Annotated in this window: 46 protein-coding genes (2 of these 46 only partly in view); 25 read left to right on the forward strand and 21 right to left on the reverse strand. The window is 73.6% G+C overall.

The window, feature by feature from the left end:
• Positions 1-121, reverse strand: partial view of an endonuclease/exonuclease/phosphatase family protein gene (locus ACZ46W_RS00475; RefSeq protein WP_468329000.1) — the 5' end (the start) only. The gene continues 893 nt to the left of window position 1, outside the view; the window shows 121 of its 1014 coding nt (coding positions 1-121); the start codon lies at positions 119-121; its stop codon lies beyond the left edge, outside the window.
• A gap of 80 nt (positions 122-201) precedes the next feature.
• On the opposite strand from ACZ46W_RS00475, the gene ACZ46W_RS00480 reads away from it, so the two are divergent.
• From ACZ46W_RS00480 to ACZ46W_RS00495, 4 genes are all read left to right on the forward strand, one after another.
• Positions 202-1149: a GlxA family transcriptional regulator gene (locus ACZ46W_RS00480; protein WP_468329003.1), complete on the forward strand. Its 948-nt coding sequence runs from the start codon at positions 202-204 to the stop codon at positions 1147-1149.
• 217 nt (positions 1150-1366) lie between these two features.
• On the forward strand, positions 1367-2077 hold the full coding sequence (locus ACZ46W_RS00485) for a DJ-1/PfpI family protein (RefSeq protein ID WP_468332319.1): 711 nt from the start codon (positions 1367-1369) through the stop codon (positions 2075-2077).
• A gap of 428 nt (positions 2078-2505) precedes the next feature.
• Positions 2506-4578, forward strand: a complete 2073-nt coding sequence (locus tag ACZ46W_RS00490; RefSeq protein WP_468329006.1) for a galactose-binding domain-containing protein — start codon at positions 2506-2508, stop codon at positions 4576-4578.
• A gap of 61 nt (positions 4579-4639) precedes the next feature.
• Positions 4640-5683 (forward strand): lactonase family protein, encoded by a 1044-nt coding sequence (locus ACZ46W_RS00495; protein ID WP_468329010.1) that lies wholly within the window; start codon positions 4640-4642, stop codon positions 5681-5683.
• Here ACZ46W_RS00495 and ACZ46W_RS00500 read toward each other — a convergent pair.
• Both ACZ46W_RS00500 and ACZ46W_RS00505 read right to left on the reverse strand, forming a co-directional pair.
• Positions 5680-5904, reverse strand: coding sequence for a hypothetical protein (locus ACZ46W_RS00500; RefSeq protein WP_468329013.1), 225 nt, complete (start codon positions 5902-5904; stop codon positions 5680-5682). The genes ACZ46W_RS00495 and ACZ46W_RS00500 overlap by 4 nt on opposite strands.
• A gap of 29 nt (positions 5905-5933) precedes the next feature.
• The gene (locus ACZ46W_RS00505; RefSeq protein ID WP_468329016.1) at positions 5934-6632 is read right to left on the reverse strand and encodes a hypothetical protein; all 699 of its coding nucleotides are present in this window, start codon (positions 6630-6632) and stop codon (positions 5934-5936) included.
• Between the two features lie 221 nt (positions 6633-6853).
• Here ACZ46W_RS00505 and ACZ46W_RS00510 point away from each other — a divergent pair, with 221 nt between their 5' ends.
• Both ACZ46W_RS00510 and ACZ46W_RS00515 read left to right on the forward strand, forming a co-directional pair.
• Positions 6854-7750 carry a GNAT family N-acetyltransferase gene (locus ACZ46W_RS00510; protein WP_468329019.1) on the forward strand — a complete coding sequence of 299 codons (897 nt, stop codon included), beginning with the start codon at positions 6854-6856 and terminating at the stop codon, positions 7748-7750.
• A 115-nt stretch (positions 7751-7865) separates the two neighbouring features.
• The gene (locus ACZ46W_RS00515) at positions 7866-8378 is read left to right on the forward strand and encodes a hypothetical protein (protein WP_468329022.1); all 513 of its coding nucleotides are present in this window, start codon (positions 7866-7868) and stop codon (positions 8376-8378) included.
• Between the two features lie 44 nt (positions 8379-8422).
• On the opposite strand, the gene ACZ46W_RS00520 is transcribed toward ACZ46W_RS00515, so the two are convergent.
• From ACZ46W_RS00520 to ACZ46W_RS00530, 3 genes are all read right to left on the reverse strand, one after another.
• On the reverse strand, positions 8423-8788 hold the full coding sequence (locus ACZ46W_RS00520; RefSeq protein WP_468329025.1) for an iron chaperone: 366 nt from the start codon (positions 8786-8788) through the stop codon (positions 8423-8425).
• Between the two features lie 72 nt (positions 8789-8860).
• Positions 8861-9742, reverse strand: coding sequence for a diacylglycerol/lipid kinase family protein (locus tag ACZ46W_RS00525; RefSeq protein WP_468329028.1), 882 nt, complete (start codon positions 9740-9742; stop codon positions 8861-8863).
• 41 nt (positions 9743-9783) lie between these two features.
• Positions 9784-11382 (reverse strand): FAD-binding oxidoreductase, encoded by a 1599-nt coding sequence (locus ACZ46W_RS00530; protein WP_468329031.1) that lies wholly within the window; start codon positions 11380-11382, stop codon positions 9784-9786.
• A gap of 74 nt (positions 11383-11456) precedes the next feature.
• Here ACZ46W_RS00530 and ACZ46W_RS00535 point away from each other — a divergent pair, with 74 nt between their 5' ends.
• Together ACZ46W_RS00535 and ACZ46W_RS00540 are read left to right on the forward strand one after the other, a co-directional pair.
• On the forward strand, positions 11457-12065 hold the full coding sequence (locus tag ACZ46W_RS00535) for a TetR/AcrR family transcriptional regulator (protein ID WP_468329034.1): 609 nt from the start codon (positions 11457-11459) through the stop codon (positions 12063-12065).
• Positions 12062-13648, forward strand: coding sequence for a glycerol-3-phosphate dehydrogenase/oxidase (locus tag ACZ46W_RS00540; RefSeq protein WP_468329037.1), 1587 nt, complete (start codon positions 12062-12064; stop codon positions 13646-13648). Before ACZ46W_RS00535 ends, ACZ46W_RS00540 begins: the two co-directional genes overlap by 4 nt.
• A 2-nt stretch (positions 13649-13650) precedes the next feature.
• Here the strand turns inward: ACZ46W_RS00540 and ACZ46W_RS00545 are convergent, their stop codons facing one another.
• Positions 13651-14190 (reverse strand): GNAT family N-acetyltransferase, encoded by a 540-nt coding sequence (locus ACZ46W_RS00545; protein WP_468329040.1) that lies wholly within the window; start codon positions 14188-14190, stop codon positions 13651-13653.
• 62 nt (positions 14191-14252) lie between these two features.
• Here ACZ46W_RS00545 and ACZ46W_RS00550 point away from each other — a divergent pair, with 62 nt between their 5' ends.
• Entirely contained in the window at positions 14253-14744 is a 492-nt protein-coding gene (locus ACZ46W_RS00550; protein WP_468329043.1) for a hypothetical protein, read from the forward strand.
• 36 nt (positions 14745-14780) lie between these two features.
• On the opposite strand, the gene ACZ46W_RS00555 is transcribed toward ACZ46W_RS00550, so the two are convergent.
• The gene (locus ACZ46W_RS00555; RefSeq protein WP_468329046.1) at positions 14781-15425 is read right to left on the reverse strand and encodes a class I SAM-dependent methyltransferase; all 645 of its coding nucleotides are present in this window, start codon (positions 15423-15425) and stop codon (positions 14781-14783) included.
• An 83-nt stretch (positions 15426-15508) separates the two neighbouring features.
• On the opposite strand from ACZ46W_RS00555, the gene ACZ46W_RS00560 reads away from it, so the two are divergent.
• The gene (locus tag ACZ46W_RS00560) at positions 15509-16519 is read left to right on the forward strand and encodes a ketopantoate reductase family protein (RefSeq protein ID WP_468329049.1); all 1011 of its coding nucleotides are present in this window, start codon (positions 15509-15511) and stop codon (positions 16517-16519) included.
• A gap of 16 nt (positions 16520-16535) precedes the next feature.
• On the opposite strand, the gene ACZ46W_RS00565 is transcribed toward ACZ46W_RS00560, so the two are convergent.
• Entirely contained in the window at positions 16536-18269 is a 1734-nt protein-coding gene (locus tag ACZ46W_RS00565) for a SpoIIE family protein phosphatase (RefSeq protein ID WP_468329052.1), read from the reverse strand.
• Positions 18270-18553: 284 nt separating this feature from the next.
• On the opposite strand from ACZ46W_RS00565, the gene ACZ46W_RS00570 reads away from it, so the two are divergent.
• Together ACZ46W_RS00570 and ACZ46W_RS00575 are read left to right on the forward strand one after the other, a co-directional pair.
• A complete protein-coding gene (locus tag ACZ46W_RS00570) occupies positions 18554-20314 on the forward strand; it encodes a S8 family peptidase (protein WP_468329055.1) in 1761 nt (586 codons plus the stop codon).
• A gap of 97 nt (positions 20315-20411) precedes the next feature.
• Complete coding sequence (locus tag ACZ46W_RS00575) at positions 20412-22088, forward strand: sigma-70 family RNA polymerase sigma factor (RefSeq protein ID WP_468329058.1); 1677 nt, start codon at positions 20412-20414, stop codon at positions 22086-22088.
• Positions 22089-22094: 6 nt separating this feature from the next.
• Here ACZ46W_RS00575 and ACZ46W_RS00580 read toward each other — a convergent pair whose 3' ends face one another.
• The 4 genes from ACZ46W_RS00580 to ACZ46W_RS00595 form a co-directional block, all read right to left on the reverse strand.
• Entirely contained in the window at positions 22095-23327 is a 1233-nt protein-coding gene (locus ACZ46W_RS00580) for an MFS transporter (protein WP_468329061.1), read from the reverse strand.
• 46 nt (positions 23328-23373) lie between these two features.
• Positions 23374-24606 (reverse strand): amino acid--tRNA ligase-related protein, encoded by a 1233-nt coding sequence (locus ACZ46W_RS00585; protein WP_468329064.1) that lies wholly within the window; start codon positions 24604-24606, stop codon positions 23374-23376.
• 45 nt (positions 24607-24651) lie between these two features.
• Positions 24652-25728, reverse strand: a complete 1077-nt coding sequence (locus tag ACZ46W_RS00590) for a 4-oxalomesaconate tautomerase (RefSeq protein ID WP_468329067.1) — start codon at positions 25726-25728, stop codon at positions 24652-24654.
• Between the two features lie 426 nt (positions 25729-26154).
• Positions 26155-26895, reverse strand: a complete 741-nt coding sequence (locus tag ACZ46W_RS00595) for an SDR family NAD(P)-dependent oxidoreductase (protein WP_468329070.1) — start codon at positions 26893-26895, stop codon at positions 26155-26157.
• 245 nt (positions 26896-27140) lie between these two features.
• On the opposite strand from ACZ46W_RS00595, the gene ACZ46W_RS00600 reads away from it, so the two are divergent.
• From ACZ46W_RS00600 to ACZ46W_RS00640, 9 genes are read left to right on the forward strand one after another with little or no spacing between them, the layout of a single operon-like run.
• Positions 27141-28994 (forward strand): non-ribosomal peptide synthetase, encoded by a 1854-nt coding sequence (locus tag ACZ46W_RS00600; RefSeq protein ID WP_468329074.1) that lies wholly within the window; start codon positions 27141-27143, stop codon positions 28992-28994.
• Between the two features lie 31 nt (positions 28995-29025).
• Complete coding sequence (locus ACZ46W_RS00605) at positions 29026-34014, forward strand: amino acid adenylation domain-containing protein (RefSeq protein WP_468329077.1); 4989 nt, start codon at positions 29026-29028, stop codon at positions 34012-34014.
• A complete protein-coding gene (locus ACZ46W_RS00610; protein WP_468329080.1) occupies positions 34011-37517 on the forward strand; it encodes a beta-ketoacyl synthase N-terminal-like domain-containing protein in 3507 nt (1168 codons plus the stop codon). Before ACZ46W_RS00605 ends, ACZ46W_RS00610 begins: the two co-directional genes overlap by 4 nt.
• Positions 37514-39076, forward strand: a complete 1563-nt coding sequence (locus tag ACZ46W_RS00615; protein ID WP_468329082.1) for an amino acid adenylation domain-containing protein — start codon at positions 37514-37516, stop codon at positions 39074-39076. Before ACZ46W_RS00610 ends, ACZ46W_RS00615 begins: the two co-directional genes overlap by 4 nt.
• Positions 39076-40365 (forward strand): MFS transporter, encoded by a 1290-nt coding sequence (locus tag ACZ46W_RS00620; RefSeq protein WP_468329085.1) that lies wholly within the window; start codon positions 39076-39078, stop codon positions 40363-40365. Before ACZ46W_RS00615 ends, ACZ46W_RS00620 begins: the two co-directional genes overlap by 1 nt.
• A gap of 33 nt (positions 40366-40398) precedes the next feature.
• Positions 40399-41466, forward strand: a complete 1068-nt coding sequence (locus tag ACZ46W_RS00625; protein ID WP_468329088.1) for a MupA/Atu3671 family FMN-dependent luciferase-like monooxygenase — start codon at positions 40399-40401, stop codon at positions 41464-41466.
• Positions 41463-41969 carry a flavin reductase family protein gene (locus tag ACZ46W_RS00630; RefSeq protein WP_468329091.1) on the forward strand — a complete coding sequence of 169 codons (507 nt, stop codon included), beginning with the start codon at positions 41463-41465 and terminating at the stop codon, positions 41967-41969. The genes ACZ46W_RS00625 and ACZ46W_RS00630 overlap by 4 nt, the downstream gene beginning before the upstream one ends.
• Positions 41966-42832: an ACP S-malonyltransferase gene (gene fabD / locus ACZ46W_RS00635; RefSeq protein WP_468329094.1), complete on the forward strand. Its 867-nt coding sequence runs from the start codon at positions 41966-41968 to the stop codon at positions 42830-42832. Before ACZ46W_RS00630 ends, fabD begins: the two co-directional genes overlap by 4 nt.
• 37 nt (positions 42833-42869) lie before the next feature.
• Positions 42870-43703, forward strand: a complete 834-nt coding sequence (locus ACZ46W_RS00640; RefSeq protein ID WP_468329097.1) for a thioesterase II family protein — start codon at positions 42870-42872, stop codon at positions 43701-43703.
• Here the strand turns inward: ACZ46W_RS00640 and nhaA are convergent.
• From nhaA to ACZ46W_RS00655, 3 genes are all read right to left on the reverse strand, one after another.
• Positions 43673-44971: a Na+/H+ antiporter NhaA gene (gene nhaA / locus ACZ46W_RS00645; protein WP_468329100.1), complete on the reverse strand. Its 1299-nt coding sequence runs from the start codon at positions 44969-44971 to the stop codon at positions 43673-43675. The genes ACZ46W_RS00640 and nhaA overlap by 31 nt on opposite strands.
• 260 nt (positions 44972-45231) lie before the next feature.
• The gene (locus tag ACZ46W_RS00650; protein ID WP_468329103.1) at positions 45232-46767 is read right to left on the reverse strand and encodes an alanine/glycine:cation symporter family protein; all 1536 of its coding nucleotides are present in this window, start codon (positions 46765-46767) and stop codon (positions 45232-45234) included.
• A gap of 468 nt (positions 46768-47235) precedes the next feature.
• On the reverse strand, positions 47236-47973 hold the full coding sequence (locus tag ACZ46W_RS00655) for a S1 family peptidase (RefSeq protein ID WP_468329106.1): 738 nt from the start codon (positions 47971-47973) through the stop codon (positions 47236-47238).
• A 483-nt stretch (positions 47974-48456) separates the two neighbouring features.
• Between ACZ46W_RS00655 and ACZ46W_RS00660 the strand changes: the two genes are divergently transcribed.
• A complete protein-coding gene (locus ACZ46W_RS00660; RefSeq protein WP_468329109.1) occupies positions 48457-49017 on the forward strand; it encodes a hemerythrin domain-containing protein in 561 nt (186 codons plus the stop codon).
• Positions 49018-49159: 142 nt separating this feature from the next.
• Positions 49160-50860 carry an adenosine deaminase family protein gene (locus ACZ46W_RS00665; RefSeq protein ID WP_468329112.1) on the forward strand — a complete coding sequence of 567 codons (1701 nt, stop codon included), beginning with the start codon at positions 49160-49162 and terminating at the stop codon, positions 50858-50860.
• A gap of 11 nt (positions 50861-50871) precedes the next feature.
• Here ACZ46W_RS00665 and ACZ46W_RS00670 read toward each other — a convergent pair whose 3' ends face one another.
• The 4 genes from ACZ46W_RS00670 to ACZ46W_RS00685 form a co-directional block, all read right to left on the reverse strand.
• On the reverse strand, positions 50872-52098 hold the full coding sequence (locus ACZ46W_RS00670; protein WP_468329115.1) for a M20 metallopeptidase family protein: 1227 nt from the start codon (positions 52096-52098) through the stop codon (positions 50872-50874).
• A gap of 299 nt (positions 52099-52397) precedes the next feature.
• On the reverse strand, positions 52398-52802 hold the full coding sequence (locus tag ACZ46W_RS00675; RefSeq protein ID WP_468329118.1) for a hypothetical protein: 405 nt from the start codon (positions 52800-52802) through the stop codon (positions 52398-52400).
• 104 nt (positions 52803-52906) lie between these two features.
• On the reverse strand, positions 52907-53326 hold the full coding sequence (locus ACZ46W_RS00680; protein WP_468329120.1) for a CBS domain-containing protein: 420 nt from the start codon (positions 53324-53326) through the stop codon (positions 52907-52909).
• Positions 53327-53372: 46 nt separating this feature from the next.
• Positions 53373-54350 (reverse strand): ATP-dependent DNA ligase, encoded by a 978-nt coding sequence (locus tag ACZ46W_RS00685; protein ID WP_468329123.1) that lies wholly within the window; start codon positions 54348-54350, stop codon positions 53373-53375.
• A gap of 103 nt (positions 54351-54453) precedes the next feature.
• Between ACZ46W_RS00685 and ACZ46W_RS00690 the strand changes: the two genes are divergently transcribed.
• The gene (locus ACZ46W_RS00690) at positions 54454-55194 is read left to right on the forward strand and encodes an SOS response-associated peptidase (RefSeq protein ID WP_468329126.1); all 741 of its coding nucleotides are present in this window, start codon (positions 54454-54456) and stop codon (positions 55192-55194) included.
• 259 nt (positions 55195-55453) lie between these two features.
• On the forward strand, positions 55454-57652 hold the full coding sequence (locus ACZ46W_RS00695) for a SpoIIE family protein phosphatase (RefSeq protein WP_468332322.1): 2199 nt from the start codon (positions 55454-55456) through the stop codon (positions 57650-57652).
• On the opposite strand, the gene ACZ46W_RS00700 is transcribed toward ACZ46W_RS00695, so the two are convergent.
• Positions 57619-57671, reverse strand: partial view of a RipA family octameric membrane protein gene (locus tag ACZ46W_RS00700; protein WP_468329129.1) — the final stretch only. 460 nt of this gene lie beyond the right edge of the window; only the last 53 of its 513 coding nucleotides appear in the window; its start codon lies beyond the right edge, outside the window — the gene reads right to left on this strand; it ends in the stop codon at positions 57619-57621. The genes ACZ46W_RS00695 and ACZ46W_RS00700 overlap by 34 nt on opposite strands.

Below are 57671 nucleotides of genomic sequence, written 5' to 3' on the forward strand. Positions count from 1 at the left end.
AGGCGGGTATCCGGCCGCGCCGCCAGGCCGACCGCCCCCGGGCGTCCACGCCCCAGCCGCCCCGGCGGCCACGACGACGTCGTGCCGTCGCCGGTATCTCCGTGTGCGTATCCGTTCCCATACCGTGCGAGGACGCCGCGGTGTCGCGTCGGGTTCCCGATGGGGCAGCCGGTGCGGGGCGGTGGCGTAGGGTCGGGGCGTATGCATGTGGTTGCGGTTCTCGCGCTGGACGCGGTGTCGGCCTTCGATCTGGCCATCCCCTGCCAGGTGTTCGGGTTCGCGAGCCGTCCCGACGGGACCCCGGCGTACGACGTGCGGGTCTGCGCCGAGCGTGCGGTCACGACGACGGCGGGGCCGGTGCAGCCGTTCCGGCTCTCGTCCTCGTACGGGTGGGACGACGCCCGTGACGCGGACACCATCATCGTTCCCGGCGTCCCCGCCGACCGGGTGCCGGAGGCGCGCGCGGTCCGGCTGCTGCGGGAGGCGGCGGCCGGCGGGGCGCGGGTGGCGTCCATCTGTACGGGGGCCTTCGTGCTCGCGAGGGCCGGCCTGCTGGAGGGGCGCCGGGTGACGACGCACTGGCGGTTCGCCGACGCGCTGGCGGAGCGGTTCCCCGGAGCGCGGGTCGACCCCTCGGTGCTGTTCGTCGACGACGGTCAGGTGCTGACGTCGGCGGGGGTCGCCGCGGGTCTCGACCTGTGCCTGCACATGGTGCGCCGGGACCACGGCGCGGCGGTCGCGGCGCAGGTCGCCCGCCTCATGGTCATGGCGCCGCAACGGACGGGCGGGCAGGCGCAGTTCATCGAATACCGCACGCCCGAGAGCGACTCCGCCGACCTCGGCGAGACGATGCGGTGGATGCGGGACAAGCTCGACGAACCGCTGACCATCGCCGACATCGCCGCCCACGCGATGATGAGCAGGCGCAGCCTGGCACGGCACTTCCGCGCGCAGACGGGCACCACACCGCTGCGCTGGCTGCTCGCCCTCCGCGTCCAGCGCGCGCGGGAGCTGTTGGAGAGCACCGGCCTGCCCATGGCGCGGGTGGCACAGTCCACCGGGTTCGGGTCCGTCGAGACCTTCCGCCATCACTTCACGCGCCACGTCGGCACCACTCCGTCCGCCTACCGGGCGGCCTTCCGCGTGTAGGCGCGTGCGGGCCGCGCGGCCGCGCGGCGAACTGCGCCACAACGGCCCCGGCCTGGCCGTATCTTGCGCCTGCCGGGCACGCGCGCCACTGTCTCCCGCCACCCGGCGCCGGAAGACTGAACTCGTCCTCGCGCCCCGCGCGCCGTGGTGACAGACCCGGCCCGGGGCGCCGTCCACGCTTCTTCACGGATCTTCACGGAGGAACCCAGTGCGCCCCATACACAGGCGGAATCTGCTCCACTCCGGTGCCGCCGCGGCGGTCGGTGCCGGTCTCGCGGGTGTCGCGGCTCCCGCGACGGCCGCCACCCGCGCGGCGGCCGCCCGGCCGCGCGGCGGACCGCTGCGCGTGCACACCGTGCTGTACGACGGGGTGGAGGAACAGGACTTCGCCGGGCACATCGAGGTCTTCGGGATCGTCGGGACGGACCGGATCGCACAGTCCTACGTCACCGTCGACGGGCCCGGGGCGGTGACGACGTCCGCCGGCATGGAGATCGTCTGCCGCTCCCCCTGGTCCCCTCGCTCGGCCGACCTGATCCTGGTGCCCGGCGCCGGGTACGGCGACGGTTCCGGCCTCCAGCGGGAGGTACGGCGGGGAGTCCTGCCCAGAGCCCTCGCGGCGGCGCAGCGGCGCGGTCTGGTCCTGGGCGCCGTGTGCAGCGGCACCATGCTGCTCTCCGCCGCCGGGATCACCAGGGGCCGCCCGTGCACCACGCACCACATCGCCAAGGCCGACCTCAAGGCGCAGGGAGGGCGTGTCGTGGGCGGCCGGGTCGTCGACGACGGCGACCTGGTCACCTGCGGGGGCGTCACCTCGGGCATCGACCTGGGGCTGTGGCTGGTGGAGCGGTTCTTCGGGCCGGAGACGGCGGTGTTCGCCGAGGAGGTGCTCGAGTACGAGCGCCGCGGGACCGTCTGGCGTTCATGACCGTCTCGGCGGCCGTCGGCGCCCGGAGCGGTGCGCCGCCCGGGTCGTGCCCGGCGCTGCGCGGGCCGCCTCGGTCGGGCCCGGCGCTGCGCGGGCCGCCTCGGTCGGGCCCGGCGGTGGCGCCGCGTTCCCGAAGGGCCGGCGTGCGGGCCGGCACGCGGCGCGGCGCCTTGCCCGGGCGCCGGCCGCCGCGCCCCGGCGGCCGGAGGTGACCGGCGGCCGGAGGTGACCGGCTGACGGAGGTGACCGGCTGACGGGCTGACCGTCGGTGCGGAGCCGGCGGCCGTACGAGACCGTCGTGTGCCTTGACTGCTCGGGCGGCAGCCGCGATCCTCGTCGCACCTTTATGGAGACATGACAAAACAGTCGCACGACCAACGTCCCCGGGGCCGTCGCCCGGGGATGCCCTCCCGGCTGGAGCATGGGTGATGACCTTGTCGCGACGCTCGCAACGCTCCCCTGGCAGGCTCAGGGTTCTCGCGGTTCTCTCCTCGCTCCTGACGCTGCTGGCCCTGGGCCCCGCCTCGGCGGGGACCCCGGCCGGGTCGGGTACCGGCTGGTGGGATCCCGTCGCGCGGCCCGCGCCCGACTCCCGTATCGGCGTCACCGGGGAACCGTTCAAGGGCACCGACGCCCAGGGCCGGGTGCGGGGGTTCGTCGACGCGCACGACCACCTGATGTCCAACGAGGCCTTCGGCGGGCGGCTGATCTGCGGCAGGCCCTTCTCCGACCTCGGCGTGGCCGACGCGCTGAAGGACTGCCCCGAGCACTACCCGGACGGCTCCCTCGCGGTCTTCGACTTCATCACCAAGGGCGGGGACGGCAGGCACGACCCCCACGGCTGGCCCACCTTCAAGGACTGGCCCGCCCATGACTCCCTGACCCACCAGCAGAACTACTACGCCTGGGTGGAACGGGCCTGGCGCGGCGGCCAGCGGGTGCTCGTCAACGACCTCGTCACCAACGGGGTGATCTGCTCGGTCTACTTCTTCAAGGACCGCGGCTGCGACGAGATGACCTCCATCCGCCTCCAGGCACGCAAGACGTACGAGATGCAGGCGTACGTCGACCGGATGTACGGCGGCCCGGGCAAGGGCTGGTTCCGGATCGTCACCGACTCCGGCCAGGCCCGTGCGGTGATCGAGCAGGGCAAGATGGCCGTCGTGCTGGGGGTGGAGACCTCCGAGCCGTTCGGCTGCAAGCAGATCCTGGACGTGCCCCAGTGCGACCGCGCCGACATCGACCGCGGGCTGGACGAACTGCACGCGCTCGGCGTCCGGAGCATGTTCCTGTGCCACAAGTTCGACAACGCCCTGTGCGGGGTGAGGTTCGACTCCGGCACCCTCGGCGCGGCGATCAACGTGGGCCAGTTCCTGTCGACGGGCACGTTCTGGAAGACGGAGAAGTGCACCGGCCCGCAGGCCGACAACCCCATCGGCCTCGCGGCGGCGCCCGAGGCGGAGAAGAAGCTCCCGCCGGGCGTCTCGGTCCCGTCGTACGCCGCCGACGCGCGCTGCAACACCCGTGGCCTGACCGCCCTCGGCGAGTACGCGCTGCGCGGCATGATGCAGCGGAAGATGATGATCGAGATCGACCACATGAGCGTGAAGGCGACGGGCCGGGTGCTGGACGTCCTGGAGTCCGAGTCGTACCCCGGCGTGTTGTCCTCGCACAGTTGGATGGACGCCGAGTGGACGGAGCGGGTCTACCGCCTCGGCGGGTTCATCGCCCAGTACATGCACGGGGCGGAGGCGTTCACCGCCGAGGCGCGGCGCACGGACGCGCTGCGCGAGAAGTACGGGATCGGCTACGGGTACGGCACCGACATGAACGGCGTCGGCGGCTGGCCGTCTCCCCGGGGCGCGGACACCCCCGACCCCGTGCGCTACCCCTTCCGCAGCGCGGACGGCGGCTCGCTCCTCGACCGGCAGACCACCGGTGAACGCACCTGGGACGTCAACACCGACGGCGCCGCCCACTACGGCCTGGTGCCCGACTGGCTGGAGGACATCCGGGTCACCGGCGGCCAGGACGTCATCGACGACCTCTTCCGGGGCGCCGAGTCCTACCTCGCCACCTGGGGCGGCTCCGAGCGTCACCACGTGCGGAACCTGGCCGCCGGGTCGTCCGTCTCGGCCAGTACGTCGGAGTGGAACCCGTTCACCAGCTACGCGCCCGGCCGCGCGGTGGACGGCGACCCCGGCACGCGGTGGGCGAGCGACTGGCGGGACCCCCAGTGGCTCCGCGTCGACCTGGGCGCCACGCACACGGTCGGGCGGGTCACCCTCGACTGGGAGCGGGCGTACGGCAGGGCGTACCGGATCGAGGTGTCCGCCGACGGGAGCGACTGGCGCACCGTCTGGTCCACCACCGCCGGTGACGGCGGGCTGGACACCGCGCGGTTCACCGCCGTACCGGCCCGCTTCGTCCGCGTCATGGGCCTCGAACGGGGGACCGGATGGGGCTACTCGCTCCGCGAGGTCGGCGTGTACGGCCACTGACGCCGCCCGGCCGTGCTTACAGTGCCCAGCCAGTCGTTCCCAACGGCGGAAGGGGCATCCTGTGCAGTGGGCGTACATCGGCTCGTTCACCTCGGGGGGAGGGCGCGGCATCACCGTCGCGGCCGTCGACCCGGCGACCGGGGCGCCGGCCCCGCGCACGAGTGTCGACACCGTCGTCAACCCCTCGTCCCTCGCGCTCGACCCCGCGACGGGGGTGCTCTACGCGGTGAGCGACACCGAGCCGGGCGCCGTCGCGGCGTTCCGCACCGGGGCGGACGGCGGCCTCACGGCCCTCGGCCCGGCGGCCGGGGTGGGCGGCTCGGGCCCCACCCATCTCAGCGTGGCGGGGCGCCGGCTGCTGACCGCCAACTACGGCTCGGGCAGCGTCAGCAGCCTCCGCGTGGAGGCCGACGGCAGCCTCTCCGGGCCACCCGTCGTCCTGGCCCACCATGGCTCGGGCCCCGACGCCGAACGGCAGCGGGGACCGCACGCCCACCAGGTGCTGCCCGACCCGGACGGTCGGTGGGTGCTGAGCGTGGACCTCGGTACCGATTCGGTGCGGGTGTGCGCGCTCGACCAGGCCACCGGAGCGCTCCGGGTGCACGCCGAGACGGTGCTGCGTGCCGGGTCGGGGCCGCGCCACCTCGCCTTCCACCCGGACGGCGACGTGGTGTACGTACTCCATGAGCTGGAACCGCAGATGACCGTCTGCCGGTGGGACCCGCTGTCCGGCCGGCTGGAACCACTCGCGGAGGTGGCCATCGGTCCCGAGGGCGCCCCGGAGGGGGAACGGGTCCACCCCTCCGTCGTCTGCCCCTCGTCCGACGGGCGATTCGTCCGGGCGGCCGTGCGCGGCAGCAACACGATCCTGACGTTCTCCCTCGCCGACGCCCCGGAGAAGCCGCAGCTCACGCAGAGCGTCGACTGCGGCGGCGTGTGGCCGCGCGACCTGGTGGCCGACTCCTCCGGGCGGCGGCTGTACGTCGTCAACGAGTGGTCCGGGGACGTCACCTGGTTCGACGTGGACCCGGAGAGCGGTGAACTGCGCCGCGGCGGCGCGGTGGAGGTGCCGGCCGCCGCGTGCGTGGTCTTCTCCCGGCCCTAGGTCCCTGACCCCTGGCCCCGGATCGACGCCTTGGACTGCACGAGGTCGACCGCGTGGACGGCCTCGTCCAGGACGTGCTGCCCGAGCCGGCCGTCGACTCCGAGCCGGACCCTCTCGATCAGTCCTCCGTTGAGGGATTCGGCGTGAGCGGTTCCGCAGACCGCCATGGCGGCTCCGGTCAGGGCGAGCGTGGCGAGGGCGCGCTTCGTTGTACGTGGCATGCCCGGCCAACGATCCCTCCCCCGCCGGGTCACCGCTCCTGTCGCCCGTCCGGCGCAACGGGTGCCGGCCCGCCCGTGACGCCCGCGCGTACCGCGAGGTCCACCGCCGCCCGGAGCCGCTCGGGGGGTACGCCGTCCGGGAGCGCCGCGGCGAGGAGGGCGGCCACGGCCGCCTCGTCGGCGGTGCGTTCCTCCGCGCGGTCGCGGAAGCGGGCAACGGCCTGGTGCAGGTGCCGCTGCTGGTCTCTCGTCAGGTCCTCCGCGTCGGCGAGGATCGCGGCGAGGGTCTGGAACTCCTCTTCCGAGCCCACCCACGGCGCGGCGCCTTCGAGGCCGTCCTCGCACACGGCCTCCGGGTAGGTGATGCGGTGCCAGGCGCCGTGCTCCCACCAGTAGACGAAGCCGAACAGGTTCCCCTCGGCGTCTTCGCGCAGTTGTTCCCAGGGCAGCCAGTCAGGGCCGCCCGCCAGGAAGTCGACCTGCTCGCCGTCGGCGTGGGTGTGGCTGCCGTCCGGGTCCTGGCCGACGAACACGGCCCGTCCGCCGTCGAGTACGGTCAGCCGCCACCAGCCGCACGCGCCCGTGGAGTGGCACCACAGCCCGTGCTCGTCGAGGACGTGCTCGCGACGGCCGTCGCCGCACGCGGCCTCCAGCAGCGCGAAGGTGACGGCCCGTGCCCACAGGCGCGCGGGGGCGTCGAGGTCCTCGGGAAGGCTGGGCGTGTGCATGGTGGTGGTCCCCCTTGGAGCGGTGTGGGGACCAGCCTCACACAAAAGCAGTGGACGGGTGTTCGCCGGGCCCCCTACTGTGTGCCGTGACGCCCACGACAGCGGATAGGAGGCGAGTGCCGTGCACCAGTCACGTTCCCCGCGCTCCCGTTCCGTTCCCGCGGCGTCCTCGGCCTGACCGGGAGCGCTTCATCCCGCATGCTTCCGGAGGACGAACTCCCATGACCGACACGGTCATTCGCGTACTCGACACGAGCGACGCCCCTCTCTTCGACACCCTGCCCGACCCGCTCGGCGCCCGGGTGACGCACGCGCGCACCACGCACCGGCCCGAGTGGAAGCGGGTGGCGCTCCGCGACGGCGAAGTCGTCGCCCGGGGCGCCTGGTGGGGCGGCCCCGACGACGAAACCCCCGTCAACATCAACTGGTTCGACGTCGCCGAGGGTGAGGAGGAGGCGGGCGCCCACCTGCTGCGCACCGCGCCGCACCAGGTCGAACTGGAGCTCAACCTCCCGGCGGGCTGGCGCGACGACCCCGTCACGCGCGCGGCGGGCGAGACCCGGCTGCGGGCCGCGCGGGCGGCCGGTTACGAGGTGCTGGTCGAGCGGTTCATGTACCGCTGGACACCGGACCGCGGGCTGCCCGACCGGCCGGGCCGCCTGACGTTCGCGGCGGAGCCTGACGACGCCGTGTTCTTCGACGTGCTGCGCCGCGTCCACTCGGTGACGCTGGACGCGCACGCGCTGCGCGCGATCGAGGAGGGCGGGCTGGACCAAGCGGCGCAGGAGGAGCTGGACTTCTTCCGCTGGTGCCCGTCGCCGCGCGAGTGGTGGCAGGTGGCGTACACGCCGGACGGTGACCTGGCCGGCATCCACATCCCCGCGCACAATCCGTCGGGGCCGTGCGTCGGCTTCATCGGGGTCGTACCGGAGCAGCGCGGGCGGGGTTACGCGTACGACCTGCTGGCGGAGTGCACGCACTTCCTCGTCGAGCGGGGCGCCGAGTTCGTCGCCGGTGCGACGGACCAGGGGAACGCCCCGATGGCCGTGAACTTCACCAAGGCGGGGTATCCGGTGGTCTCGGAGCGCGTCAACCTGGTCCCCGGCGTGCGCGGCTGACGGCCGGACCGCCCGGGGGGTGCGCCTGCCGGGCGGTCACCCACATGCGGGGGCGATCAGTACGACTAGTGCCGTGGCGCGGGTGGCCCACCGCGTGGCCGGGCAGCGACGCACCATGAAGAAACCTCTCCTCGTCTGCCTGGCCGCCGTCGTCACCGCGGTGGTGGCCGTCGGCGGCTACCTGGGCTTCCGGCACCTCTCCGCCCCTTCCGCGCCTCCCGCCGCGGCCGTCGGCGCTCCGTACGGGCCCGATGAGGCGCGCTCCGCGGCGAGCGGCGCCGATGACGTCTTCCACGGCACCGTCGTGCGCGAGACCGGGCGGCGGACCGTCGCCGAGATCCCTTCCCGGCTGTACGCGGTGCGGGTGGGCCACGTGTTCAAGGGGCACCTCACCGGCACGGTCACACTCACGCAGCCCGTGGACGAGCCGGCGCTGGAACCGGGCGGGAAGTACGTCTTCGTCACCACCTCCTGGCACAACGAGGACAACGAGCACGGTCTCCTGTCGGGCATCCGTCCCCACCGGGCGCCCGACCTCACGGCACCGGTGCGGGGCGCGGACGCCCGGGCGGAGCCGAGCGTCGCCGAGTACTGGCGGGACGCCGTGGCGGGCGTCTCGTCCCAGTGACCCGGCCCGAGGAGCGTTCGGCATGCCCCCGCGCCCGCGGGTTCCTACGGGCGTTCTGCCACGAGGTGCCGCACCACACGCGCGACGAGCTCGTACGGTACCGGCGCGTCCAGTGGGAACTTCAGTGTCCCCTTGCCCGACCGGTAGGGCTCGATATCCCGCTGGAAGGCGTCGTCGCCCTGGGGGACGGGATAGACGCTGACGTGCTGCTTCCAGCCGGCGAAGTACACGAGGTTCCGGCGGTCGAGCGTGACCGCCGGGATCCCGTAACTGATCTTCTCGGCCACGCCCCCGGACACGGCCTCGGGCACGGCCTCGTGGATCGTCCGCCGGATCTGTTCGAGTACGGTCCGGACGTCCTCGGGGAAGGAGACGATGTAGTCGTCCACGGATGCGAAGTGCTCTGCCACGGTGCTGCCTTTCGCCGCTCTTCGGGCCATGCCGGGCGCGGCTGAGGACCGGCGCCGGTCAGCGCAGTACGGTCAGCACAGTACGTTCAGCGCGCCCGGACGCACCCGTGCCGTGACCGGGAGTGTCGCGTCGACCTCGCCGTCGGCGCCGTAGGGCAGGTCGCGGTCGGCCTCGATGCGGATCTCCTTGCCCCGGAGGACCTCGACCTGCGGGCGCCGCAGGTGGGCGCCGGTCTTGAGCTCGTTCATCATCGCGAAGAACAGCCGTTTCGGGGCGTGCCGGATGACGACGACGTCGAGCAGGCCGTCGTCGACGCGGGCGTCCGGCGCGATGCGGCGGCCGAAGCCGTAGAAGCCGGAGTTGGCGGCGACGACCGTGTAGCCACGGCGTTCGTGGACCGTGCCGTCGATGGTGATGCGGTACGTCGCCGGCCGCCAGCCGGCCACCGCGCGTGCCCCGCCCGCGTAGTAGGAGGCGGCGCCGCGCAGCAGCCGGGAGCGGTTGGCGTACCGGTTGGCCACCGCGTCGACCCCGGCGTACACGCTGCCGAGCACCGAGGTCCCGGGGTGCGCGGCGGATTCCACCTCGATGGTGTCGACGGCGCGTGGGGCGGCGTGCAGCAGCAGCTCCGCCAGCGCCGGTGGGTCGGTGGGCAGATCGAGCGCCCGGGCGAAGTCGTTGCCGCGACCGGACGGTACGAGGCCGAGGACGGCGCCGGTGCCGCTGAGGACGCCGCCGACGGCGCCGGCCATGCCGTCACCGCCGACCGCGAGCACGGTGTGTCCCCGTTCGGCCGCCTGGCGCGTCAGCTCGCGGGCGTGGTCGAGGCTGCGGCTGTAGCGGGTGTCCAGACCGGCTCCCGCCTCCCGGAGGAGCCGGGCCACGGGCAGCAGGGCCGCCGTGCCGCTGGAACTCCCCGCGGCCGGGTTGACGACGGCGGTGAACTGTCGCATGTGGGCGCCTCCGTAGGGCAGGCCGATGGGGAACGGGCGGGTCAGGGGTGACGGACGGGGACGAGGATGCCGGGATTGAGCACCCCCGCCGGGTCGAGCTCCGCCTTGACGGCCTGGAGGACGCGGACGCCGAGGGGCCCGGCCTCCCGTGCGTACCAGTCGCGGTGGTCGGTGCCCACGCCGTGGTGGTGGCTGATGGTGCCGCCGGCGGCCAGGATCGCCTCGTTGGCGGCGTGTTTGGCCGGCGCCCAGTGCGCGACGGGGTCCTCGCCCTGGGCGGAGACGACCGTGAAGTACAGGGAGGCGCCGTTCTCGTACACGTGCGAGATGTGGCACATGACCAGCGGGGGTGTGCCCGCCTCGGTGAGGGTGGTGGTGAGCGCCTGGCGTACGCCCCGGTACAGCTCGGGGAGGGCGGACCAGAAGGCGGCCGTTTCCAGGGTTTCGGCGAAGGCTCCGGCGTCCAGGAGGGCGTCGCGGAGGTAGGGGGCGTTGTAGCGGCCGTGGGCCCAGCGGTCCCCCGGCTCGGTGCCGACGCACTCGCCGCCCTGGGCGAGGAGGACCTTGTGGACGCCGGCCCGGCACTCCTCGGTCTCGGCGGCCGTTCCCTCGTACCCGACGACCGCCATGCAGCCCGCCGCTTCCGTGGCGCCGGTGCTGCCGATGCGGTCGGGGTGGGCGAGGCCGATGAAGGTCTCGGTCTCGTCCGACAGGCGCAGGACGGTCGGGCGGGGGCCGTCCTGGGCGAGCCTCCGCAGCGCGGCGGCGCCCGCCTCGAAGGAGGTGAAGCGCCAGCCTTCGTAGCGGCGCTGCTCGGGCAGGGGGCGGATCCGCACGGTCACCGAGGTGATGACGCCGAGTGCGCCCTCCGAGCCGAGCACGAGCTGGCGCAGGTCCGGGCCGGCCGCCGAGCGGGGCGCGCGTCCGGCCTCCCAGGTGCCCTCGGGGGTGGCGACGGTGACGCCCAGCACCATCTCGTCGAACCGGCCGTAGCCCGCGGACGCCTGGCCGCTGGAGCGGGCGGCGGCGAAGCCTCCGATGGTGGCCCATTCGTAGGACTGGGGGAAGTGGCCGAGCGTGAAGCCGCGTTCGTTGAGCAGGGCTTCGGCGCGGGGGGCGCGCAGGCCGGGCTGGAGGGTCGCGGTACGGGAGACCTCGTCCAGGTCGAGCAGGGCGTCCATGCGGCGGAGGTCGAGGGCGACGAACGTGGTGCGTTCGGGGGCGAGCCCGCCGACGACGGAGGTTCCGCCGCCGAACGGGACGGCCGCCACCTGGTGTTCGGCGCAGACCCGGAGCGCGGCGAGGACCTCGTCGTGGCTGCCGGGCAGCAGGACGGCGGCGGGGATGTCGTCGACCTCGCCGGCGCGGATGCGCAGCAGGTCGGGGGTCGACTTGCCGCGGGTGTGGCGGATGCGGGTCTCGGCGTCGGTCCGCAGGTGGGCGGGGTCGCCGAGGGTCTCGGCGAGGGCGCGGCGGGCCTCGTCGGTGAGCGGGGACTCGGGGACGGCGATGTCCTCAAGGGCGGCGGGGCCCTGGGTACGGGGGGTGACGCCGAGCAGGTCGCGCAGCAGGCCGATCACGGTGTCGGGCAGGGGTGCCGCCTTGGCCGGGTCGCCCCAGCCGCTCCACAACATGTCCACGGGGTCGGTTTCCTCACCGTCGGTTCGGGATCGTGGCGTGCTCGGTGGCCCGCACTGGCGGTACACTGTGACAGATGACGCCCATTCGTCACAACCACTCGGACGGGGAGACCATCGAAACCGTCCTCGACGCGGCCCGGGACTGCGTGCTCGCCGTCGGAGTCCGCCGTACGACCCTGACCGACGTGGCCCGCCGCGCCGGGGTCTCCCGTATGACGCTCTACCGCCGCTGGCCCGATGTGCGGACCCTCGTCGGGGACGTGATGACCCGTGAGTGGGTCGCCCTGGCGGTGTCGGCCATGCCCGAGCACGAGCCCGGCGCCCCGGCCCGGCGGAGGCTGGTCGACGGGCTGGTCGCCGGGGTCGCGGCGTTCCGCGCGCACCCGCTCTTCCACAAGATCCTCGACGTGGACCCCGAGCTCCTGCTGCCCTACGTGCTGGACCGGCGCGGCGCGAGCCAGGACGCCCTGCTGGGCCTCATCACCGGCGCGCTGGAGGAAGGGCACGCCGACGGTTCCGTCCGCCCGGCGCACCTCGCTCTCCAGGCCCGGTCCGTCCTGCTGGTCGTCCAGTCCTTCACGCTCTCGCTGCGCACCATGACCGACGAGTCCGACCCCGAGCTGGACGAAGCGGCCTTCCTCGGTGAGCTGCGGACCCTCCTGGAAAGGACCCTCGCCCCATGAGCCACTCGCGCACCACACGTGTCTCTTCGTCGCTGACCGCCGCGCGCCGCCAGCGCGAGCTGGCCGAACTCGCCGACGGCGCACAGGTGGACGTCCTGGTCGTCGGCCTCGGGGCCACCGGCGCGGGCGCCGCGCTCGACGCCGCCTCCCGTGGCCTGACGGTCGCGGCCGTCGACGCCCACGACCTGGCCTTCGGCACGTCCCGGTGGAGCTCCAAGCTCATCCACGGCGGCCTGCGCTACCTCGCCTCCGGGCAGTTGGACGTCGCCCACGAGAGCGCCGTGGAACGGGGCATCCTCATGGAGCGGACCGCGCCGCACCTGGTGGGCGCCCAGCCGTTCGTCCTGCCGCTCACGCCCCTGGTCTCGCGGTCGCAGGCCGCGCTGGCCCGGGCCGGCCTCCGGGCCGGGGACCTGCTGCGCGCCTCGGCGCGTACGTCGCGCTCCACGCTGCCGGCACCCCGCGCCCTCTCCCCGGTGGAGACCCGGCACATGGCGCCCGTCCTGCGCTCCACCGGACTGCGCGGGGGGCTGCTCTCCTGGGACGGCCGGCTCAGCGACGACGCCCGGCTGGTGACCGCCGTCGCCCGGACCGCCGCCGCGCACGGCGCCCGTGTCCTGACCCGGACGCGGGCGCTGTCCCTGGACGGCGGCGGCGCCCTGGTGCGGGACGAACTCACCGGCGAGGAGACCCGGATCAGGGCCCGCGCGGTCGTCAACGCCACCGGGGTCTGGGCCGGCGGCCTGACCGACGACATCCGGCTGCGGCCCTCCCGGGGCACCCACCTGGTGCTGCGCTCCGAGGACCTCGGCTCGCTCACCGCGGGCCTCCACATCCCCATCCCGGGCGAGGCCAACCGTTTCGTCCTGGTCCTGCCGCAGGGCGACGGGCGGGTGTACGTGGGATTGACGGACGAACCGGTCGACGGTGACGTACCGGACGTGCCCGAGGTACCGGAGACGGACATCGGCTTCCTGCTCGACGTGCTCGGCTCGGCCCTCGACGTGTCGCTGGGCCGCGACGACGTGATCGGCGCCTTCGCCGGGCTGCGGCCGCTCCTGGACGCCTCCGGTCCGTCGGGCGCCTCCCGCACGGCCGACATCTCCCGCAAGCACGCCGTGCTGACCTCCCGCGACGGGGTCGTGACCGTGGTGGGCGGCAAGCTCACCACCTACCGGCGCATGGCCCAGGACGCCCTGGACGCCGCCGTCTCCGCCCGGGGCCTGTCGGCGGGGCCCTGCCGCACGGCCGCCCTGCCCCTGGTGGGCGCGGCCTCCCGGAGCGCGCTCGCCGCACTGGACGCCCCCCGGCGGCTGGTCCGGCGCTACGGCACCGAGGCCCCGGCCGTCCACGCGCTGGGCCTCGCCGACCCGGCGCTGGCCCGCCCCGTCGTCCCGGGCCACCCGGTCACCGTGGCCGAACTCGTGTGGGCGGTACGCCACGAGGGCGCCCTCGACGAGGCCGACCTCCTCGACCGCCGCACCCGCATCGGCGTGGTGCCGCACGACCGGGAAGCGGCACTGGACACGGCCCGGGAGGCGCTGCGCCGGGAGGACGGGAGGGTCGGGCCGGGCGCGCCCTGAGGTCACGCGGGACGGTTCAGGCGCCAGACCACCTCGATGCCGCTGCCCGAGGGAGCCTCGGGTGGCGTCGCCCGCTCCCGCCCGACTTCGGTGAACCCCAGCCGGCGCGGAATGCCGCCGCTGGGGGTGTTGGCCGCGTCGTGCGTGATTTCCAGGTACTCCACGTCCGGCAGGGCGAACACCTCGGCGACCAGGGCCGCCGTCGCCCTCGTGGCGATGCCCTGGCCGGTGGCGGCGGGATGCAGCCAGTACCCCAGCCCCCGCGCCCGGGGTTCGGTCACGCAGTAGATCTGGCACATGCCGATGGGCGTGCCGTCTTGGGCGATGGCGTAGTTGTAGGCCTCGCCGCTCGCCCACTTCGACTCGGACTTCGCCAGGAACTCCCGGGTGCTGCGCTCGCCGTGCCCGGCGACCCACGGCATCCACGGGCGCAGGTGGTCCAGGGACTCCTCGATCAACGTGAGCGCCGCGGCGAAGTCGTCCTGTGCCCAGCGTCGCAGGGTGAAGTCTCCGCATTCGATGATCCGCCTCGGTCGCTCCATGACCGCATGATTGTTTCGCCAAGCGGGTCACCACAACGGGATATGAGGAACGGGATGGTGGCATGCGCTTCGAGCAGGTCTTCACGTACGCGTGGCGGCATGATCCGGCGGAGAAGGGCGTCTCGGTCCTGTCCGTCGCCTACGAGCCGGCGGAGGCGGGCCGGCCGCGACGGTGGCTGCTGCTGGCCGGACTGCCGGTCTTCACCGAGCTGCTGCCCTTCGACGACGCCGGACACGCCCGGGAGTTCGCCCGGGCGGTGCTCGCCCTGCCGCCGTCGCCCGAGCCCTACGAGCGCGAGTTCCATCTCGGTGAGAGCCGTACGCGGACGATGGCCACCGGGCAGGTGGAGGAGCGGCGGTTCGCCACCCTGTGGGTCGGCCGCGACCCGGCCGACGACCTGCGCGCGTACTTCGCGTACCAGTCGTACGTCGCGTTCGCCGGGCGGCCGGACATGACCTCGCCCGGCCTGGAGGTGGTGTGCGACGACGTCGATGTGCCCCGTGCGCACGCCGAGGCGCGGGCCCTGCTCGCCGCGCTGGACGAGGCCGGCTGACGCGGTCGGCCGCCGCGCCCGGCCGACGCGCCCGGCTCAGAGGGGGCGTTGGGCGTGGACGTAGAGGTGTTCCTCGGGTCGCGCGTCCGGTCCGTGCGGGCGGTAGAGGGCGGTGTGGTGGTGCACGACCTCCAGCCCGGCCTCTTCCAGCACCCGAAGCTGGTCCTCGGTGGCCAGGCTGCTGACGGTGACCGGGTGGCCCATCCAGACGATGTCCAGCCCCCGGATGTCGCCGGGCACGGTGGCCATCGCGAAGGCGCCGCCGGGGGCGAGCCAGGAGGCCATCCTGCCGAGTGACTCCGCCACCTCGGGCTGGTCCATCACCAGCAGGGGGAAGAAGGCGCACACCGCGTCGTACGCTCCCCCGGGCGGCCGGTAGGTGCGGACGTCGGCCTGTTCGAAGCGGGCCGCGGGCACCCGCTGCCGGGCGAGCGCGACCATTTCGGCCGACACGTCGATGCCGGTGACGTCGAAGCCCGCCCGGGTCAGCATCTCGGCCGTGGGGCGGCCGGTGCCGCTGCCCACGTCGAGCACGCGGGCCCCGGGGGCGAGGCGGCCGGAGAGCCAGTCCAGTGCGGCGAGTTGGCCGGGTACGTCGGCGAAGACCTCCTCGTAGCGCGCCCCCACCGCGTCGAAGACCTCGGCGGCGGACACGCCCCGGGGTTGTGGCGCCTGGTTCACTTCACCACCTCCGCGGCGCACCGTACCGGCGGCACCGGTGCCCGGGCCAGTGGGCGGCCGGGGTGGTGTGCGAGGCTCGGTCCATGCGGTACATCATCATCGGCGCGGGCGCGGTCGGCGCCACCATCGGCGGGCGGCTCGCCCAGGCCGGTCACGAGGTCGTCCTGGTCGCGCGGGGCGCGCACGCGGAGGCCCTGCGGGCGGACGGGCTACGGCTCGGCACGGCGGAGGGCACGAGGGTCCACCGGCTTCCGGTCGCGACCGGCCCGGCGGAGGTGGGCCCACTGCGCCCGGACGACGTCCTGCTGCTCGCGGTGAAGACCCAGCACGCCATCGAGGCGCTCGACGCGTGGGGCGACGCGGAGGTGGCGGGCGGCGGCACGGCGGCGCAGCGCCTCCCGGTGTTCTGCCTCCAGAACGGGGTGGAGAGCGAGCGGCTCGCGCTGCGCCGGTTCGCCCGGGTGTACGGCGTGTGCGTCTGGCTGCCGTCGACGTTCCTGCGCCCGGGGACCGTGTCCGCTCTGTGCGCGCCGCTGACCGGCATCCTGCACATCGGGCTCGCGGCCGGCGGCAGTGACGCCACGGCCCGGAAGGTGGCCGCCGATCTGGCCGCGTCGGGCTTCGGCGCGCCGGTCGTCGAGGACGTGATGCGGTGGAAGTACGCGAAGCTGCTCGGCAACCTCGGCAACGCGATCCAGGCCACGACCGGGCCCGAGCCGGCTCCGGCGAAGGAGGCGCTGCTGCGGCGGGCGATCCGGGAGGCGGAGGCGGCGTTCGCGGCGGCGGGCATCGCGTACGCCTCCGTGGCGGAGCAGGCGGAGGCGCGTGACGGCAAGGTGGACCAGCCGGCGGGCGTGCGGGGCGGGTCGTCCTGGCAGAGCCTGGCCCGGGGTACGGGCTCCATCGAGGCGGACTACCTCAACGGCGAGATCTCGCTGCTGGGACGGCTGCACGGGGTGCCGACGCCGGTCAACGACGTGCTGCGGCACTCCGCGAACATCTTCGCGCGCAAGGGTCTGCCGCCGGGCGCGATGTCCGTCGAGGACCTCACCGCCCTCGCGGACGAGGCGGCCGCCCGGGCCGGCGTCGGGTAGCCCGGGCGGACGTGCGTCACCGGCCCTCTCCGCCCGGGATGCGCAACGCCAGTACCGCGACGTCGTCGTCGTTGTCGGCGGGACGTACGCGTTCCAGCAGTTGGTCGCAGAACGCGTCGAGGGGACGGCGGGCCAGGACGGCGGCGTGTTCGCGCAGGTCGTCGAGGCCGTCGTCGATGGGCCGTCGCCGGGACTCGACGAGCCCGTCGGTGTGGAGGAGCAGCGTGCTGCCGGGCGGCAGGGTCGCGGTGGCGTCGGTGCGCGGCACCCGGACCCGGGTGCCCAGCAGCAGTCCGTGGCCGTCCTCGAGGAAGCGGGTCCGTCCGCCGGGGATGACCAGGAGCGGCGGGAGATGTCCGGCGTTGGTCCAGGTGAGGCGCCATGCCCCGGCACGTTCGTGTTCCAGGCGGCCGAGGAGGAGCGTCGCGGTGGACGCCTCGCTGATGTGCTCGGCGGCGTGGTCCAACTGCTCGACGGTCCGGCTGGGGGACGCTTCCTGGGACCAGGCGAAGGCCCGCAGCATGTTGCGCAGTTGGGCCATGCCGGCGGCGGCGTCGAGGTCGTGCCCCACCACGTCGCCGATGACCAGCGCGGTCGCGCCGTCCTTGAGGGTGAACGCGTCGTACCAGTCGCCGCCGACGTGGGAGGCGTGCGGTGCCGCCACATAACGGGCGGTCATCTCCAGGCCGGGCACCCGGGGCAGTTGGGGCAGCAGGTGCCGCTGCATCGTCTCGGCGACCCGCCGCTGGCGTTGGTACAGGCGGGCTCTGTCCAGGGCCAGGCCGGCGCGGCGGGTGATGTCCTCCAGCAGGGACAGGTCGGCGTCCGTGAAGGGCGCGCTGTCCGCGGAGCGGCCCAGGGTCAGCGCGCCCAGCACTTCCCGCAGGCCGCGGATGGGCGCGATGGCCGCCGACCGCATGCCCGTGGCGGCGAACAGCCTCCGCTGCTCCACGGCGATCCCCGAGTCGGGAGGCGCCTGGTACGTCCCCGGGCCGGCGAGGGCGGAGGCCGCGCCTCGCAAGGCGCGGGAGAGCGGCATCGGTGAGTCCTCGGGCACGGGCGGGAGCGGCCCCTGGAGGTCCTCGCGGTGTACGAGGACGCCGTCCTGGTGCGTGACGACGGCGCTGCGCCGGACGTCGCGGCTCTCGGTGACGAGGTCCACGACCGCCCAGTCCGCCAGCCGGGGAACCAGCAGCCGCACCAGCCGGCGCAGGGCCTCCTCCGTGTCGAGGGTGGAGGTCAGGCGCGTGGTGGTCTCGGCGAGCAGGGCGAGCCGGTCCAGTTCGTCGAGCGTCGTGGTCGCGGTGGTGGCGCGCGGCGTGGCGTCCGGCGGCGGTTCGTGGAGGATCACCAGCGCGCCCTTCTCCTCGCCGATCAGGCACGGGGTGACCAGCCAGGACGACGCCACGACGTGCCCGCCCCGGTGTACGAACCAGCCGTGTTCCCCCTGACCGGTGCGTCCCCCCACAAAGGCCTGCATCATGGGACATTGCGCCCGGGGGGCGGTGTGTCCGTGGGCGTCCCGGTGCAGCGCGTCGTGGCTGTCACGGCCGACGAGCTCCTCGGGGCGCCAGCCCAGCATGCGCGTGACACCCGTGTTCACCCGCACGATGACCCCCTGGTCGTTGACCAGGTAGGCGGCCGCCGTCAACTGTTCCAGCACGCGGGCGTCCTCCGTACCGCTCCGTTTGGTCCCGTCCCACGCGCCCACGCTCGTTCCCTCCGCCCGTCCGTCCGTGCTCCGGCGCATGGCGCCTCCCGGCGACAACCTCGGCGGAGAGGGACTGCGTGCACCTGATCCGCCCCCATAGTGGCGGGTGGGGCGGAACGAGGTCCACCGCGCCGGGCACACCCCCGCGTCCGCGGTCCGGCGACGGGCCGGTTCGCACGTCGCACCACGAACCCTCGTGCCGGCCCCCGCGAGGGGCAAGGGTTTCCCCTCTTTCCGGTCCGTTTTCGCGTCTGACATCGTGCGTTCGCCCCCTACACATTCGGCCCGGCGGCCCGACCAGCGCGCCGGGATCGGAGGACGCGTTGATACGTCACATATCCGCAGCGGCCGCACTCGGCGTCACCCTCGCCCTCGCCGCTCCTGCCACCGCCGTCGCCACGGCGCCGCAAGCCACCACAACGGCCACCGCCACCACCGCCGCTTGGGCGGCGGGCACCCGCGCCCACCTCGTCATCACCGCGCCCGGCGACACCTCCGCCGTGCGGGCGGCCGTGACCGCCAACGGCGGCTCGGTGTTCGCCTCGTACGACGCGATCGGCGTGATCGTCGCCCACTCCACCTCGGCCGGCTTCGCCTCCGCCATGCGCGGTGTCGCCGGAGTCCAGCAGGTCGGGGCGACGCGCACCTCGGACGTGCCGGCCGACGCCTACGACCCGGCCCTGCCGCCGAACCCGGCCCAGTCGCCGACCACGCTGACCGAGAGCCTGACGCGCTGGGACATGACCCAGATCAAGGCCGACCAGGCCTGGGCCGTGACCACGGGCTCGGCGGCGGTCAAGGTCGGCGTGCTGGACACGGGCGTGGACGACCGGCACCAGGACATCGCCCCGAACTTCAACGCCGCAGACTCCGTCTCCTGCGCGTACGGCAAGGCCGACACGCGTGCGGGCGCCTGGCGCGACGTCGGTACGCACGGCACGCACGTCGCCGGCACGATCGCGGCCGCCAAGAACGGCAAGGGCGTGGTCGGGGTGGCACCGGGGGTGAAGATCTCCTCGGTCCGCATCGCCGAGCCGGGCACCAGCCTGTTCTTCGCGGAGAACACCATCTGCGGCTTCATGTGGGCCGGTGACCACGGCTTCAAGGTCACCAACAACAGCTACTACACGGACCCGTGGCAGTTCAACTGCCCGGACAACGCCGACCAGGCCGCCATCATCGAGGGTGTCCGGCGTGCCCAGGAGTACGCCGAGAGCCGGGGCTCGCTCCAGATCGCGGCGGCCGGCAACTCCAACCTGGACCTCGCCAACAAGACGGTCGACACGGAGAGCCCCAACGACTCCACGCCCGTGCGCCGCACCATCACCAACGCCTGCCTGGACATCCCGACCGAACTGCCGGGCGTGGTGACCGTCGCCGCGATGGGCAAGGGCAACGTCAAGGCGTCGTACTCCAACTACGGCAACGGAGTCATCGACATCGCCGCACCCGGTGGTGACGGTACGTCAGGTGTCTACTCCACGCTGCCGGGTGGCAAGTACGGCAACATGAACGGTACGTCGATGGCGTCGCCGCACGTCGCGGGTGTCGCCGCGCTGATGGCGAGCACCGATCCGGCCGCCACCCCGGCCGACATCCGGTCCCGGCTCGGTGTCCAGGCCGTGGACGTGGCCTGTCCCTCGGACAGCCGGTGCACGGGTACGACCGCCAAGAACGGCTTCTTCGGCGAGGGCCAGACCGACGCGCTGAAGGCGGTCGCCGGGACGACGCCTCCCCCGGGCGCGTACTTCGAGACCACCACGGACGTCGCCATCACGGACAACGCGACGGTCGAGAGCCCCCTCACCGTCTCGGGCGTGAGCGGCAACGCGTCGGCCACCCTCAAGGTGGGCGTGGAGATCGCTCACACCTACCGGGGTGACCTGGTGGTGTCCCTGGTCGCACCCGACGGCACGGTGTATCCGCTGGAGGACTTCGCCAACAATGACGGTACGGACAACGTGAGCAAGACCTACACGGTCGACGCCTCGGCCGAGGTCGCGAACGGCACCTGGAAGCTCCGGGTCCGTGACGGTGCGACGCAGGACACGGGCAGGATCGACGCCTGGAACCTCACCTTCTAGGCCGCGTTCCGAGTCACGTTTTCGTTATCCACCCCCTTCCGATCGGTCTCCCAGGTGTGTCGGACAGACTGCTGTCCGAGGGAGAGAAGGGCCGAAGGTGAGCCAGACACACGAAGAACGCCTGATCAGGGCGGCGCAGTCCGGGGACCAGCGAGCGCAGGACGAGCTGGTGGCGGCGTACCTGCCGCTCGTCTACAACATCGTCGGGCGGGCGCTGAGCGGGCACGCCGATGTGGACGACGTGGTCCAGGAGACGATGATCCGGGCGCTCGGCGGGCTCGGTTCGCTGCGGGACCCGAAGCGGTTCCGGTCGTGGCTGGTGGCGATCACCATGAACCGGATACGGGACCACCGGTTCGCCCCGGCCGTGGCCGGGGGTCCGTACGAGGGCGACGACCTGGCCGATCCGGGCGCCGACTTCGTGGACCTCACCATCCTGCGGCTGGGCCTGTCCGGGCAGCGGCGGGAGGCGGCCGAGGCCACCCGGTGGCTGGACGACGGCGACCGGGAGCTGCTGTCGCTCTGGTGGCTGGAGGCCGCGGGCGAGCTCAGCCGCGCGGAGGTGGCCGACGCCATGGAGCTCACTCCGCAGCACACCGCCGTGCGGGTGCAGCGGATGAAGGCCCAGTTGGAGACGGCGCGGATCGTCGTCCGGGCGCTGGCGGCCGACCCGCGCTGTGTGCTGCTGGACGACGCGCTGGCCGGGTGGGACGGGGTGCCGTCCGCGCTCTGGCGCAAGCGGATCGCCCGGCACGCCCGTGGCTGCACCGTCTGTTCCGGTCACGGTGCCGGGCTGGTCCCCGCCGAGGGGCTGCTCGTCGGGCTGGGCCTGGTCCCGGTGAGCGCCGCGCTCGCCGGGGCCTGCGCCGGAGCGGACGCCGGGGAGGCGTTCGTTCTGGCGGGAGCCGGTTCGCCGGACATGGCTGCCCCGGGCCCGGCGCCCGCCGGGACGCACGGGGCGACCGGGCGGGCGACCGGGGGGCGGGGCGGGGGCGCCACCGGCGGCCGGCGGCTGGAGCGGGAGGCCCGGCGCCGGCGGCAGCGTCGTGGGGCCGCGGTCGCCACCGCGGCGCTGCTGGTGGCCGGTGGCGGGGTGGCCGGTCTGCGGTTCCTCGGGCCCGAGGAGGGGGCACGAGAGATACGTACGCAGACCGCCACCCAGCCGTCCGGCTCACCGCTCGCGCCTTCGGCCACGCCCGCCCGGCCGAGCGCCGCATCGTCGGCCTCCCCGTCGCCGTCCGCTTCCGCGAGTCCCTCGGCGTCGGCGACCGCCACCAAGAAGGCGAAGCCGACGGCGGCGCCCACCCGTACGGCGCCCAAGCCGCCCCCGGAGCCGTCCCCGTCCCGTACGCGGTCCGCCCCGCGGTCCCAGCCGGCCGAGCAGCCCTCCGGCTCCTTCGCCGAGCAGGTGACCCAGCTCGTCAACTCCGAACGGGCCAGGAACGGTTGTGGTCCGGTGAGCCAGAACGGCCTGCTGGACACGGCGGCCCGGCGCCACTCCGACGACATGGCCGCGCGCGACTACTTCGACCACACGAGCCCCGACGGCAAGGGACCGGGCGACCGGATCACCGATGCGGGGTACGCGTGGTCGACGTACGGCGAGAACATAGCCCGTGGCCAGCAGACCCCCGCCTCGGTCATGGACTCCTGGATGAACAGCCCCGGCCACCGCGCCAACATACTCAACTGCTCGTTCAAGGAGATCGGCCTGGGCGTCCACGAGGGGTCCGGTGGACCGTGGTGGACCCAGGTGTTCGGCGCGCGCTCCTGACGGTTCTCACGCCCGGACCTCCTTGGACCGCTCGTCGCGGCAGTGGGGTCCGGGCCGGGGCGCCGGGGGCGGTGTGCGCGGCGACGAGATCGCGGCCAGCCACAGGCCGGCACACGGGAGGACGAGCGCGGCGGTCACGAACGGCAGGGTGAAGCCGATCGTGCCGATCAGCGGGCCCATGACGGCCGTTCCGGCCGACTGGCCGAGGAAGAAGGCGGAGACGAACATCGACACCGCCGTGCCTCTGCGCTCGGGAAACATCTGGGTGGCGTGCGTTTGCAGGGTGTTGTGGAGCATGTAGAAGCCGAGGCCGGTGAGCGCGCCGGCGGGCAGCGCCCATGCCCAGGCGGGGGCGGTGGCGTAGGCGAGGAAGCCGATGCCGAGGATGACACCGCCGGCCAGGGCGAAGCCGCGTTCACCGATGCGGTTCAGCAGTCGGGTGACGGCCAGGGCGTAGAGCAGGCCGCCGAGACCGTAGGTCCCCGCGATGAGCCCCGCGGCGGTGAGCGGGGTGCGGAAGTGCGCGTGCAGGTAGGCGGGGACGAAGGCGAACGGCCCGTAGACGGCCATCCCTTCCACGAAGACGATGGCCAGGATGCACTGGGCTCGCTTGAGCCGGAGGACTTCCAGCGCCCCGGCGAGCGGTGAGCGCCGGCGGTCGGGGTCGGGCGGCGGCACGGGCGGGGCTCCGGCGAGCCGGCGCCACAGCAGTACCGCGGCGGTGCTGAACACACCGGCCAGGAGCGCGAAGCACCAGCGCCAGCCGAGGGTGTCGGCGAAGAGGCCGCCGAGGACCTGGCCCGCGATGACGCCGAGGATCTGGCCGGTGAGCAGCCGGGCGAGGGTGGCCTGTCGGCGCTCGTAGGGCACCTCGTCCCCGATCCAGGCCATCGACATGGGGATGATGGCCGCCGCGCTGGCGCCGGCGGCGACGCGGGCGACCACGAGCCAGGTGAAGGTGGGGGCCACGGCGGCGGCGAGCGTCGCCAGCGCGCACGCGGTGGTGACGATCGCCACGACCCGGTACTTGCCGTGCCGGTCGCCGGCGGGCCCGTAGAGGATCTGGAGACTGCCGTAGGCGATGGAGAAGGCGGAGATCACCCAGGACGCGCTGCCCTCCGTGACGCCGAAGGACCGGACGAACTCGGGAATCAGCGGATCGCAGATCCGCATGGAGGCGGAGCTGGCGAACGCCGCGATGGCCAGGAGCAGGAGGGAGCGCGCCCTGAAAGTGATCATGTCGTGCCTCTGAGGGTGCCGGATGGACGGTGGACGGCCTGGCCGGTTACGGCTTGATGGCCTCGTGCGGCAGGCGGGGGAAGAGAACCGCGTCGCAGATGTCCTCGGCGCCCAGGTACATGGCCACGAGCCGGTCGAAGCCCATGGAGAATCCGGCGTGCGGCGTGCAGCCGTAGCGGCGGATGTCGACGAGCCATTCGAATTTCGCCAGGTCGTACCCGCGCCGCCGGAGCCCCGCGATCATTCCCTCGGCGTCGTGCGCGCGTTCACCGCCGCCGATGATTTCGCCTTGTCCGGTGTGCGCGAAAAGGTCACTGGTCGGGGTGGTGCCGTCGTCCTTGACCGGGAACCAGAAATTCTTCAGTTCCTTCGGAAAACCGGTGATGAAGTAGGGCCGGTCGAAAGTGCCGCTGATGGCGTCGGACTGCTCCTTGTTGTAGTCCGCTCCGTAGTCGAATTCATGGCCCAGGTCCCGCAGCAGCGTCACGGATTCCGCGTAGGAAATGCGGGCGAACGGCTTGCTGAAGGCGTCCAGGTGGTCCATCGGCAGGCCGGCCAGGGCGTAGACGTCGGCGTGTTCGTCCCGGAGCCGGACGGCCACGTGCCGCAGCATGTCCTCCTCGATGGCCATGAGGTCCTCGTAGGTGGCCCAGGCGAAGTCGGCGGAGACCTGCCAGATCTCCACCAGGTGGATGCCGTCCGCGTCGTCCTCGCGGCGGAAGGTGGGGCCGAAGGTGTAGACGCGTTCCAGCGCGCTGACCATGGCGTCGGCGTACATCCAGTTGCTCTGCGGGAGCGAGGCGGTCCGGTCGCCGTAGTAGGGCACCTGGAACACGGCGCCGCTGGAGACGGACGAGGCGCTGGTCAGGATGGGCGTCTGGACGAGTCGGCAGCCCTGGGCGTCGAGGAACTCACGCACGTACTTCTGCACGTAGTGCCTGAGCGTCGCGGCGGCGCGCAGCCGGCGGCCGCGGATGTGCAGGTGCCGGTGGCCGAGGTCGGTGAGGTCGGGGTCGCGCAGGTCGACCGGCAGGGGCAGGGCGGCGGAGACCACCCGCAGGGCGGTGGCCCGCGGGAGGTCGCCCGACTCGTCGACGGTCAGCTCGACGACGCTCTGTGCCGTGAGTCCGTCGGCGGGCAGCAGCCCCTGCTCGACGGTGACGGCGCGGGTGGTGCCCGAGCCGCGGACGAGGAGTTCGGTGTGTCCGGCGTCGCCGGGCAGTGGCCGGATCTCTTCGATCCAGCCGCGGATGACGTCGGTGGGCTGTGCGAGGGGCATGGGTGTGCTCCAGAAGTAGTGGTGCGGAGTGGGGAGTCGGGTGTGTCAGACGTCGTGGGGCAGGACGACGCTGCCCTCGAAGAGCCGCCGCGCGGTACGGACGACGGCTGCGCGCCGGACGTCGGGGGTCGGGAAGCGGCCGCTGTTCATCTCGAGTTCCACGGCGAGTTCACCGGCCGGGTGCTCGATGCGGACCGTGCGCCGTGGCCCGTCGGGCAGGTGCGCGAGGTCGTGGGCGACGCTGCCTTCGAGTCCGGTGGCCACGGCGATGCAGACCGCTCCGGTGACCGCGTGCGACGCGTGGCACAGGTGGGGGACGAAGTAGCGGGACGTGATGCCCGGGCCGTGCCGGGGGGCCGCGAGGAGGGCCACCTTGGGGATGACCTTCCCGGTGGCGTCACCGAGGCCCATGATGTGGGACGCCTCGCGGCGGATCTCCTCGACGCGGGCGAGGAGTTGGGGATCGGCGTCGAGTTCCCGCTTGGATTCGTACCCGCTGCGGCCGAGTGCCGCCGCGGGGATCAGGACCATGGGCGTGGCCATGTCCACACAGGACACCTCGACGCCACGGATCATGTCCCGGGGTGAGCCGGTCGGCAGGAGTTTCCCCGTGCGGGAGCCGGCGGTGGCGGCGAGGTCGAGCTTGACCGGGGCCGCGGTGCCGGGGACGCCGTCGATCCGGGTGTCGCCGTCGTAGGTGACCTGGCCGTCGGGCGTCCGGACGATCGCGGTGGAAACGGTCCGGGTGTTCTCGTTGAAGATCCGTACGGTGGTCTCGCCCGGCTGGGCGGCCACCATGCCGCTCTCGACGGCGTACGGGGCGACGGCGGAGAGGATGTTGCCGCAGCTCGGGTTGGTGTCGACGACCGGTGCGGTGACGTCGACCTGGGCGAAGAGGTAGTCGACGTCGGCGTCGGGCCGGCGGGAGCGCCGCACCATGGCCACCTTGCTGGTGAGCGTGGTGGCGCCGCCGACTCCGTCGATCTGTGCCGCGTCCGGCGACCCCATGGCCCGCAGCAGGATGCGGTCCCGGGCCGCGGGATCGGTCGGTAAGTGGTCGGCGTGGAAGATCAGGCCCTTCGACGTTCCTCCGCGCATTAAGACGCACGGGATTCGCCGCATTGGTTCCCCCTATGACGTACGTATCCGTGCAGCACTCGCCACACCGCGAGGCGGGCGGAAAGGGGATGGACGCGCTTGGTGACCGCTCGTGGAGCGCTCATGCGCCCATGGACCGTGAACGGGGCCGGCGGGGAACGCCGCTGAGCGTGTTTCGGGCCACCGTTGTCACATGGGTCGTACTCGGGACCGTGGGCGGGCCGGCGGTTGCGCGATTCGGCGTGTTACGCGATTCGGCGTGTTTCCGTCACCGCTGCCCATCGGAATCCACGGTCCGGATCCCCCGTGCTGCTCTTTCGTTGATCGACCCTAGGAGCAACGGAAGCGGCCGGGCAAGCCCATTACAAGATCTTCATATTTCGTTCGTACCCCCGCTGCAATCCCCTCGCGGTACGAGGGGGTTGCGGCGGGCACGGGCGTACGGCCGGTTCACACGACGTGCCGGCCGCCGTCCAGGCTGAGGATGTCGCCGGTCGTGTACGTGGCCCGCACCAGGGCGAGGGCGGCCTCCGCGACGTCCTCCGGGGTGCCCACCCGGCGCAGCGGCGTGTTGGCGGTGACCCATTCGCGGGAGCTCTCCAGCACATCGGCCGCCTCGTCGTACCAGGGCGTCTCGATGAGGCCCGGCGCGATGGCGTTGACCCGGATCTCGGGGCCGAGGGTCGCGGCGAGCATGCGGGTGAGGTGGTTGACGGCCGCCTTGCTGACGCCGTACGGGATGGAACTGCCCAGGGCCCGACTGCCGGAGACCGAGGAGATGTTGACGATCGCGGCGGAGCCGGCGGCCCGGAGGTGGGGCACGGCGGCCGTGGTCATCTGCCAGGTGCCGAGGACGTTGACGTCGAAGATCGCGCGCCACGCGTCCGCGTCGGCCGAGTCGAGGTCGTCGAGCGGGATGAAACGCGTGGTGCCGGCGTTGTTGACGAGCACGTCGAGCCGCCCGTAGGCATCGATGGCGGCGTCGACCACACGGCGGACGTCGGCCGGGTCGGACACGTCCCCCTGGACATAGCGGGCGTCGGGCAGTTCGGCGGCCAGTCGCTCGCCGGCCGCCACGCTGGAGGCCGAGTTGACGACCACGCGCATCCCTTCGGCGGCGAAGCGGCGGGCGATGGCGGCGCCGATTCCGGACGACGAACCGGTGATCAGCGCGACGGGGCGGTTGCTCATGAGGTCTCCACGGACAGCGGTTGACAGTGATTCACGGCGGATCCTAGTGTGTCGTCATACGAAATCCACTTTCCGCATTGCGGAAAGTACGGGGGAAAAGGACTTCGTACCGCCGGCATGACCCGCCGCGGTCAGCAGCAAGCGCGCAGTCGTCCACCGCCGCCCACCGGGCGGCCCGGCGGCTGCCCGGCTCTCGCCTTCCCCCTCTGTCAGCAGCACCACCGCGCACTGGTCAGAGGAAGTCCATGAGTTCGTCGTCGCCACCCGCAATGCGGCACCCCGGCACCGCCGGTGTCCACCACCTCGTCGCCGCGCACGTGGCCCAACACCCGCACAGCCGAGCCGTCCACGACCCCGGCACCGCGACATCGCTCACGTACCAGGAGTTGTGGGACCGCGCCGGGAGCACCGCGGCCGCCCTGGCCGAACTCGGCGTCGGCCACGGTGACCTGGTCGCGGTCGACCTGGACCGGAGCGTGGACCTGGTCGTCGCCCTGCTGGGCATCGCCCGCGTGGGAGCCGCCTACCTGCCGCTCGACGGGCACGCGCCGCCCGACCGGGTCGCCGCCGTGCTGGCCGACGCGGCGGTCCGCGCCGTGGTCGTGGGTGCCGCGGACGCACGGCGCCCACGCCCGCTGGACGTGGCACCCGCCACGCCCGTCCTGACCGTCCCGCGCACCGCCGCCCGGCCCGGAACACCGGTCCCGCACGCGGCGGTGGACGGGGACGCCCCCTTCTACGTGGCGTACACCTCCGGATCGACCGGCACCCCCAAGGGCGTGGTCGTGCCCCACCGGGCCGTTCACCGACTGGTCACCGGGGCGACGTACTGCACCATCGAGCCGGACGACCGGGTCGGGCACGCGGCCAACCCGGCCTTCGACGCCACCACCTTCGAGATCTGGGGCGCGCTGACCGCGGGCGCCACCCTCGTGGTCCTCCCCTCACCCGTCGAACTCCCCCTGGACCGCTGGGTGGAGCTGGTCCGCGCCGAAGGCATCACCACCCTCTTCCTGACCACCTCGCTGTTCCACATGGTGGCCCGCGAGGCCCCGGCAGCCCTGGGCTCCCTGCGCACCCTGGTCGTCGGCGGTGAGCAACTGGAGCTGTCCGCCGTCCACCGCGTACTGGCCGAGGCGCCGCCGGGACGCCTGGTCAACGGATACGGGCCGACCGAGACCACCGTCTTCGCCACCTACTTCGACTGCACCGAGGAGTCGCTGGCCGGACGCGACCGCGTTCCCATCGGGTACGCCCTCCAGCGGACCGAACTGCACGTGCTCGACGCGCGGCTGCGCCCCGTCGCTCCCGGCTCGACCGGCGAACTGTGCGTGGGCGGGCCCGGGGTGGCGACCGGATACCTCGGGCAGCCCGAGCGCACGGCCGCCTCCTTCGTGCCGTACCCGCCGGAAGGGCCCAACCGGTCGCTGGTCTACCGGACCGGAGACCTCGTCCGGCGCCTCCCGGACGGCGCCCTGGAACTCGTCGGGCGGGCCGACCGCCAGGTGAAGCTGCGCGGCTTCCGCATCGAGCTGGAGGAGATCGAGCGCGCCGCGGTGGCGACCGGGCTGACCGACGCCGCCTTCGTCGAGAAGACCGGAGAAGGACCCGACGCCCGGCTCGTCGGCGCCTTCCTCGCACGCGGCCAAGGCGCGCCCGGCCCCGGCGAGGACGCGGCCGCGCGGCTCACCTCGGCGCTGTCCGCCACCCTCCCCGCGTACATGCTCCCGGCCCAGTGGCTGGTGCTGGACACCCTTCCGATCGGGCCCACCGGCAAGGCCGACCGCCGCGCGATCCAACGGCTCGTCGAGAACCTGCCCGCTGGCGGGGCGGAGGGCCGGGCGGCCGCGTCCGGCGCCGCCGACGACGTCGTGACCGACCGCATCGCCCGGGTCTGGGCGGAGTTGCTGAACGCTCCGTCCGTCGGCCCTGCGGACGACTTCCTCACGCTCGGCGGCAACTCGATCCTCGCGACCCAGGCCTCCTTCCGGATCAGCGAGGCGTTCGGGGTCGAGATCGGCCCCGCGGACGTCCTCCTGGCCACCAGCCTGGCCGAGCTGGCCGACACGGTGCGCGCGGCGGCCCCGGTCCCGCGCTGAACCACACCGACGAACGAAGAGACACGATTCGATGGCACAGCACTCCCCGCCCACCGCCCCGTACCGCAGGTCCGCCACCGTCGCGCCGCTGTCCTCCGCGCAGGAACGGCTCTGGTACATCGACGCGGCCTCCCCCGGGACGGCCGTCTACAACGTTCCCCTGCTGACCCGCTGGAACCGGCCGGTCGAGGTGACGGCGCTGATGAAGGCGCTCGAAGCGGTCGTCACGCGCCACGAGGTCCTCCGCACCACCTACGGGCTGCGGGACGGCCGCCCCGTCCAGTACGTGCACGCCCCGGCCCCGGTCCCGGTCGAGGTGATCGACGGACCGGCGACCACCGGGGAGCTGGAGCGGCGCGCCCGTGCCCCGTTCGACCTGTCCGCCGCCCCGCCGCTGCGGTGCACCGTGTGGCGGGGCGGCGAGGCCGGCGACAGCATGTTGCTGACGGTGCATCACATCGCCATCGACGGCTGGTCGCTGTCCGCGCTGTACGAGGACCTGGCCGCCGCCTACGAGCAGGCGTCGACAGGCGAGGCGGTCGCCCTTCCCGAACTCCCCCTTCAGTACGCCGACTTCGCGGCGTGGGAACGCGCCTCCCTCGACGACGACGCCCTCTCCGCCGCCCTCGACGCCCGCGCCGCGCGGTTGCTGCCCGCCCTGGGCGAGGTCACCCTCGGCGACCGTCCGCCGCGACGATCCGTGCCGGAAGGGGACCGCAAGGGCGAGCAGTACGTCTTCCACCTGCCCGCCGGGCTCGTGCGAGAGGCAGGGGACCTGGCGACGCGGCTGCGGGCGACACCGTTCACCGTGCTGTTCGCCGCCTTCCAGGCCGTTGTGCAGAGGTGGACCGGGCGCCAGGAGTTCCTGCTGAGCACGGTGGCCGCCAACCGTCCCCACGCCGCCGTCGCCGGGCTCGTCGGCTTCTTCGTCAACACCGTCCCCCTGGTCTGCCGTCCCGATCCGCAGGGCACCTTCGAGCAGTTGTGCACGGAGGTGCGCGGCGAGGCCTTCCGCGTCCTGGACCACCAGCGGCTGCCGTTCGACCGGCTCCTGGCCCGGACGGGCGGCGAGGGGCCGCGCAGGGGCGAGGGGCTCGCCGACATCGGCTTCATCCTCCAGAACGCCCCCGCGCCGCGCGGCGACGGCGAACCGCGCTGGCAGCCGCCGGTGCTGCTGCCCACCGGAACGGCCAAGCAGGACCTCTCCCTCGTCCTGGAGTACCGGGACGGGAGCCTCGGCGGCGGCGCCGGGGAAGGCGTGGACGCCGGTCCGGACGGCGGCCTGACCGGCACGATCGAGTACGACGTGGAGCGCTACGACGGCGAGACGGCCCGCGCCCTGGCGGAGAACTTCACGGCCTTCCTCCGGGCCGCCGTCCGCGATCCGGGCGCGCGACTGTGCCGACTCCCGCTCACCGCACGCGCGTCGGGCACGCTGCCCCCCGGGGTGCTGGTCGGCGAGGAACGCGACCCGGCGACCGGCCCGCGCGGGACCGTCGAGGCGCTGGAGCGCCGGATGGCGGCCATGGACCCCGCTTCCCCCGCCGTGACCTGCGCCGGGACCACGCTGACGTGGGGTGAGCTCGACACCTGGTCACAGGCCGTCGCCGGGCACCTGCGGGCGCACGGCGCCGGGCGTGGCTCGTTCGTCCCGGTGCTGTGCTCCCGGGGCGGCGCGCTCGTCGCGGGCTGGGTGGGCGCGCTGCGGGCCGGCGCCGCCTTCGTACCGCTGGCCATGGACACGCCGCCCGCCCGCGTCGACTTCATCCTGAAGGAGACCGGGGCGTCGCTGGCCCTGGTCGACGAAGCGGGTGCCGAGCTGCTGCACGGTCTCGACACCTCCGTGAAGCCGGTGCGCCTGGACGAGGTGCGGGCGCACGGCGACGGTTACGGACCGGTGGACGCGGTCCGTCCGGACGGCGAGGACCCGGCCGTCCTGATCTACACCTCGGGCACGACGGGCAGGCCCAAGGGTGTGCTCGTGCCCCATCGCGGGTTGCTCAACACGGCACTGTGGTGGGCCGAGGACGCCGGCCTCGGCCCGGACGACCGGCTGCTGCTCACCGCCGGCACCGCGTTCGACCCCGCCACGTTCAACGTCGTCGAGGCGCTGCTCGCCGGGGCGCGACTGATCGTCGCCGACGATGTGGAACGGCGCGATCCACGGGCCCTGCTCTCCTTGATCCGCGGGCCCGAGGGGGCCACCGTCGCCGGCTCGGTCACCCCCAGCCTGCTGCACGCGATGCTGGAGGCCGACGGCCCGGACAGCGCGCCCACCGCCCTCCGCCTGGTGTACTCCGGCGGCGAAGCCCTGCCCCGCCGGCTCGCGGCCGACTGCGCCCACCGCTGGAACGTTCAGGTGCGCAACGTGTACGGGCCGACCGAGGCGTCCTGCAACAGCACCTGGGCCCGCGTCGATCCGGACGACGAACGGCAGCCCCCCATCGGCCTGCCCCTGCCCGGCACCCGCGCGTACGTGCTCGGCCCGCACGGCGAGGAACTGCCCGCCACGGTGCCCGGCGAGCTGTACGTGGCCGGGGCGGGCGTCGCTCTCGGCTACCTGGGCCGGCCGGAACGGACGGCGGAGGCCTTCCTCCCCGACCCGTACGCCACCGAGCCGGGCGCGCTGATGTACCGCACCGGCGACCGGGTGCGGCTGCGGCCCGACGGCCTGCTCGAGTACCTCGGGCGCGCCGACGACCAGGTGAAGATCCTCGGCAACCGGATCGAGCCCGGCGAGGTCCGCCGGCTCATCGAGGAGAACCCCGCCGTCGCGGCGGCCGCCGTGCACGCCACCGGCACCCCGGTCCAGCTCGTCGCGTACGTGGAGCTGAAGGACGCGGACGGCCCACCGCCCACCCGGGAGGACGTCGTCCGTCCCCTGCGGCGCTGGCTGCCGTCCGCCGTGCTGCCCTCCGAGGTGTACGTCGTCGACGCCCTCCCCCGCACCGCCAACGACAAGGTCGACTTCGCGGCCTTGGCCGGGCTGCGGGAGAGGCCGCTGCGCCACGAGGAGACCCGCGCCGCCGAGCTGACGCCGCGACAGCGGCGTGCGGCCGGGCTGATGGCCCGGTTCCTGGGCCGGGCGGCGGGGGGCGGCGCGCCACTGGCGGGTGCCCTCGGCCCGGACGCCGACTTCTTCACCCTGGGCGGGCACTCGCTCCTCGCCGTCCGGATGCTGGCGGCGGCCGAGGACGAGTGGGGCACGGCGATTCCGCTCCGCTCCTTCCTGGCGGACCCGACCGTGGCGGGGCTCGCGGCCTGCCTCCCCAGCGGCCCCGAGGGCGGGCACGTGCCGTCCGCACGGCCGCACTCGATCGTCCCGGAGGAGGGGCCCCACCCGGCCACCTCCGTCCAGCAGCGGCTGTGGCTGATCGACCGGCTGCCCGCCCTGCGTACGGCCTACCTGGCGCCCAGCGTGGTCGAGTTCACCGGCGCCGTGGACCTGGCCGCACTGCGCGAGGCGTTCGCCGTGGTCCTCGGCCGCCACCCGGCGCTGAGGTCGCGATTCACGTTCGACGCCAAGCAGCGCCGCGTGTGCTACCGGACCGACGGGGCTCCGCCCGAGGTCACGCTCGTCGACGGCACGGGCTGGAGCGAGGAGGAGCTGGACGCCCATGTGGCGGAGGTCTGCTGGTCGCCCTTCGACCTGGCGAAGGAGGCGCCCGCGCGCGGTGCGGTGATCGCCGCCGGCGAGGGCCGCACGGTCCTGGCGTACGGGGTGCACCACATCGTGAGCGACGGCTGGTCGCTCCAGATCGTCATGGACGAGCTCGCCACGGCCTACCGCGCCCTGCGCACCGGCGAGCCCCCGGTCCTGCCCGAGCCGGTGCATCCGGCGGCCCTCCCGCCCGCCCCCGACCCGGGCGACGGAGCGAACGCGCTGCTCGCGGCGCTGGCGGGCGCGCCCACCGACGCGGAACTGCCGCACGACCGGCCCCGGGGCGCCACCCAGGACGTGTCGGCGGACAGCCGGGAGCTGCTGCTGCCGGCGGACCTGACGGCCCGGGTCCGGGAGGTGACCGGGGAGCTGCGCTGCACCACGTTCATGACCGCGACAACGTTGTTCGCCGCGGTACTGGCCCGGCGCGGCGGGCAGCGGGACTTCCTGTTCGCGTTCCCGTGGGCCGGGCGAGACGTCCCCGGGAGCACCGGCGCGGTCGGGATGTTCGTCAACACCCTGCTCGTCCGGGCGGACCTGACCGACGGGCCGACCTGGCGGGAGCTGCTCGGCCGGGTGCGGGAATCCGCCCTGACCGCCTTCCGCCACGCGGACACCCCGTTCGAGCTGCTGGCCGCCGGGCTGCACCCGGACCGCGACCTCAGCCGCCCGGCGGTGACGCCGCTCTACGTCAACGCGACGGACGAGGAGCCGCCACCGCCCCGGCTCGGGGACGGCACGGGCTCGCGCTACCTGCGGCCGCCCGCGCTGAGGCTCAAGTACGAGCTGGAGCTGACCACGACCGGAGGCGGCGACCGCCTCGGGCTGTCCCTCGCCTACGCGACCGCGCTCTTCGACGCGCCGACCGTCGACGAGCTGCTGACCGGGCTGGCCGACGCCGCCCGTGACCTGACCAACGACCTGGAGGCCCCCGTGCTCCCCACCGCCGCATCGCAGAACACCGCTTCGACGCCGGACCTGGCGCCGGACCTGACGTCCAAGGTCGCCGCCGCCTGGTGCGAGGTCCTGGACGTGCCCGAGGTGCCGCACGACGTCAACTTCTTCGAGGTGGGCGGCGATTCGCTGCTGCTGATCGTCCTGCTGGAGAGGCTGTCGGAGTTCACCGACGGCGAGATCGACGCCGCCGACCTGTTCCAGCACAGCACGGTACGGGCCCAGGCCACCTTCCTCGGCGGGCCGGACGGTGCCGGACGGGCAGAGTCCGCTCCGGTGGCCCCGGCGCGTCCGGCGGGTGGCCGCGGCCGCCTGCTGGCCCGGTCGCGGCGCCCGTCGGCCGGTGCCGCCGATGCCAACGGTGCCGCTGGTGCCGTAGGTGCCGCCGAGGAGCGCTCCGCGTGAGTGACGACACCGCGATAGCCGTCATCGGCGTCGGCTGCCGGTTCCCCGACGCCTGGAACGCACCGCAGTTCTGGCGGAACATCGCCGACGGGAAGGTCGCCGTCCGCGACCTCGACCTCGACCGGCTGAGGGCGGCCGGGCTGACCGACGAGGTCCTGGACTCGCCCGACTACGTCACGCGCGCCGCCGGGATCCCGGGCGCGGAGGAGTTCGCGGCCGAGTTCTTCGGCTACTCGGCCGGCGAGGCGGAGGCCACCGATCCGCAGCAGCGCGTCTTCCTGGAGGCGTGCTGGGAGGCGCTGGAATCCGCGGGCCGCCCGCACCGGGGCAGCCCGCTGGTCACCGGTGTCTTCGCCGGGTGCAGCCCGAGTACGTACATGACCGCGCTGCACGCGGGCCGCGCCCTGGAGGGCGGGGTTCTGGCCGCCGTGGACGACGTGGCCCTCCACCTGGGCGGCCTGGGGGACTTCCTGGCCTCCCGGGTGGCGTACAAGCTGGACCTGCGGGGTCCTTCGATCGGTGTGCAGACCGCGTGCTCGTCCTCACTGACCGCCGTCCACTACGCGGTGCTGAGCCTGCTGTCCGGCGAGTGCGACATGGCTCTCGCGGGGGGAGCCACCGTGAACGAGCCGCTGCTCGGCTACCGGTACCGTCCGGGCGGGCTCCAGTCGCGCGACGGCTACTGCCGGCCCTTCGACGCCCGCTCCACGGGCACCTCGTTCAGCTCGGGCGTCGGTGTGGTGGCCCTGCGGCGGCTCGGTGACGCGCTTGCCGAGGGGGACCCGGTCCTCGCCGTCGTCCACGGCACGGCGGTCGGCAACGACGGCTCCGCCCGCTCCGGGTTCACCGCCCCGAGCCCGGCCGGGCTCGCCGACGTGGTGGCCTCGGCGCTGGAGGTCGCCGGCGTGCGCGGCACCCAGCTCCGGTACGTCGAGGCGCACGGCTCCGGCACACCGCTGGGCGACCAGATCGAGCTGCGCGGGCTGACCGAGGGGGTCAGGGCCGGCGAGGACGGTGCGGCCGAGCCGGGCACCGGTTACTGCGCCCTGGGGTCGGTGAAGGCGAACATCGGGCACTGCGGCCCCGCCGCCGGAATCGCCGGGCTCATCAAGGCCGTACAGGTGGCGCGTACGGGCCACCTGCCGCCGCACCCGCTGTACGAGCGGCCCCGCAACCCGGGGGTACTGGCGGACAGCCCCTTCACCATCTCGGCGGAGCCGGGGCTCGTCGCGGACGACGAACGCTTCGTGCTCGTCAACTCCATGGGCCTCGGCGGTACCAACGCCACCGCCGTTCTCGGGCCCCCGCCCGCCGCGACGCGGGCGCCGGCGCCCGAGCGCGAGCGCGTCCGGCTGGTGCTGTCCGCTCGCACCACGGCCGAACTCGACGCGCTCGCCCGGGACATGGCGGACGCGCTGGAGAGCGGTGCCGCGACCGCGACGGACGCCGCCCACACGCTCCGGGTCGGGCGGGTCGCCTTCGCCGAACGGCGCGTGGTGACCGCCGCGCCCGGCGCCCTGCCCGGCGCCCTGCGGCACCGGGCGCCCGGCACGCCCCGCCCGGCGCAGCGCGTACGCCTGCTCGTCACGGCGGGCGAGGACGTCGCCGAGCCGGTCGTCGGGCGGTTGACCCCGGCCTTGCGCGGCCGCTGCGACGTGGTGGCGGGCCCCGGGGACCGGTCCGGCCCCGAGGACGGCTTCACCGTCGTCGTCGGTGACGCCGATCCGGCGCCGAGGCAGTACGTCCTCGACCCGCGCGCGGACGCCGGGACGCTCGCCGACCGGATCGACGAGGCGGTCACCGCCGCCTGGCTGCACGGCGCCGACGTCGCCTGGGAGGTGCTGGCCGACGGGCGCGGCCGGCGGGTACCCCTGCCCACCTACCCGTTCACCCGCACCCGCCACTGGGCGCTGGACCGGCTGCCGCCGCTGGCCGTGCCGCCGGCGGCCGCGCCGGGAGCGGCGGCGGACGACCGCGCCGACGAAGCGGCGGTGGCCGTCTCCGACGACCCGGTCGAGGCCGACCTGCTGGCGCTGTGGCGGGAGCTGTTCGGCGTGGACGCCCTGGGGCTCGACGACGAGTTCGCGGCGCTCGGCGGGGACTCCCTGACCGCCATGCGCATCGAGGCCGCCGTCCAGCGCCGCCACGGCGTGTCCGTCAACGTCTACCGGGCGGGCGGCGGCCGGGCCACCGTGCGCCGGCTGGCCCGGGTCGTCACCGGGCTGAAGGGCGGCGGCGCATCGCCCGCCGGGGGCGGGCCCGCCGTACACGCCCCGGCCACGCCGGGACCGGCGTCGGACGCCCCGGGGGCCGCGCCCGAACCCGCCGACGAGGCCGACCTCCTCACCGCCGATCTCGCGCTCGACCTGGGGCGCCCCGCCACGGCGGTGCGCTCCGACGCACCGGACGCCCTGCTCACCACGGCGACGGACCTGCTCGGCACCTTCGTCCTGCACGAGTTGCTGAGGACCGCCTCCGGCCGGGTGCACTGCCTCGTGCCGGCCGCCGACGAGCGGGAGGGACGGGAGCTGCTGCGCGCCCGCGCCGCCGCCGCCGGACTGCCGGAGCCCGCGCCCGAGCGCGTACCGCTGCTGCTGGGCCGGGCGGCGGACCTGGGCAAACTGCTCGACGCGCACGACGACGGCCGGATCGGCCGGGTCGTGCACCGCGCGGAGCCGGCCGGGGCCACCGGCTCGTACGCCCGGCTGCGTGGCGACGCGCTGCCGCCGCTGGCCGACCTGCTCGCCTGGATGCGGCGCTGCGGCGTGCAGGACTTCACCTGCCTGTCGTCGCTGGCCGCGTGCGGTACCGCGCTCGGCGGTGAGGGGGCGGTCCAGGAGAGCCGCGACCAGCCCCTGGAGCCGGGGGCGGACGGCCCGGCCACCGTGGCCTGGGCGACCGAACGGCTGCTGGAGCGCGCCGAGGAGGACGGCATGCGCGTCCGGGTGTTCCGCACCGGGCTGCTGCTCGGCGCGGCCGGCACCGGCGCCTGCGACCCGGCGGACCCCCTTTGGCGGCTGCTGGCCGGGAGCCTGGCCGTCGGCACGCACCCGCGCGACGACCGTCCGCTGGCCGTCGCCCCGGTGGACCTCGTCGCCCGGGCCGTCGCCGAACTGTCGCTGCTGCCGGGCTCGGTGGGCCGTGCCTACCACCTCGTCGACGCGACGACCGTCACCCCGGCGGCGCTGTGCGAGCTGCTGACGGAGGGCGCCGGCGCCACCCGCGCCGTGCCCGGCCGTGAGTGGCAGCGCGCCGTGGCGCTGCGCGCGCTGGACCGGGAGAACGAAGCGCTCGACCCGCTGGCGCCCCGGCGGTTGAGCCGTCACGCCCTCGGCGGCGGGCGGCTGGAGGCCCACGCCTGGTCGGGCTGGCTCGCCCGCCGGGGACACGACCCGGCACCCACCCGGGAACTGCTGTGGCGTTGCCTGGACTTCGCCGCCGCGCACCACCCGGCGTTCGCCGGACTTCTCGCAGAGCACACCCGTACGCAAGGACTGACGTGACCGACCGCACCCTGTACGAATGGTTCCGCCGCAGCGTGCGGCACTCCCCCGACGCCGTCGCCCTGGAGGTGCGCGACAGTGCCCTGACCTACCGTGAGCTGGACCGGCGGGCCGACGCCGTCGCGGGCGCCCTCGTGCGCGCCCACGGCGCGGCGCCCCGCCGGGTCGCCCTGCTCGCGTCCCGCAGCCTCACCGCCTTCGCCGGGTACCTCGCGGCCCTCCGGCTGGGGGCCACGGTCACCCCGCTCAACCCCGGCTACCCGGCGGCGCGCAACCGGTCGGTCTGCGATCTCGCGGGCATCGAGGCGCTCGTCGTGGACGACGGCGGCGCTGCGCAACTCCCCGTGCTGGTCGGCGAGTCACCGGCGACGGTGCTGCGGCTGAGCGACGCCGAGACGGCCGCCCTGGAGCCCGCCGGCGACCTGCCGCCCTGCGTCACAACGCCGGACGACGTCGCCTACGTGCTGTTCACATCGGGGTCGACGGGCCGCCCCAAGGGCGTGCCGATCCGGCACCGCAACCTCGCACCGTACATCGCGCACAACATCGAGCGCTTCGAGGTCGGACCGGGCTGCCGGGTCTCGCACACCTTCGACCTGACCTTCGACCCGTCGGTCTTCGACGTGTTCGTCACCTGGGGTGCCGGTGCCACGCTCGTGGTGCCGCAGCGCACCGAGCTGATGAAGCCGGCCGACTACGTCGTCCAGCGGGGCATCACCCACTGGTTCTCCGTGCCCTCGGTGGTGTCGGTGGCGGCGGCGCTCGGCAACCTGCCGCCGGGCCTGGCCACCGGGCTGCGGTACGGGATCTTCATCGGCGAGCAGCTCACGTACCAGCAGGCGCGCCTGTGGCGGGAGACGGCGCCCCACGCGGTGATCGAGAACGTCTACGGGCCCACCGAACTCACCGTGGCGTGCACGGAGTTCCGGCTGCCGCCCGACCCGGCACAGTGGCCCGTGACCTCCAACGACACGGTGCCCATCGGCCCGGTGTACGACTTCCTCGACCACGTGGTGCTGGACGAGGAGGGGCGGCCGGCCCCGGAGGGGGAGCTGTGCGTCCGCGGCTCCCAGCGCTTCGACGGCTACCTGGACCCCTCCGACAACGCGGGCAGGTTCCTGTCGTACGACCCGGAGTCCGGCACCCGGATCCATCGGGGGGAGGGCGGTCTCACGCCCGACCACTACTACCGCACCGGCGACCGGGTCCGGCACGAGAACGGCGCCCTGGTGCACCTCGGGCGCCTCGACAACCAGATCAAGCTGCGCGGCTACCGCATCGAGCTCGGTGAGATCGAGGCCGCCGTACGCCGCCACCCCGCCGTGACCGAGGCGGTCGTCGTGCCGGTCGAGGGCGCGACGGAGACCGAACTCGTCGCCTGCTACACGGGAGAGGAGCAGCGGCCCACCGACCTGATGCTCTGGCTGCGCAAGCGGATCCCGGTGCACATGGTGCCGCGTCGGTTCGCGCACATGACGGAACTGCCGCTCAACCCCAATGGCAAGATCGACCGCCCGGCGCTGCGGCGGGCGTTCGACGCGCGGGCGGGAGCCGTCTGATGGCAGCGCTGTCGATCCTGCGGGATCTGAAGCCACGCCGCGGTGTTGTCGGCGTCCTCGCCGTGAGCAACCTCGCGCGGACCGTCGCCAACGGGTTCCTGCTCTCCGTGACCGTGCTGTACTTCCTGCGCACCGTGGAGATCCCGTCGCAGCGGGTGGGCCTCGGACTGACCGTCTCGGCGGTCCTGGCCATGCTCGTGAGCCTTCCGGCCGGCCAGTTGTCGGACCGCCTCGGGTCGCGGACCACGTCCATCGCCTTCGGCGTGCTCCAGGGCGTCGTCGTGTGCGGTTACACCCTCGCCGGTGGATTCGCCGGTTTCCTGGTCGTGGTGAGCCTGTCCGCGATGGCGGACTCCGCCAGTGCGGCCGCGCGGGGGGCGCTGATCGCCGAGGCGCTGCCGCCGTCGGAACGGGTCGGGGCCCGCGCCTACCTCCAGTCCGTCATCAACATCGGCCTGTCGCTGGGCACCCTGCTCGGCGGTGCGGCTCTGGCGGTGAACACCCGGGCGGTCTTCACCACCCTGCTCCTGGTCAGCGGCGCGCTGTTCGTGGTCGCCGGGCTGCTGTGCTGCCGGCTTCCGAGGACGCAGGCGCCGCCCCGGCCGGAGGAGGCCAAGGGCCGCCACGTGTTGCGTGACGTCCCCTTCCTGGCGGTGGCCGCCCTCAACGCCGTACTCGTGCTGGGCACCGACGCGCTGCTGACGGTGGCCCTGCCCATCTGGATCGCGGACCGCACGGAGGCGCCGGTCTCCGTCTACGCGGCGATCATGTTCCTGAACACGGTGGTGTGCGTGCTCTTCCAGGTCCGCATGAGCAAGGGCGCCGAGGACGTGATGGGCGGTGCGCGGGCCATGCGCAGGGCCGGGCTGCTGCTGGCGGCCTGCTGCGCCCTGTTCGCGGTCGCCGCCGGTCAGCCCGCGTGGGTGGCCGTGGTGTGCCTGCTGGCCGGTGCGCTGGTCCACGTCTTCGGCGAGATGTTGCACTCGGCCGGCTCGTGGGCGCTGTCGTACGACCTCGCCCCGGCCCACGCCCACGGCCAGTACCAGGGGCTGTTCAACCTCGTCCAGAGGGTCGGCGCGGCGGTCACCCCGCTCCTGGCCACGGCGGTGATCGTCGGCTGGGGCTGGCCGGGCTGGCTGCTGTTCGCCGGCGTCCTGCTGGCGGGAGGGCTGGCCACGCCGGCGGCCGCCCGCTGGGCGCGGCGCACGAGGACGCCGGAGTCCCGGACGCCCGCGGAAGCCGACGAGGACGCCGAGGACGCCGAGGCCCCGCGCGCGGTCTCCGCCTGACCCGCCACCCCTCCCTTCGACTGGAAGAACCCCATGGATTTCAGCCTGTTCTACTTCGGTGACAACGGTGACAACGGTGACGGCGGCGATGCCCCGGCCGGGGGGAACCGCTACGACCTGGTGCTCGAAGGAGCCCGGTTCGCCGACGAGAACGACTTCACCGCCGTGTGGACGCCCGAGCGCCACTTCCACCCCTTCGGGGGTCTCTACCCCAACCCGTCCGTGACCGGCGCCGCCATCGCCGCCACGACCCGCCGCATCGGCATCCGCGCGGGCAGTGTCGTCGCCCCCCTGCACCATCCGCTGCGGATCGCGGAGGAGTGGGCGGTCGTCGACAACATCTCCGGCGGCCGCGTCGGGCTCGCCTTCGCCTCCGGGTGGCACGCGGTCGACTTCGCGCTGCGCCCGGAGGCGTACCAGAACCGCCGGCAGCTCATGGTGGACGCCGCGGAGCAGGTGCGCGCGCTGTGGCGGGGCGAGGAGATGACGGTGCTGGACGGCGCCGGGGAGGAGAAGCGCGTGCGTGCCTACCCGCCGCCGGTGCGCGGCCACCTCCCCCTGTGGATCACCAGCGCCGGCGGCGTCGAGACGTTCCGCAACGCGGGCCGCCTGGGCGCCGGTGTCCTGACCCACCTGCTGGGCCAGGACCTCGACGAACTCGCGGCCAAGATCGCCGCGTACCGCGAGGCGGTCAGGGCCCGGCCCGGCGCCGACGACTGGCCCGGCCACGTCGTGGTCATGGTCCACACGTTCCTCGGCGAGGACGACGACGCCGCCCGGGAGCTGGTGCGCGGACCGCTGCGGGCGTACCTGCGCAGCTCACTGGGGCTGCTGCTGGGCTCCGGGGTGGCCGGTGCCCGCAAGATCGACCCGTCCCGGCTCCGTGAGAAGGACGTGGACTTCCTCGTCGACCGGGCCTTCGACCGCTACTACGACGACGGCGGTCTCCTCGGCACGGTGCCGAAGGCGCGGCGCGTCGTGGAGCGGATGCGCGGGCTGGGCGTGGACGAGGTCGCCTGCCTGATCGACTTCGGACTGCCCGCCAAGGTCGTCCTCGACGGCCTCACCCACCTCAACGAGCTGCGGAAGACCTTCGTATGACCACCAGCCACTTCAGGCGCACCGCGGGCCGTTTCCCCACCGGGGTGACGGTGGTGTCGGGGATCGACGGCGGGCGGCCGCACGGGACGACCGTGAACGCCTTCGCCACCGTCTCCCTGGACCCCCTCGTCATCATGGTGGCGCTCGGGCAGCGCTCCCGTCTCCGCTCGCGGATCGTGCGCAGCGGTGCCTTCGCGGTCAGCCTGCTGTCCGCCCGCCAGACCTCCGACGCGCGCTGGTTCGCCGATCCCACCCGGCCGGACGGCGAGGACGCGTTCGCCGGACGGCCGTGGAAGCCGGGCCCGCACTCCGGGGCACCGGTTCTCCTCGACGCCGTCGGGTACTTCGACTGCTCGGTGCGCGCGACCCACTCGGCCGGTGACCACACCGTGGTCCTGGGGGACGTCGAGGCCTTCGACGTGCTGTCCGACGAGCCGCCCCTGCTCTTCCACGACAGCCGCCTGCTGCCCGGACCGGCCGTCCAGATCAAGGAACGTACGTGACACGCATCTTCATGTTCCCCGGCCAGGGCTCCCAGCACACCGGCATGGGCGGCGAGCTGTTCGACCGCTTCCCCGCCCTGGTCCGCGAGGCGGACGCCATCCTCGGCCGTTCCATCCGGGAGTTGTGCCTGGACGATCCGGAGGGCCGTCTGGGCAGCACCGAGTACACCCAGCCCGCCGTGTACGTGGTCAACGCGCTGGCCCTGCGGGCGGCACGCGCCGAGGGGGCCGCCCCGGACGTGGCCATCGGCCACAGCCTGGGCGAGTACAACGCCCTGGAGGCGGCCGGGGTGTTCGGGTTCGCGGACGGGCTGCGGCTGGTGGTGGCCAGGGCGCGGGCCATGGCCCGTGTCACCGGGGGCGGCATGGCGGCGGTGCTGGGCCTGGACGAGGCGGTGCTGCGGCTGTTGCTGCGCCGGGCGGGCCTGGACGCGGTCCAGGTGGCGAACCTCAACACGCCGGAGCAGACGGTGATCGCCGGTCCCGAGGACGGGCTGGAGGAGGCGGAGGCGGTCCTCCTCGACGCGGGCGCCCGCCGGGTCCGCCGCCTGGATGTCAGCGGCCCCTTCCACAGCACCCACATGGCACCGGCGGCCGAGGAGTTCGCCCCCGCGCTGCGCGCCGTCACGCTCGCCGCCCCCGCCATCCCCGTGATCGCCAACCGCACCGCCCGGCCCTACCCGGCGACCGGGATCGCCGGCCTGCTCGTCGAACAGATCCACCACCCGGTGCTGTGGTGGGAGACCGTCCGGGCACTGGACACCCCCGACGCCGAGTTCGTGGAGATCGGCGCGGGCCGCACCCTCACCCGCATGCTGCGGGACCTTCACTCGCACCGGTCACGCGTCGTCAGGCACGCATGAGGCACCCACACACACGAGGCACCAAGGAGTTCCGTTCATGACCGACCTCACCACACCGCGCCCGGCCGGCGTCTCGCTCGTCAGGCCGCGCCCGGTCGCCGATCCCACGCTGCGCCTGTTCCTGCTGCACCACGCGGCCGGATCGCACCTCGCGTACACGGCGTGGGCGCCCCTGTTCCCCGAGGACTGGGACGTCTGCCTCCTGGAGGCCCCCGGCCGTGGCACCCTCGGCCACCTGCCGGCCTACGAGAGCGCCCCCGAGCTCGCCGGCTTCTTCCTCGACGACGTCGAAGGACTGCTCGACCGGCCCTTCGCACTGTTCGGCCACAGCATGGGGGGTCTGGTCGCCTATGAGATGACGGTCCAGCTCGCTGCGCGCGGTCTGCCCGCGCCCGTCTGGCTCGGTGTCTCGGCGTGCGAGGCACCGTACGGGGAGCACCTCCCCGACCAGGTGCGGCTGCACACCCTTCCGGGGCCGAAGCTGCGTACCGCGCTCGCGGAGATGGGCGGGTTGCCGTCCGCCCTGCTGGAGGACGAGGACGTCTGGGCCGTCTTCGAGCCTCGGGTACGGGCCGACTTCGCCGTCACGGAACGGTGGCGGCCGCATCCCGGCGCGGCGGGCCGGGTGTCGGTGCCCCTGTCGCTCTTCGGCGGGGAGGACGACACCGTGGTGCCCGTGGACGCGCTGACGGCCTGGGCCGAGGGCGCGGACCGCCTGGTCGGGCAGCACCTGTTCCCGGGCGGCCACTTCTACTTCCAGGGGCAGGAGGCCTCGCTCGTCGCCCAACTGGAGCTGGAGCTGGACGGGCTGCTGCCGCGCGCCCCCCGGTCGCGTGCCGGTCAGCGCGCGACGGAGCCGGTTCGCTGGTAGATGTCGGGGATGCCGTCGTGGTCGTCGTCGCGGTTCTCCTCCTCGTACAGGCGCCGGTACATGCCGTTGCGGCGCTTGATGAGGAGGGCGGCGAGGGACGCGGCGACGAGGGAGCCGACGAGGACGGCCGCCTTGATCTGTCCCGCGGCGGCCGGGTCCGGGAAGGCCAGCTCGCCGATGAGCAGTGCGACGGTGAAACCGATGCCGCCGAGCACCGCGAGCGCGAAGACGTCCGCCCAGGCGAGGTCGGGGTTGAGGCGGGCGCGGGTGAACCGGGCGGCGAGGTAGGTCCCGGCGAAGATGCCGAGCGTCTTGCCGGCGACCAGGCCCAGGACCACGCCCAGCGGTTCCGGTTCGGTGAACACCTGCCCCAGGGAGGTGGCCGTCACGGTGACACCGGAGGCGAAGAGGGCGAAGAGGGGTACCGCGACACCCGCGGAGACCGGGTGGAGGAGGTGGGAGGTGCGTTCGGCGGGTGAGGCGGTCTCGCCCTTGTCGCGGGTGGTGCGGAGGATCAGGCCCATGGCGACGCCGGCGACGGTGGCGTGGACGCCGCCGTGGTACATCAGCGCCCAGATGGCGAGGCCGAGGGGGACGTACCACCACCAGCCGCGCACGCGGAGGCGCTGGAGCGCGTAGAAGAGGACCAGTCCGGCGAGGGCACCGCCGAGCGCGGTGAAGTTCAGGTCGCTGGTGAAGAACACCGCGATGACGAGGATGCCGCCCAGGTCGTCCACGACGGCGAGGGTCAGCAGGAACGCGCGCAGCGCGGCCGGGAGGTGGCTGCTGAGGACGGCGAGCACGGCGAGGGCGAAGGCGATGTCGGTGGCCATCGGCACCGCCCAGCCGTTGAGGCTGCCGCCGCCCGCCGATGCGGTGAGGGCGTAGAAGGCGGCGGGGACGACCATGCCGGCGGCGGCCGCGACGACCGGGAGCGCGGCGGTGGCGGGGGTGCGCAGTTCGCCGACGACCAGTTCGCGCTTGAGCTCGATGCCGGCGGCGAGGAAGAAGATCGTGAGCAGGCCGTCGGCGGTCCAGTGGCCGACGGAGAGGTCCAGGCCGAGCGCCGGTATGCCGAAGTGGAAGTCGCGTATGTGCTCGTAGGCGCCGGCCCAGGGGGAGTTGGCCCATATCAGGGCCACCACGGCCGCTATCAGGAGGATGAGCCCGCCGACCGTCTCCGTCCTCAGCGCCTGCACCACGGCGTTGCGTTCCGGCAGGGGCAGGATGCCGAGGAAGGGGGAACGCTCGCGCGGGGCAGCAGCCATCGGTGGGCCTCCGGGAAGGGATCGGTTCGAGGGCATACGGGCCCCTGGGACGCCGACCAGACTTCCCGGCACACCGCGCGCCGTATGTCGCCGCCGAGCGGCGTCCCTTGACGCGTTCTTCACACCATAACCGCCTGCCCAGTCCCCCGCCAGACCCAGTTTCACCTGCTGAAACACCGTCAACAGGCATGGCGAGCGGCCCGTTCCCACCAAGGCGCGAGGTGGGAACGGGCCGCTCAGGAGCCGGGCCGCGGGGGCGGTCAGACGGTGGTCTTCACCGACTCCTCGTCTTCGTCGTCCTCGGTGATCTCACCGGCGTTGCGGGCGCGGACGAACTCGAGGAAGGAGTTCAGCTCGCGCTTGACGACCGGGGCGAGGAGGTAGAGGCCGATGATGTTGATGACGGCGAGCATGAAGAGCACGGCGTCGGCCATGTCGATCAGCGTCTGGAGGGTGAGGAGCGAGCCTCCGACGGCGAACAGGGTGTAGACGATCTTGTACGTCAGCTCGCTGGCCTGGCTGCGGCCGAACAGGTGCGTCCAGGCCTTCATGCAGTAGTAGCCCCAGGTCAGCACCGTGGAGATGGCGAACAGCAGGACCGCGACGGTGAGGATGTACGGGAACCACGGCATGACCGTGCCGAAGGCGTCCGACGTGATCGTGACACCGCCGATGGACTCGCCCTTGCGGGCCTCGGCCCAGCTCGCCGGGTTGGCGATGACGATGGTCAGCGCGGTCATCGTGCAGATGATCACGGTGTCGATGAACGGCTCCAGCAGCGCGACCAGGCCCTCGCTCGCGGGGTGCTTGGTCTTGACCGCGGAGTGCGCGATGGGGGCGGAGCCGAGACCGGCCTCGTTGGAGAACGCGGCCCGCTTGAAGCCGATGATCAGGGCGCCGAGGACACCACCGGCGACACCCTCGGGGTTGAAGGCGCCTTCGATGATGGTGGCGATGGCGGCGGGGACGGCGGTGACGTGGGCCAGGATGACGACCAGGCAGGCGGCGATGTAGATGCCGGCCATGGCCGGGACGAGCTTGCTGGTGACGTTGGCGATGGAGCGGATGCCGCCGAGCAGCACGATGCCGACGAGGGCGGCGACGAGGATGCCGAAGAACAGCGCGCCCGCCGAGGAGCCCATCAGGCCGTTGTCGCCGCCGGTGACGGAGACGATCTGGGCGTAGGACTGGTTGACCTGGAAGAGGTTGCCGCCGAAGAGGCCGAAGAACAGGACCATGAAGGAGGCGAGGATCGCGAGGATCTTGCCGAGCTTCTTGCCGCCGGTGCCGAAGCGCTCGGCGAGGCCCTTGGGCAGGTAGTGCATCGGGCCGCCGGAGACGGTGCCGTCGGCGTGGACCTCGCGGTACTTCACACCGAGGGTGACCTCGACGAACTTGGTGGCCATGCCGAGCAGGCCGCACAGGATCATCCAGAAGGTGGCGCCGGGGCCACCGATGGAGACGGCGACGGCCACACCGGCGATGTTGCCGAGACCGACGGTGCCGGAGACGGCGGCGGTCAGCGCCTGGAAGTGGTTGACCTCACCGGCCGACCCCTTCTCGTCGTACTTCCCGCGCACCACGTCGACGGCGAGTCTGAACTTGCGGATCTGGACGAATCCGAACCAGGCGGTGAAGACCAGTCCGGCGACGACGAGCCAGGCGACGATGAGGGGGAGTTCCGTGCCGGCGACGGGGACGGAGTAGAAGACGACTTCTCCGAGCCAGGTGGCTATGGGCTCGAAGAATCCGCTGACGGCCTCGTCGACGGACGTGGTGATGGAGTCGAGTGACACGGTGGCTACCTCGGTGGCGCGGGGACCGGCACGCGGGAGGTCGCGCCGGTGAAAGATGTGCGGTCTTTGAGCGAACGCCGTTGTCCGATCGGCGACCCTGGATGGACGGTCCGCGGACTCGGACCGTGATCACCCTGGTCGTGCAGCCGGCCTGTGCGCCGGCACTCCACACGATGGCGAGGGGTGGGGCCACCTGCGGAGTTGCGCAGTTCTACCACGCCCTTTACAGGTTCTTTAGTGGCGCAGATCACATGACCGTCAGTAATCTTCGAAAGTGCCAGCGAACGAGACCAGACCGTTATCCGGCCACCGGGGTCCGTTCATCGGACACCTAAATCTGGCCGGCGACCCCCACGACCCCGCCGCGAGCCCGGCCGGCGCCCTCCGCGAGCCCGGCCCGTCGACCGGCATGACAGGCCGGTGCCCTCCACCATGGCATGGCGGAGGGCACCGGTCGCGTATGCCCGGTCAGACGCCCGCGACGCTCTGGATCCAGGAGCGGTACGCCGTCACGTTGGTGTAGGCCGTGGTGGTCTGGCGGTCGCTGGTGGAGGCGACGCCCACCTGGATGCCGTTGGCCATCATCGGACCGCCCGAGTCGCCGCCGGCCGTGATGCCGTTGCCGCGGCGGGCACAGATGGCCGAGCCGTTGTAGGCGTCACGGCAGCCGCCGGTGACGATGACGTCGGCGACCTTCAGGTACCGGGACTGACAGTTGATCTCCGAGCCGCACTGGGAGGTGGCCCCCCAGCCGTACACCTGGACGGTCTGGTTCACCGACACGGAGCCCGGCTGGCCGAGGCGCGCGTACGTGCCCGGCACGGAACGGTCGAGCTTGACCAGCGACATGTCCGAGGACGCGTGGTTGTGGACGCTCACACCGTTGGCCACGGTGCCGCCGGTGGTCTGGTCGAGGCTGCCGATGCGGAACGACAGGCCGCCTCCCCCGACGCAGTGCTTCGCGGTGAGGATCCAGGTCGGGGCGATGATCGACGCGCTACAGGTCTGCCGGCCGTTGGAGAAGAGGCGGGCCGCCCAAGGGGCGTTGTTGGCGTAGCCGCCGCCGATGATGGGCTGGACCTCGGCCCCGGGCGCGAGGGCGGACGCGCCGGTGGGCGGCGCCGTCTGCGCCGCGGCGGTGGGAGCGAGTCCTAAGACGGAGAGGGCGGTGGCCGCGAGGGCGGGCACCAGTCTGGCTGTTCGCACGTTCGTCTCCATTGTGTGGGGGTTGGTGGGTCCTCGGTGAGGACCGTGCGCCGCACAGGTGTGCGGCGATGACCGCACGCGCGAGCTGGGTGGGCTTGTCGCGTGCATGTCATTCTCGGGGTGAATCTGACAGAGGCTCCACCGCGCCCGCAAGAGGTTGAAGGGCAAAACTTGACCGCCAACGCCGGTGTGAAAAAGGTGAGTTGACGACTGCGCTCCCGTGCCCGGCGCCCGCCCCGCGCCAGGGTTCGGCAGCGGGAAAGTGGCCGTGCCGGGACGCCGGGAGGCCGGCGCGCCTGCTCACCGCCTCGTTCCGGGCGACGGCCTCGTCGGGAATCGGCGCGTGTGATGCCCGCCGCTCGGGTGACACGGAAGGCATTGACGACACCGGGCCGGGTCGCCTCGGGGACGAATAACCCCGACAGGCATGTGGGCCAGGCAGTGCGCGGGCCCGGCGACCCCGGAGACGAAGGAGAAACGACCATGGGACATGGCGGCAACGTCATTCAGGAGCTCACCGCCGACCACCGCGAGGTGGACGGCCTCTTCACCAAGATCGAAGGACTGCCCGCCGGCGACGAGCAGCGGCGGGAGCTGGCCGACGAGCTGACCATGGAGCTGGTCCGGCACGCCGTGGCGGAGGAGATGTACCTGTACCCGGCGGTGCGCCGGTACGTGGACGACGGGGACGACCTCGCCGACAAGGAGATCGCCGACCACAGCGAGGTCGAGCGCATGCTCAAGGACCTGGAGGGCTGCCGGCCGGGCGACGCGCGGTTCGACACCCTCATCAGCCGCCTCAAGTCGACGGTGACCGCCCACGTCACCGACGAGGAGAGCCGGCTCTTCCCCCTCCTCGCCGAGTCCTGCTCGCCCAAGGCCCTCGACGAGCTGGGGGAGAAGATCCGCAGCGCGAAGAAGACCGCCCCCACCCGTCCGCACCCCTCCGCCCCCGACACGCCTCCCGCGAACAAGATCCTCGCCCCCGGCGCCGGCATGGTCGACCGCATGCGCGACATGCTGACCGGTCGCGGACGCGGCTGACACCCGGTAGGCGGCCGCATGCGTCCCTCGCCGGTGCTCCTCGCCCGGTAAGGGACGCACGCGGTCACCCGCGCGGGTGGTCGGTCCGCACACGCCGGTACGCAGCGGCACCCCGACGACCCCCTGCGGTGATCATGCGGGGGTGAACGCTCCCACTCCTCCGCGCCCGCGCCGGCCCCGCGCCCTCGCCGCCGCCGGCCTCGGGGCCCTGACGCTGCTGTCGTCACTCGCCGCCCTGCCCGCCCAGGCCGCACCGACCGCACCGACCGCACCGACCGCGGCAGCCGCACCCGGGCCCCATCGGGCCGCACCTCCGCCGCGCCCGGCCACCACCGCCCTGGAGGCGGGCACCGCCGCCTACCTGCACGCGATCCGCCGCAGCCCCCACCTGCTGCGCGCCTTCTTCCGCCACCTGCCGAAGGGCGGGGAGCTGCACAACCACCTGTCCGGCGCCGTCACCACCGAGTACCTGATCGAGCTGGCCGCCGAGGACGGGCTGTGCATCGACACCGGGACGATGACCGCCGTCACGCCGCCGTGCGGCCCCGGCACCCGGCCGGCCGCCGAGGCCCGCACCGACCGGGCGTTCCACGACGCGATCGTACGGGCGTGGTCCATGCAGGACTTCCCGCCGGGCGGCAACGGACACGACCACTTCTTCGCCACCTTCGGCAAGTTCGGCGAGGTCACCTGGCGGCACCGGGGGAAGCAGCTCGCCGAGGTCGCGAACGGCGCCGCCGCGCAGAACCAGTTCTCTCTGGAGACCATGGTCACCCCGGCCTCCGAGGGTGCGAAGACCCTCGCCGCCCAGGTCGGCTGGAACCCCGACCTCGCCACGCTGCACCGCAAGCTCGTCGCCGGGGGCAAGCTCGACGGCATCGTCACCCAGGCCCGCAAGGAGGCCGACGACACCGCCGCCGAGTTCCGCACGGCCGCCCGCTGCGGCACGAGCCGGGCGGAGCCCGGCTGCCGGCTGCCCGTCCGGTGGATCTCCCAGGTGTCGCGCGGCAGCTCGCCGGAGCGGGTCTTCACGCAGATGGCGCTCGGCATGCGGCTGGCCGAGCGCGACCCCCGGTTCGTCGCGGTCAACCTCGTCCAGCCCGAGGACGGGGACACGGCACTGCGGGACTACCGCCTGCACATGCGCATGCTGAAGTACTTGCGCGCTGTCTACCCGAAGGCCCATGTGACCCTGCACGCGGGTGAGTTGTGGCCCGGCCTGGTCAAGCCCGAGCACCTGAAGTTCCACATCAAGGAGGCCGTCGGCGTCGCCCGTGCCGAGCGCGTCGGCCACGGCGTCGACCTCGTCCACGAGGACGACTGGCGGCGCACCGCCCGCACCATGGCCGCCCGTGAGGTCGCCGTCGAGGTCCCCTTCACGAGCAACGCCCAGATCCTGGGCGTACGCGGTGCCGACCACCCCTTCGAGACGTACCGCTCGTACGGCGTTCCGGTCGTACTGGCCACCGACGACCCCGGCGTCAGCCGCATCGACATCAGCCACGAATACCAGTACGCCGCCGAGACCTACGGCCTGACCTACCGGGAGCTGAAGGACCTGGCGCGCGCCTCGCTGGAGTACGCCTTCCTCCCCGGCGCCAGCCTCTGGCAGGGCAACCCCACCAAGGACGGCTACCGTCTCGCACCGGCCTGCCGGAGCGTACGCCCCGACGCCGCCGAGCCCGGCGCCGCGGGACCGGGCGCCGCCGGGCCGGGCTCCTCACAGCACGGCGCGGACTGCCGCCGTCTGCTGAAGGGGAGCCCCAAGGCCGCCGCCCAGTGGCGCCAGGAAGCCGCCTTCGTCCGCTTCGAGCGGACCTTCGGCACGGGCGGCCGCCGCTGACACCCGCCCGGTCATGCGCCACCGGACAGCAGGCGCAGCGCCGCGGCCGCGTGCAGCGCGGCACCGGTGGCCATGGCCGGCTCGTCGAAGACCACCCTGTTGGAGTGGCAGTCGGGTGCCGCATCGGCCGGGAGGTCCGGTGGGCGAGCGCCGAGGAAGGCCATCGCGCCGGGCACGCGCCGCAGGACGTACGAGAAGTCCTCGGCGCCCATGACCGGCTCGGGCAGGTGCTGGACCCGGTCGTCCCCGAGCAGCCGGGCCGCGGTGTCCCGCACGGTGCCCGTGACGGCCGGGTCGTTGAGGACGGGGGGATAGCCCTCGGTCAGCTCCACGTCGACGGCGGCCCCGTGCGCGGCGGCCACGTGGTGGGCGACCCGGGCGATGCCCTCGCGCACCTTGTGCCGGGTCTCCGGGGTGAGGGTGCGGAGGGTGCCGTGGAGCTCGGCCGTCTCCGGGATGACGTTGGTCGTGCTCCCGGCGCGGATCGAGGCCACGGTGACCACGGCGGGGTCGAAGACGTGCACCGTCCGGGTCACCATCGTCTGGAGCGCCTGCACGATCTCGCACGCCACCGGGACGGGGTCGAGGGCCAGGTGGGGAGCGGAGGCGTGACCGGACCGGCCTCGGACGGTGAGGTGAACGAGGTCGGAGGCGGCGAGCATGGGGCCGGGACGCAGGTGGACCGTGCCGCTCTCGAAGCGGGTGGTGACGTGCAGGGCGAACGCCGCCGCCACGCCGCTGCCGTCCGGGGTGTCCAGCACCCCTTCGTCGATCATGACCTGGGCGCCGCCGCCCGCCTCCTCGGCGGGCTGGAACATGAACACCACGCGCCCCGGCAGCCCGCTCCGGCGGGCGGCGAGCAGCCGGGCGGCGCCGACGAGCATCGCCGTATGCAGGTCATGGCCGCAGGCGTGCATGGCGCCGGGGACCTCGGAGGCGAACTCCAGCCCGGTGTCCTCCTGCTGGGGCAGCGCGTCCATGTCCGCGCGCAGCAGCACGGAAGGCCCCGGGCGGGCACCGTCCAGCACGGCGGTGACCGAACTGAGCCGGTGCCCCGTGCTGATCGTCAGCCCCAGCCCGTCCAGCGCCTCCAGCACCGTGTGCTGCGTGCGGGGCAGGTGCCGGCCGAGCTCCGGGGCGCGGTGCAGCTCGCGGCGTACGGCGACGAGGCCGGGCAGCAGCGCGCGGGCCTCGCCGAGCAGCCCGTCGCCCTCGCCGCCGGCACCCGGGCCGGCCACGCCGTTCACCACGTTCCGCTCAGCAGGGCCACACGCACGGGTCTCTCCTTCGGCGATCAGTACGGCGGGTGCGTCGGTGGAAATGCCTGCCCAACGCACCGCGCGCGTACGCGTCGCCTGCCGTCGGGCATCCGGCGCTCACCATGCCGAGCAGGTGTCGCACGTGGTCGAGTCCGGGTGGCACGTGGTGGGGGACATGGCCGAGCTCCCCGTGGACCGCCCGGTGCGGCGCCATGTCGGCGAGGTGGCGGTCATGGCCACGGCGGCCGGCAAGGCGGCGGGGCGGGACCGTGAAGGGGCTAGGCGGGCGTCGCCGGTCTCCTCGGCTCCGGTCCGTCCACGTCCCTTGCCCGCCGCGCGGCGATGCGGACGGCCTGAACGGCGCCTTCCGGGTCGGGGGTGGAGACGGAGAGGCGGCAGAACTCGCCGCCCGGCAGCAGATCGACCACCGCCACGGGGCCGGTCCCGTGCACGGCCATGAAGTCGGCGCCGCGTGCGTGCCGCCATGTACCGAGACAGAAGCGGCCCGGCCTCCACTGCCCGCGCTCGGTGGTGCCCCGGACGCCGCGCCACCAGTCCGGTTCCACCCTCGCGTCCTGCACGGCCGTCAGAGGCGCCCGTACCTCCTTGCGCCTGGCGACGAGCGCCTCACGCCATGGGAGCCGTACGACCACGTCCTTGTTCTCCACCACCAGCCGGGCCACGATCGTCGCCTCCCTCCGGGACCTCCGATATCCATCATCCATCCGGCTCGCGGCGACCCGGCGGCGCGACGCCACGCCGGCGAGCAGGGCCCGGCCGGCCCGGGTCACTCGTTGGGGTCGGCCGCGCTGATCTCGGACAGGGCCGAGTCGGTGTCACGTTCGACGGCGAGGTCGCCCAGGGACACGATGCCGACCGGGCGGCCCTCCTCGACGACCGGCAGACGGCGTACGGCATGCCGGCGCATCAGGTCCACCGCCCTGCGGACGTCGTCGTCCGGTGTCACGCTCACCACCTCGGGGCTACAGGCGTCGGCGACGCTGTGGTCCTCGGCGTTGCCGCCGCGGCACAGCACGCGCACCACCAGGTCGCGGTCGGTCACCAGCCCCCGCAACTGCCCGCCCTCGGCCACCAGCACGGCCCCGATGTCCTCGTCCCGCATGAGACGGGCCACTTCCACCACCGACGTCTGCGGCCCCACCGCCAGCGGATCGGCCGTCATGACCTCCCGTACCTTCCGTGCCATCGCCGCCTCCTTTCGCCCACTCCACGGGTACCCCGGGCGGCGGTCGTCACCGTGGGTGTACCGGATCCGTGGCCCGGTACGCGGGAACGTCCTCGACCGCCATGTCGGTACGCAGCCGGTGGAGCCGGACGGGGTGGCGCCAGCGGCCCCGGTCGATGGCGGTGTCGCCCTGGAACTCCGCCACAAGTTGCGGTGCCACGGGAGTGAACTCCAGCTCGTCGTGGCTCCCCCATCGCGACGACACCCGCATGCCGTGCCACGGGTGCGTCCGCCCGGCCGGGCGCACCCGGGCGGCCAGCTCCGTGCGCAACGGCGGGGGAAGCGGAGCGCTGCGGGCGACGAGCCGCAGGTCGCCTTCGGCGGTGTAGCGGCCGAGCAGCACGGTGTCCGGGCGGGTGAGGGTTCCGGTGACGGCACCGATCACGGCTTCGGCGGTGTCCCTGGAGCGGTACTTCCGCCAGCCGCGGCGCCCGGGCTGGTACGGCTGGGCGGCGCCCTTGGCGACGATCCCCTCCACGCCCACGGCGGCCCACTGGCGCATCCACTGCTGCGCCCGGTCGGCCGTGGACGTCGTGGGGGTCAGCGCCCACGGGGCGTGCAGCCCGTGTCCCTGGAACAGCGATTCCAGCGCGGCCCGGCGTTCGCGGTAGGGCCAGGTGAGCATGTCGGCGCCCTCGTGGTGGAGCAGGTCGAACGCGACGAGGTGGGCCGGCTGCCGACGGGCGAGGTCCGCGGCGGCTCGTGCGTCGTGGGTGCCGCGTCGCTGGAGCGCGCCGAAGTCGAAACGGCCGTCGGTGTGGATGACGGCCTCGCCGTCGATCACCACGTCCTCGCCCAGCGCGATCGCCGCTTCCGCGATCTCCGGGAACCCCGCCGTGAGCTCGCGTCCGTTGCGGGACTGCAGGAACACCTCCCCCGCCGAGCAGAACACCAGCATCCGAAAGCCGTCGAATTTGGGTTCGAACACCGTGCCTCCGGGCAGCGCGCCCGGCCCGGGCAGCCGTGGCACTGCCCGGGCCAGCATCGGCTCCACCGGAGGCACCAGCACAACCCCCACATAAGCATCCAGGGGGTACAAAATCGACACGAGCGGCGTGACCGGCCTGGCGCCGTGGCACGCTGACCGTATGTGCGGCCGTTACGTCTCCACCCGCAGCCCCGAGGACCTCACCCGGCTCTTCCACGTCACCGACTGGCGACCGGAGGAGGCGCTCGCACCGAGCTGGAACGTCGCCCCGACCGATGACGTGTACGCCGTGCTCGAACGCACCCCGCGCGGGAACGGAGCGGCCTCGGTCAGCCGGGAGCTGCGGCCGCTGCGGTGGGGACTCGTACCGTCCTGGGCGAGGGACCCCAAGATCGGCTCACGGCTGATCAACGCACGCGTGGAGACCGTGCACCAGAAGCCCGCCTTCCGGACCGCCTTCGCCAAGCGCCGCTGCCTGCTGCCCGCCGACGGCTTCTACGAGTGGCAGTCCGTCAAGGACCGGGCCACCGGGAAGACCCGCAAGCAGCCGTACTTCCTTCATCCCGCCGACGAGCAGGTGATGGCACTCGCGGGCCTGTACGAGTACTGGCGCGACCCCGCCGTCAAGCGTGACGACGACCCGGAGGCCTGGCTGGTGACCTGCACCATCCTCACGACGGAGGCCACCGACGCCGCCGGGCGCCTCCACCCCCGTATGCCGCTCGCCCTCACCTCCGACCACTACGACGCCTGGCTCGACCCCCGCCACCAGGACCCCGACGAGCTGCACTCCCTGCTCACCCAGCCCGCCGGCGGCCACCTGGACGCCCGGCCGGTCTCCCCGGCCGTCAACAACGTACGCAACAACGGTCCCCAGCTCCTGAACGAAGCCCCCTCCTGACCGCTGCGGCCCCGTCCCGGCCACCGCGGCCCACCGACCGCTGCGGCCCCGTCCCGGCCACCGCGGCCCCGTCCTGAACACCGCCCCGCGCCGGCCGCCGGTGTGGCCCGGCCCGCGTACCGGCCCGCGTACCGGCCCGCGTACCGTCGCGCGGGCGGCAGACCGTCTCGTGCCATCGTCGCGGGTCGGGCGTATCGTCCCGGTATAGGGCGCGTGGCCGTTCCGGATTGTCGCCGAGCCGGCTTGCGAGGTGGGACCACTGACCGGACACGTTGAACGGCCGGAGGAGGCCGCCCGCCCGGACGAGACGCTCGCCGCGGTCGTACGCCGTACCGGTGCCTCCGCCGGGGGTGTGTACCTGCTGTCCGATGACGAGCCGGTGCTGCACCTGGTGGTGATGTGCGGCGTCTCGGCCGTGGTCGCCGCCCCGTGGCGGCGGGTGCCGCTCGCGACCGTCGGTCCGGTTTCCGACGCCGTACGGGAGGGCCGTCTGGTGTGGGTGGGCGGTCAGGACGACATGGCCCGCGTGTACCCGCGCACCGCGGCGGCCCTGCCCTACCGGTTCGCCATGGCGGCCGCGCCGCTCGACGGCGCCCGGCAGTGCTGGGGCGCTCTGCTGCTGTTGTGGCCGGCCAGCCATCCCACGGCGCTGACCCGCCGGGAGCGGGGTCACCTCACCTCCAGCGCCCGGCGCATCGGCCGTCTGCTGGACGAAGGCGCCGGGCGGCCGGTCATCCCGGACGAGCCGCGTTTCATCCGCCTGGACCGTGCGGTCTCGGGCCCGCCGCAGTCGGCGCTCGCGGCCGCGGACCTCGTCGAGCGCCTGCCGATCGGCACCATGGCGCTGGACCTGGAGGGTCGCGTCACGTACGTCAACACGGCCGCCGTCGATCTGCTGGGCCGCACCGCCGAGCAACTCCTCGGCACTCCGCCGTGGCAGACACTGCCCTGGCTGGACAACCCCGACTCCGAGGACCAATACCGCACCGCCGTCCTCAGCCGCGAGCCGGTCGCCTACACCGTTCTGCACCCGCCCGACCGGTGGCTCGACTTCCGGCTCTACCCCGCCGACAGCGGCATGAGCGTCCTGATCACCCCGAGTGACGGGAGCCGGCGCACGCCGCAGCCCGCCGGTACCCGGGGTCTCCTGCCGCCGTCCCCGGGCTCGCCCCGCCCCGCCACCGAGCACGGCGCCGCCGTGGGCCGGATCCACCAGTTGCTCCACCTCGCCGCGGCCCTGACGGAGACCGTGGGCGTACAGGACGTCATCGATCTGGTCGCCGACCAGGTCATGCCGGCCTTCGGAGCCCAGGGCATGGTCCTTTCCACGGCCGACGCCGGACGGCTCAACATCACAGGGCACCGCGGCTACGGGGCCCGAGCCGTCGAGCGCCTCGACGGCCTGCCCCTGGACACCGACCTCACGCCCGCCGGGCGCGTACTGGCCACCGGCGTCCCGGAGTTCTTCACCGACCCCACCGAGATGGCGCGGGCGCATCCGTCGGCGCCCGCGCTCAGCGGGAAGCAGGCCTGGGCCTTCCTGCCGCTGATCACCCGCGGCAGAACGGTCGGCTGCCTGATCCTTTCCTACGACCAGCCGCACGCTTTCACCGCCGGCGACCGCGCCGCCCTCACCTCCCTCGCCGGCCTCATCGCCCAGGCCCTGGACCGAGCGCGCCTCTACGACGCCAAGCACGACCTCGCCCACAACCTGCAACAGGCGCTGCTGCCGCACGCCCTTCCCACCCTGGCGGGGCTCGACGTCGCGGCGCGGTACCTTCCGGCGACACACGGCATGGAGATCGGCGGTGACTTCTATGACCTCATCCGCCTCACCGACACCACCGCTGCCGCGATCATCGGCGACGTGCAGGGCCACAACGCCACCGCCGCCGCCCTGATGGGACAGGTGCGCACGGCCATCCACGCCCACGCCACCGCCGGCGCGAACCCGGCCGAGGTCCTCCGCCGCACCGACCGAGTCCTGGCCGACCTCGACACCGAGCTGTTCGTCTCCTGCCTCTACGCCCACATCGACCTCGGCCGGCGGAGCATCGACCTCGCCAGCGCCGGACACCCGCCCGCGATCCTGCACCACCCGGGCGACCACCCGAGCCACCACGCCGACGCCCGCGTACTCGACATCGAACCCGGCCCGCTGCTGGGCATCGGCACGGACGCGCGCTTCCCCATCACCACCGTGCCGCTGCCGCCCGGGACCACCCTCGCCCTCTACACCGACGGCCTCGTCGAGGCTCCCGGCACCGACCTCACCCAGGCAGTCACCACCCTCGCACGGCGCCTCGCGGACGCCGGTGACCAGCCGCTGGACCACCTCGTCGACCACCTCATCCGGCGCACCGTGCCCACCGGCCGGCACACCGACGACATCGCCGTCCTCCTGCTGCGCACCCGGCCCCGGCCTCATCCGGTGGCGGCGGCGAATCCCAGGACGTAGGCCCCGGCGAAGAGCAGGG

The organism is Streptomyces sp. NPDC031064 (assembly GCF_055570965.1).

Excerpts from the sequence above, each read along its gene's own strand:
- ACZ46W_RS00480 (WP_468329003.1), top strand. The coding sequence starts at position 202 with ATGCATGTGGTTGCGGTTCTCGCGCTGGACGCGGTGTCGGCCTTCGAT.
- ACZ46W_RS00490 (WP_468329006.1), top strand. The coding sequence starts at position 2,506 with ATGACCTTGTCGCGACGCTCGCAACGCTCCCCTGGCAGGCTCAGGGTT.
- ACZ46W_RS00500 (WP_468329013.1), bottom strand. The coding sequence starts at position 5,904 with ATGCCACGTACAACGAAGCGCGCCCTCGCCACGCTCGCCCTGACCGGA.
- ACZ46W_RS00505 (WP_468329016.1), bottom strand. The coding sequence starts at position 6,632 with ATGCACACGCCCAGCCTTCCCGAGGACCTCGACGCCCCCGCGCGCCTG.
- ACZ46W_RS00510 (WP_468329019.1), top strand. The coding sequence starts at position 6,854 with ATGACCGACACGGTCATTCGCGTACTCGACACGAGCGACGCCCCTCTC.
- ACZ46W_RS00515 (WP_468329022.1), top strand. The coding sequence starts at position 7,866 with ATGAAGAAACCTCTCCTCGTCTGCCTGGCCGCCGTCGTCACCGCGGTG.
- ACZ46W_RS00525 (WP_468329028.1), bottom strand. The coding sequence starts at position 9,742 with ATGCGACAGTTCACCGCCGTCGTCAACCCGGCCGCGGGGAGTTCCAGC.
- ACZ46W_RS00535 (WP_468329034.1), top strand. The coding sequence starts at position 11,457 with ATGACGCCCATTCGTCACAACCACTCGGACGGGGAGACCATCGAAACC.
- ACZ46W_RS00540 (WP_468329037.1), top strand. The coding sequence starts at position 12,062 with ATGAGCCACTCGCGCACCACACGTGTCTCTTCGTCGCTGACCGCCGCG.
- ACZ46W_RS00545 (WP_468329040.1), bottom strand. The coding sequence starts at position 14,190 with ATGGAGCGACCGAGGCGGATCATCGAATGCGGAGACTTCACCCTGCGA.
- ACZ46W_RS00550 (WP_468329043.1), top strand. The coding sequence starts at position 14,253 with ATGCGCTTCGAGCAGGTCTTCACGTACGCGTGGCGGCATGATCCGGCG.
- ACZ46W_RS00560 (WP_468329049.1), top strand. The coding sequence starts at position 15,509 with ATGCGGTACATCATCATCGGCGCGGGCGCGGTCGGCGCCACCATCGGC.
- ACZ46W_RS00565 (WP_468329052.1), bottom strand. The coding sequence starts at position 18,269 with ATGCGCCGGAGCACGGACGGACGGGCGGAGGGAACGAGCGTGGGCGCG.
- ACZ46W_RS00580 (WP_468329061.1), bottom strand. The coding sequence starts at position 23,327 with ATGATCACTTTCAGGGCGCGCTCCCTCCTGCTCCTGGCCATCGCGGCG.
- ACZ46W_RS00585 (WP_468329064.1), bottom strand. The coding sequence starts at position 24,606 with ATGCCCCTCGCACAGCCCACCGACGTCATCCGCGGCTGGATCGAAGAG.
- ACZ46W_RS00590 (WP_468329067.1), bottom strand. The coding sequence starts at position 25,728 with ATGCGGCGAATCCCGTGCGTCTTAATGCGCGGAGGAACGTCGAAGGGC.
- ACZ46W_RS00595 (WP_468329070.1), bottom strand. The coding sequence starts at position 26,895 with ATGAGCAACCGCCCCGTCGCGCTGATCACCGGTTCGTCGTCCGGAATC.
- ACZ46W_RS00600 (WP_468329074.1), top strand. The coding sequence starts at position 27,141 with ATGAGTTCGTCGTCGCCACCCGCAATGCGGCACCCCGGCACCGCCGGT.
- ACZ46W_RS00605 (WP_468329077.1), top strand. The coding sequence starts at position 29,026 with ATGGCACAGCACTCCCCGCCCACCGCCCCGTACCGCAGGTCCGCCACC.
- ACZ46W_RS00620 (WP_468329085.1), top strand. The coding sequence starts at position 39,076 with ATGGCAGCGCTGTCGATCCTGCGGGATCTGAAGCCACGCCGCGGTGTT.
- ACZ46W_RS00625 (WP_468329088.1), top strand. The coding sequence starts at position 40,399 with ATGGATTTCAGCCTGTTCTACTTCGGTGACAACGGTGACAACGGTGAC.
- ACZ46W_RS00630 (WP_468329091.1), top strand. The coding sequence starts at position 41,463 with ATGACCACCAGCCACTTCAGGCGCACCGCGGGCCGTTTCCCCACCGGG.
- ACZ46W_RS00640 (WP_468329097.1), top strand. The coding sequence starts at position 42,870 with ATGACCGACCTCACCACACCGCGCCCGGCCGGCGTCTCGCTCGTCAGG.
- nhaA (WP_468329100.1), bottom strand. The coding sequence starts at position 44,971 with ATGGCTGCTGCCCCGCGCGAGCGTTCCCCCTTCCTCGGCATCCTGCCC.
- ACZ46W_RS00660 (WP_468329109.1), top strand. The coding sequence starts at position 48,457 with ATGGGACATGGCGGCAACGTCATTCAGGAGCTCACCGCCGACCACCGC.
- ACZ46W_RS00680 (WP_468329120.1), bottom strand. The coding sequence starts at position 53,326 with ATGGCACGGAAGGTACGGGAGGTCATGACGGCCGATCCGCTGGCGGTG.
- ACZ46W_RS00685 (WP_468329123.1), bottom strand. The coding sequence starts at position 54,350 with ATGCTGGCCCGGGCAGTGCCACGGCTGCCCGGGCCGGGCGCGCTGCCC.
- ACZ46W_RS00690 (WP_468329126.1), top strand. The coding sequence starts at position 54,454 with ATGTGCGGCCGTTACGTCTCCACCCGCAGCCCCGAGGACCTCACCCGG.